Annotated in this window: 42 protein-coding genes (1 of these 42 running past the window's edge); 17 read left to right on the plus strand and 25 right to left on the minus strand. The window is 57.3% G+C overall.

Annotation, left to right across the window (positions count from 1 at the left end; translation table 11 throughout):
- Positions 1 to 158: 158 nt before the first annotated feature.
- A complete protein-coding gene (gene gap, locus KIF87_RS20725) occupies positions 159 to 1,160 on the minus strand; it encodes a type I glyceraldehyde-3-phosphate dehydrogenase (protein WP_213330468.1) in 1,002 nt (333 codons plus the stop codon).
- A 189-nt stretch (positions 1,161 to 1,349) separates the two neighbouring features.
- On the opposite strand from gap, the gene cybB reads away from it, so the two are divergent.
- Complete coding sequence (gene cybB, locus KIF87_RS20730; protein WP_213330470.1) at positions 1,350 to 1,880, plus strand: cytochrome b561; 531 nt, start codon at positions 1,350 to 1,352, stop codon at positions 1,878 to 1,880.
- 91 nt (positions 1,881 to 1,971) lie between these two features.
- Here cybB and KIF87_RS20735 read toward each other — a convergent pair whose 3' ends face one another.
- Positions 1,972 to 3,039 (minus strand): oxidoreductase, encoded by a 1,068-nt coding sequence (locus KIF87_RS20735; protein ID WP_213330472.1) that lies wholly within the window; start codon positions 3,037 to 3,039, stop codon positions 1,972 to 1,974.
- 13 nt (positions 3,040 to 3,052) lie between these two features.
- Positions 3,053 to 3,796 (minus strand): DeoR/GlpR family DNA-binding transcription regulator, encoded by a 744-nt coding sequence (locus KIF87_RS20740; protein WP_213330474.1) that lies wholly within the window; start codon positions 3,794 to 3,796, stop codon positions 3,053 to 3,055.
- Between the two features lie 739 nt (positions 3,797 to 4,535).
- Between KIF87_RS20740 and KIF87_RS20745 the strand changes: the two genes are divergently transcribed.
- The 4 genes from KIF87_RS20745 (at position 4,536) to KIF87_RS20760 (ending at position 27,425) form a co-directional block, all read left to right on the plus strand.
- Positions 4,536 to 5,873, plus strand: a complete 1,338-nt coding sequence (locus KIF87_RS20745) for a TolC family outer membrane protein (protein WP_213330476.1) — start codon at positions 4,536 to 4,538, stop codon at positions 5,871 to 5,873.
- Between the two features lie 120 nt (positions 5,874 to 5,993).
- Positions 5,994 to 23,999 (plus strand): Ig-like domain-containing protein, encoded by an 18,006-nt coding sequence (locus KIF87_RS20750; RefSeq protein ID WP_213330478.1) that lies wholly within the window; start codon positions 5,994 to 5,996, stop codon positions 23,997 to 23,999.
- 73 nt (positions 24,000 to 24,072) lie between these two features.
- The gene (locus KIF87_RS20755) at positions 24,073 to 26,253 is read left to right on the plus strand and encodes a type I secretion system permease/ATPase (protein ID WP_213330480.1); all 2,181 of its coding nucleotides are present in this window, start codon (positions 24,073 to 24,075) and stop codon (positions 26,251 to 26,253) included.
- Positions 26,250 to 27,425, plus strand: coding sequence for an HlyD family type I secretion periplasmic adaptor subunit (locus tag KIF87_RS20760; RefSeq protein ID WP_213330482.1), 1,176 nt, complete (start codon positions 26,250 to 26,252; stop codon positions 27,423 to 27,425). The genes KIF87_RS20755 and KIF87_RS20760 overlap by 4 nt, the downstream gene beginning before the upstream one ends.
- Before the next feature lie 35 nt (positions 27,426 to 27,460).
- Here the strand turns inward: KIF87_RS20760 and KIF87_RS20765 are convergent, their stop codons facing one another.
- Positions 27,461 to 28,345 carry a helix-turn-helix domain-containing protein gene (locus tag KIF87_RS20765; RefSeq protein WP_213330483.1) on the minus strand — a complete coding sequence of 295 codons (885 nt, stop codon included), beginning with the start codon at positions 28,343 to 28,345 and terminating at the stop codon, positions 27,461 to 27,463.
- Between the two features lie 276 nt (positions 28,346 to 28,621).
- On the opposite strand from KIF87_RS20765, the gene KIF87_RS20770 reads away from it, so the two are divergent.
- The gene (locus KIF87_RS20770; RefSeq protein WP_213330485.1) at positions 28,622 to 30,085 is read left to right on the plus strand and encodes an EAL domain-containing protein; all 1,464 of its coding nucleotides are present in this window, start codon (positions 28,622 to 28,624) and stop codon (positions 30,083 to 30,085) included.
- A gap of 29 nt (positions 30,086 to 30,114) precedes the next feature.
- Here the strand turns inward: KIF87_RS20770 and KIF87_RS20775 are convergent, their stop codons facing one another.
- Entirely contained in the window at positions 30,115 to 30,387 is a 273-nt protein-coding gene (locus KIF87_RS20775; RefSeq protein ID WP_032657256.1) for an ElaB/YgaM/YqjD family protein, read from the minus strand.
- Positions 30,388 to 30,520: 133 nt separating this feature from the next.
- Positions 30,521 to 30,997, minus strand: a complete 477-nt coding sequence (locus KIF87_RS20780) for a GNAT family N-acetyltransferase (protein ID WP_213330487.1) — start codon at positions 30,995 to 30,997, stop codon at positions 30,521 to 30,523.
- A 90-nt stretch (positions 30,998 to 31,087) separates the two neighbouring features.
- On the opposite strand from KIF87_RS20780, the gene KIF87_RS20785 reads away from it, so the two are divergent.
- Entirely contained in the window at positions 31,088 to 32,050 is a 963-nt protein-coding gene (locus KIF87_RS20785) for a LysR family transcriptional regulator (RefSeq protein WP_213330489.1), read from the plus strand.
- Here KIF87_RS20785 and KIF87_RS20790 read toward each other — a convergent pair.
- From KIF87_RS20790 to KIF87_RS20810, 5 genes are read right to left on the minus strand one after another with little or no spacing between them, the layout of a single operon-like run.
- Positions 32,005 to 32,220 (minus strand): helix-turn-helix domain-containing protein, encoded by a 216-nt coding sequence (locus KIF87_RS20790; protein ID WP_024908393.1) that lies wholly within the window; start codon positions 32,218 to 32,220, stop codon positions 32,005 to 32,007. The genes KIF87_RS20785 and KIF87_RS20790 overlap by 46 nt on opposite strands.
- 2 nt (positions 32,221 to 32,222) lie before the next feature.
- On the minus strand, positions 32,223 to 32,756 hold the full coding sequence (locus tag KIF87_RS20795; RefSeq protein WP_213330491.1) for a DUF2975 domain-containing protein: 534 nt from the start codon (positions 32,754 to 32,756) through the stop codon (positions 32,223 to 32,225).
- Between the two features lie 25 nt (positions 32,757 to 32,781).
- The gene (locus KIF87_RS20800; protein ID WP_213330493.1) at positions 32,782 to 33,129 is read right to left on the minus strand and encodes a hypothetical protein; all 348 of its coding nucleotides are present in this window, start codon (positions 33,127 to 33,129) and stop codon (positions 32,782 to 32,784) included.
- Positions 33,116 to 34,231: a serine hydrolase domain-containing protein gene (locus KIF87_RS20805; protein ID WP_213330495.1), complete on the minus strand. Its 1,116-nt coding sequence runs from the start codon at positions 34,229 to 34,231 to the stop codon at positions 33,116 to 33,118. Before KIF87_RS20805 ends, KIF87_RS20800 begins: the two co-directional genes overlap by 14 nt.
- A 10-nt stretch (positions 34,232 to 34,241) precedes the next feature.
- Positions 34,242 to 35,048, minus strand: a complete 807-nt coding sequence (locus KIF87_RS20810) for a MipA/OmpV family protein (RefSeq protein WP_213330497.1) — start codon at positions 35,046 to 35,048, stop codon at positions 34,242 to 34,244.
- 215 nt (positions 35,049 to 35,263) lie between these two features.
- Here KIF87_RS20810 and KIF87_RS20815 point away from each other — a divergent pair, with 215 nt between their 5' ends.
- Positions 35,264 to 36,157 (plus strand): LysR family transcriptional regulator, encoded by an 894-nt coding sequence (locus KIF87_RS20815; RefSeq protein ID WP_213330499.1) that lies wholly within the window; start codon positions 35,264 to 35,266, stop codon positions 36,155 to 36,157.
- Between the two features lie 5 nt (positions 36,158 to 36,162).
- Here KIF87_RS20815 and KIF87_RS20820 read toward each other — a convergent pair whose 3' ends face one another.
- Both KIF87_RS20820 and KIF87_RS20825 read right to left on the minus strand, forming a co-directional pair.
- Positions 36,163 to 36,753, minus strand: a complete 591-nt coding sequence (locus KIF87_RS20820; protein WP_213330501.1) for a LysE family translocator — start codon at positions 36,751 to 36,753, stop codon at positions 36,163 to 36,165.
- A 223-nt stretch (positions 36,754 to 36,976) separates the two neighbouring features.
- Positions 36,977 to 37,843, minus strand: a complete 867-nt coding sequence (locus KIF87_RS20825; protein WP_213330503.1) for an AraC family transcriptional regulator — start codon at positions 37,841 to 37,843, stop codon at positions 36,977 to 36,979.
- A gap of 202 nt (positions 37,844 to 38,045) precedes the next feature.
- Between KIF87_RS20825 and KIF87_RS20830 the strand changes: the two genes are divergently transcribed.
- From KIF87_RS20830 to KIF87_RS20840, 3 genes are all read left to right on the plus strand, one after another.
- Positions 38,046 to 38,321, plus strand: coding sequence for a metal/formaldehyde-sensitive transcriptional repressor (locus KIF87_RS20830; protein WP_003857256.1), 276 nt, complete (start codon positions 38,046 to 38,048; stop codon positions 38,319 to 38,321).
- Between the two features lie 31 nt (positions 38,322 to 38,352).
- Complete coding sequence (locus KIF87_RS20835; RefSeq protein ID WP_032657150.1) at positions 38,353 to 39,471, plus strand: S-(hydroxymethyl)glutathione dehydrogenase/class III alcohol dehydrogenase; 1,119 nt, start codon at positions 38,353 to 38,355, stop codon at positions 39,469 to 39,471.
- Between the two features lie 160 nt (positions 39,472 to 39,631).
- Complete coding sequence (locus KIF87_RS20840; protein ID WP_213330505.1) at positions 39,632 to 41,323, plus strand: methyl-accepting chemotaxis protein; 1,692 nt, start codon at positions 39,632 to 39,634, stop codon at positions 41,321 to 41,323.
- A 118-nt stretch (positions 41,324 to 41,441) separates the two neighbouring features.
- Here the strand turns inward: KIF87_RS20840 and KIF87_RS20845 are convergent, their stop codons facing one another.
- The 4 genes from KIF87_RS20845 to KIF87_RS20860 all read right to left on the minus strand — a co-directional run bounded on the left by KIF87_RS20845 (position 41,442) and on the right by KIF87_RS20860 (position 46,526).
- On the minus strand, positions 41,442 to 43,823 hold the full coding sequence (locus KIF87_RS20845; RefSeq protein WP_213330507.1) for a glucose/quinate/shikimate family membrane-bound PQQ-dependent dehydrogenase: 2,382 nt from the start codon (positions 43,821 to 43,823) through the stop codon (positions 41,442 to 41,444).
- A gap of 258 nt (positions 43,824 to 44,081) precedes the next feature.
- Positions 44,082 to 45,005 carry a LysR substrate-binding domain-containing protein gene (locus tag KIF87_RS20850; RefSeq protein ID WP_023335657.1) on the minus strand — a complete coding sequence of 308 codons (924 nt, stop codon included), beginning with the start codon at positions 45,003 to 45,005 and terminating at the stop codon, positions 44,082 to 44,084.
- Positions 45,006 to 45,187: 182 nt separating this feature from the next.
- On the minus strand, positions 45,188 to 46,072 hold the full coding sequence (locus tag KIF87_RS20855; RefSeq protein WP_193939659.1) for an SDR family oxidoreductase: 885 nt from the start codon (positions 46,070 to 46,072) through the stop codon (positions 45,188 to 45,190).
- Between the two features lie 64 nt (positions 46,073 to 46,136).
- On the minus strand, positions 46,137 to 46,526 hold the full coding sequence (locus tag KIF87_RS20860; protein WP_063142825.1) for a YdeI family stress tolerance OB fold protein: 390 nt from the start codon (positions 46,524 to 46,526) through the stop codon (positions 46,137 to 46,139).
- A gap of 138 nt (positions 46,527 to 46,664) precedes the next feature.
- On the opposite strand from KIF87_RS20860, the gene KIF87_RS20865 reads away from it, so the two are divergent.
- Genes KIF87_RS20865 through KIF87_RS20880 form a run of 4 tightly spaced genes read left to right on the plus strand, consistent with a single transcriptional unit; the run spans position 46,665 to position 49,157 of the window.
- On the plus strand, positions 46,665 to 47,168 hold the full coding sequence (locus KIF87_RS20865) for a hypothetical protein (RefSeq protein WP_213330509.1): 504 nt from the start codon (positions 46,665 to 46,667) through the stop codon (positions 47,166 to 47,168).
- Positions 47,169 to 47,177: 9 nt separating this feature from the next.
- Positions 47,178 to 47,624 carry a DUF421 domain-containing protein gene (locus KIF87_RS20870; RefSeq protein WP_213330510.1) on the plus strand — a complete coding sequence of 149 codons (447 nt, stop codon included), beginning with the start codon at positions 47,178 to 47,180 and terminating at the stop codon, positions 47,622 to 47,624.
- 11 nt (positions 47,625 to 47,635) lie between these two features.
- Positions 47,636 to 48,154 (plus strand): 2-oxo-tetronate isomerase, encoded by a 519-nt coding sequence (locus KIF87_RS20875; protein ID WP_213330511.1) that lies wholly within the window; start codon positions 47,636 to 47,638, stop codon positions 48,152 to 48,154.
- A 16-nt stretch (positions 48,155 to 48,170) separates the two neighbouring features.
- On the plus strand, positions 48,171 to 49,157 hold the full coding sequence (locus KIF87_RS20880; protein WP_213330512.1) for an SDR family oxidoreductase: 987 nt from the start codon (positions 48,171 to 48,173) through the stop codon (positions 49,155 to 49,157).
- Here KIF87_RS20880 and KIF87_RS20885 read toward each other — a convergent pair whose 3' ends face one another.
- The 8 genes from KIF87_RS20885 to KIF87_RS20920 all read right to left on the minus strand — a co-directional run bounded on the left by KIF87_RS20885 (position 49,158) and on the right by KIF87_RS20920 (position 55,694).
- Positions 49,158 to 50,783: an alpha-amylase family protein gene (locus KIF87_RS20885; RefSeq protein WP_213330513.1), complete on the minus strand. Its 1,626-nt coding sequence runs from the start codon at positions 50,781 to 50,783 to the stop codon at positions 49,158 to 49,160. It lies immediately after the preceding gene.
- Between the two features lie 8 nt (positions 50,784 to 50,791).
- The gene (gene cydB / locus KIF87_RS20890) at positions 50,792 to 51,802 is read right to left on the minus strand and encodes a cytochrome d ubiquinol oxidase subunit II (protein ID WP_213330514.1); all 1,011 of its coding nucleotides are present in this window, start codon (positions 51,800 to 51,802) and stop codon (positions 50,792 to 50,794) included.
- Positions 51,802 to 53,205, minus strand: coding sequence for a cytochrome ubiquinol oxidase subunit I (locus KIF87_RS20895; protein WP_063142818.1), 1,404 nt, complete (start codon positions 53,203 to 53,205; stop codon positions 51,802 to 51,804). Before KIF87_RS20895 ends, cydB begins: the two co-directional genes overlap by 1 nt.
- A gap of 68 nt (positions 53,206 to 53,273) precedes the next feature.
- Positions 53,274 to 54,146, minus strand: coding sequence for a manganese catalase family protein (locus tag KIF87_RS20900; RefSeq protein ID WP_008502274.1), 873 nt, complete (start codon positions 54,144 to 54,146; stop codon positions 53,274 to 53,276).
- A 15-nt stretch (positions 54,147 to 54,161) separates the two neighbouring features.
- Positions 54,162 to 54,668: a ferritin-like domain-containing protein gene (locus KIF87_RS20905; RefSeq protein ID WP_024908416.1), complete on the minus strand. Its 507-nt coding sequence runs from the start codon at positions 54,666 to 54,668 to the stop codon at positions 54,162 to 54,164.
- 24 nt (positions 54,669 to 54,692) lie between these two features.
- The gene (locus KIF87_RS20910) at positions 54,693 to 54,896 is read right to left on the minus strand and encodes a hypothetical protein (protein WP_013096662.1); all 204 of its coding nucleotides are present in this window, start codon (positions 54,894 to 54,896) and stop codon (positions 54,693 to 54,695) included.
- Between the two features lie 23 nt (positions 54,897 to 54,919).
- Positions 54,920 to 55,414, minus strand: a complete 495-nt coding sequence (locus KIF87_RS20915) for a YciE/YciF ferroxidase family protein (RefSeq protein WP_063142816.1) — start codon at positions 55,412 to 55,414, stop codon at positions 54,920 to 54,922.
- 94 nt (positions 55,415 to 55,508) lie between these two features.
- Positions 55,509 to 55,694 (minus strand): con-10 family general stress protein, encoded by a 186-nt coding sequence (locus KIF87_RS20920; RefSeq protein WP_063142815.1) that lies wholly within the window; start codon positions 55,692 to 55,694, stop codon positions 55,509 to 55,511.
- 525 nt (positions 55,695 to 56,219) lie between these two features.
- Between KIF87_RS20920 and hglS the strand changes: the two genes are divergently transcribed.
- Positions 56,220 to 57,563, plus strand: a complete 1,344-nt coding sequence (hglS, locus tag KIF87_RS20925; protein ID WP_213330515.1) for a 2-oxoadipate dioxygenase/decarboxylase HglS — start codon at positions 56,220 to 56,222, stop codon at positions 57,561 to 57,563.
- A gap of 43 nt (positions 57,564 to 57,606) precedes the next feature.
- Positions 57,607 to 57,671, plus strand: the 5' end (the start) of a protein-coding gene (locus KIF87_RS20930) for a carboxylesterase/lipase family protein (RefSeq protein WP_213330517.1). The gene runs 1,441 nt beyond the window's last position; only the first 65 of its 1,506 coding nucleotides appear in the window; the start codon lies at positions 57,607 to 57,609; its stop codon lies beyond the right edge, outside the window.

Here is a 57,671-nt window from a genome sequence, read left to right on the forward strand (position 1 = left end):
GTGATCGACCTGAAGAAAAAGTCGATCACCATGGGTAAAGGATGTTAAAAAGTGTTCACCATGTCCCCGAACACCTGTCTACCATGTCCCCGGACTGTACACCCACAGGGAGAGGGGATGCTTCACTGCTCATCTTAGCCCTGAATAAAGGCATAGAATCACAGTGCCGCAAACTTATCCAGCGTCCGCACCAGTTGCGTAACAAAACCATATTCGTTGTCATACCACGCGACGGCTTTCACCAGCTGCAGCTCTCCCGCTTCTGACACCTCCGTCTGCGTGGCGTCAAACACCGAACCATAATGCGAGCCAATCACATCGGACGACACAATCTCTTCGTCGGTATACCCGAACGATTTATTGCCCTGAGTCGCCTTTTTCAGCGCGGCGTTGATCTCCTCAACGGTCACTTTCTTGCCCAGAATCGCTACCAGCTCGGTGACCGAACCCGTTTTTACCGGCACGCGCTGCGCGTGGCCTTTTAGTTTGCCGCTAAGCGCCGGGATCACCAGACCGATGGCCTTTGCGGCACCGGTGGTGTGGGGAATGATATTCTCAGCCGCCGCCCGCGAGGCGCGAAGGTCTTTCCCGCGCGGGCCATCCACCAGCGCCTGGGTACCGGTATAGGCGTGAATGGTGGTCATGGTGCCCACTTTTATTTCAAACGCATCGTGCAGGGCCTTCGCCAGCGGGGCGAGGCAGTTGGTGGTGCAGGATGCGACGGAAATAATGGTGTCACTGGCGTCAATGGTGTCGTCATTCACGCTGTAGACGATGGTTTTCATGTCACCCGCAGGCGCGGAGATCAGCACTTTCTTCGCGCCGGCGTCCAGGTGCGCCCGTGATTTCTCTTCGGAGGTATAAAAACCGGTGCACTCCACAACGATATCCACGCCTGCGGTTTTCCACGGAATGTGCTTCGCCTCTTTTTCGGCGTACACCGCAATGGTTTTACCATCAACAATCAGCGCATCCTCGGTGAAATCCACGCTCCACGGGAAGCCACCGTAGTTGGAATCATGCCTGAGCAGGTAGGCCAGCACTTTCGGTGATGTGAGGTCGTTGATGGCGACGACGGTATTACTGTCCTGGGTTTCAAGAAGGCGACGCAGAACAAGGCGTCCAATGCGTCCAAATCCGTTAATGCCAATTTTACTCATGGGGTTCTCCTGTAAACGTGTCGATGCGACAGTTTGAACTCATCCAGGCTTAGACCATCACGGGCTGGGCGGCAATTGAAGATGCTTCATGCGGGAGGAAGTATTTGAAAAACCATACAGAAAAGTTAATGAATTTTTAAGGAAAGGGGATTATGTTGGCGCGGTAACTGTTTTTAATCGGGAAATCACATGCGCACTAAATATACAAGCCTGCAAATCGGCATCCACTGGCTGGTGTTTCTGTTAATCATCGTCGCCTACTGCGCCATGGAGTTCAAAGGTTTCTTCCCGCGCACCGCGCGTCCAGTAATCAATATGATCCACGTCTCATGCGGTATCAGTATCCTGGTGCTGATGGTGACGCGTCTGCTGGTTCGCCTGAAATTCCGCGCGCCACCGATTCAGCCGAAGCCAAAAGCGATGGTGACGGGGATGTCTCATCTGGGGCACCTGGTGGTGTATCTGCTGTTTATTGCGCTGCCGCTGATTGGCATTGTGATGATGTACAACCGGGGCAGCGACTGGTTGGCTTTTGGCATGGTGATGCCGCATGCGGCGGAGTCCAATTTTGACCTGGTTGATGTGCTGAAAGAATGGCACGAGACGCTGGCGAACCTGGGCTATTTTGTGATTGGCCTGCACGCGGTGGCGGCGCTGATGCATCACTATTTCTGGAAGGATAATACTCTTCTGCGCATGATGCCGAAAAAGCGTCAGTAGCCCTCTTGCCCGGCGGCGCTTCGCTTGCACGGGCCTACAAACGGCTCTGAATTGTAGGCCGGGTAAGCGGTAGCGCCACCCGGCTTATTTTTTAACCCAGCAGCGCACGCTCTTCAGCAGTTAACGCCAGCGGCTGCGTTGACCCCGTCTCCGACGACTTCACCGCCGCTTCCAGAACGGCCATGACCGCCAGCGCCTCAACAGGGTGGACAGGGTTGGTGATTTTCCCGAGTAACGCATCACGTACGTTGAGGTAATACTGGCGCTGATCGCCTTTCGGGGTAGGGATCGTCTGCGGTGCACCGTCAGCCCCAAAGAACACCATACTGTCGCTGTCTTCGCCCCAGGTTTCACTGCCGGGAATCACCCCTGAGAGCAGCTGCGTTTCCTGCTGATCGATTCTGGCTTTCACCACGCTGCCCTTGTCCCCGTGGACGGTAAAGCGTGCCGTACCGCCAGCAACCAGCATGCTGGCGTGCAGAATGACCTTATGCTCCGGGTAGTTTAAGACCACGTGCGCCCAGTCGTTAATTTCTGCACCGTCGCGCAGCGTTGCGATATTCCCCTGAACCGACTCCGGCAGGCCAAAGAGCTGTAGCGTCTGGTCAATCAGGTGAGGACCCAGATCAAACCACAGACCGCTCCCGGGGACGTTCTGCTCGCGCCAGCGCACGCGCACTTCCGGGCGGAAGCGGTCGATGTGCGATTCCAGGTGTTTAACCTTGCCGAGCGTGCCTTGCTCAATAATCTGCTTAATGCCGAGGAAATCACTGTCCCAGCGGCGGTTGTGGAAGACGGAAAGCAGCAGCTGCTTTTCATCCGCCAGGGCAATCAGGTCGCGGGCTTCCTGCATGTCGAGGGTAAAAGGCTTATCCACGACCACGTGTTTACCCGAGTTCAGGGCCAGCGTCGCCAGCGGGGCGTGCGTGGCGTTGGGGGAGGCAATCACCACCAGATCGATATCAGGATGCTGAATGGCCTCTTCCGGTGTCGCCACCACCTGTACGTACGGCAGATCGCGTTTAACCTTCTCTTCATCACGAGAAGAGACCACTGCCAGCTTCATCCCGTCCACAGACTGGATCAGCGGGGCATGGAAGGTTTTACCGACAAATCCATACCCGATCAGCGCAATGTTGATTGTTTGAACTTTACTCATGACCTTCTCCACGTTAATTCGCGCACACCGTAACCTGCAGTGCGCTATGGTCCCCAAGCTCAGGCCAGGGACGATCTAAAAAGAGTTGTTGAATGCTGGATAACCTGGAAACCAGATACGGCTCGCAGCGGTTAATTTTCAGGTGATCGGCGACAATCCAGTGCGCGTGGCTTGCGTCGAGCATCGCACGTTTCACTTCGGCATCCGCTTCTTTACCGGCGCTCAAACCGAGTTCGGCATGAATGGCGCACGCCCCAAGAATGGCAATATCTGCCCGATAACGGGACAGCAAAGACAGCGTGGCGCTGCCGGCAAACAGTCGCTGCTTGTGGTCCCATTTCCCGCCGAGCAGGATCAGCTCAATGTCTTCCCGGTCGCTAAAATGCTGGGCGATATCCAGCGAGGGGGTAATAACGGTGAGCGGCCCCTGAAGAAAGGTGGCGATGGCCATCACCGTGCTTCCGGCATCCAGAAACAGGGTGGAGCCCGGGGGAACCTGCTGTGCGACCTGTTTACCCAGGCGCTGTTTGGTCTCCGGCAGCAGCGTATTGCGGCCCTGACGGTTCATGGCGGAGAGGTTAAGCGCGATGGCTCCGCCGTGGTTCTTCTGCGCAAGGCCCTGGTTTTCCAGATCGGTCAGATCCCGACGGATGGTATCCGCTGAAACCTGCAGCCTTTCGGCCAGGTCGGTGATGCTGGCCTGGCCTTGCTCGCTGAGGATATCCAGGACGTAGCGTTGACGAGCGGTTTTGTGCATAGGAGTACATTCCTGCAAAATGTCGCAATAGTTCGCATAATACAGCATTTTGACGCAGAGAGAAGAGGATTGTGGTCATGACGATGTGCAGCGGCGTGATGATTTAGATAGGTGATTATTAAAATTTTATTAAGCAGGTATAAGGAAGCCGTTTTGAATGTTAATCACAATGTTACTGTTATGTTTTATTTAACGATTTGGGTTATGTAACCAGCGTATCGCCATTGAGTGGGTATAAATGCTATTAAATGAAAATTATGCAGGATTTAATTGCTTTAATTAGTTTTTTAAAAGCTTTTAATTTTAAATATACCCATTTGGTTACTTAAATTGACATTTCTTTGAAAATCTTTGTGTCTGACCCGCTCTGAAATTAACGCAAAAATGTGCACAGAAAGAATTAAGAATTTTCCTTAGATAACAGGAGGTTTATATGTTTCATCTGAAAGGATACTTTTAGGGTTTTGTCCAGAAACCCCATATTTTTTCTTGCTTGTAACACCACATTAACATTGTGGGTGTAGTGGGCTATACCACATTTTGTTATGCTGCTAACCAGTTTAAGAAATAAGTAAATTCTTAATTGAAATAAGACGCAGGCAGATCTCATCTCCAATGGAAATGGGTATGGGAATTATTACCTAAAATCCAGCACGGTAGCTAAATAAGATATTTGTCTAATTATCTGTACCTCTTTTTGGGTATTTGCTTGAGTATCACTCAGAGTCAGGGAGATAACATGACGATATTACGAAAGCCTATGTTACGCCGATTTACAGCAGCACTGGCATTCATTTCATTAGCCATAAATACGGCGTACGCCAATAGTAATCAGGTGGGTATTGCCCCGGTGGCAACCACAACCTTAAAAGAAAGTATTCTTTTTGCTATCGATCGCGATCCGTCAATTAGTCAGCAGGCCGCGCAATTAGGTATTGGCCAGGCACAAATAGATGAAGCGCGCAGCGGCTGGATGCCGCAAATATCGTTGAACGGAAGTACAGGGCACAGCCAGACCACCGATTCCAGCGGGTCGCTGAAGAATTCAGCCGCCTGGGGGCTGAGCCTGACGCAGTTGCTGTACGATTTTGGCAAGACCAATAACAGCATCAGCCAGTCTTCCGCCCAGCGTGATAGCTACCGCTATCAGCTGATGGGCACGCTTTCGGACGTGGCGGAAAAAACGGCGCTGAGCTATGTAGAGGTCAAACGCTATTCCGATCTGCTGCAGGCGGCAATAGATAACGTGCAGGCGCTCAGGAACGTCGAGCAGCTGGCAAAGCTGCGCGCAGACGCGGGCGTGAGTTCCACCTCCGATGAGCTCCAGACCCGCACGCGTATTGCCGGCATGCAGGCGACGGTCGCGCAGTATACCGCCGCCTTAAACAGCGCGCGCGCAAGGCTTGCGGTATTAACGGGGATGCAGGCAGAAGCCTTTTCGCCAGTGCCTGCGAACCTCGCGGTTGAGCCAGATTCGCTCAACCGTATTGATTATTCGTTAATACCGGCCGTGATGGCCGCGCAGAACATGGAACGTTCGGCTCAGTATGGCGTGGAAACGGCGAAGTCCCAGCACTGGCCGACGTTAAGCCTGAAAGGGGGGCGCACCCGTTATGAATCGGACAACCGTTCATACTGGGACGACCAGATACAGCTCAATATCGATGCTCCGCTGTATCAGGGGGGCGCGGTTTCCGCTCGCGTTCGGCAGGCGGAAGGCGCACGGGCCATGGCCTCCTCTCAGGTCGATCAGGCACGTTTCGATGTTTTGCAAAAAGCCTCCGTCGCGCAGGCTGACTGGACCGGCGCACGGGGAAGAATGGAGGCCGGAAAGCAACAGCTGGAAAATGCGCTGCGCGCCCGCGATGTTTATAAAAATGAATACACCCTGAGCAAGCGGAGCATTAACGATCTGCTCAGCGTTGAGCAGGATGTCTGGCAGGCCACATCAGCGAAAATAATCGCTGAGTATGATGGCTGGAGTTCGGCAATTAATTATGCTTCCGCGGTTGATAATTTAATGCCGCTTATTGGAATAGAGAAAAACGCTGCCGCAAAATTACCTGACTTGAGTTAAAAAAGACGCGCAGTCTCGCGCAAAAATAAGTCTGAAAATAATGGGTGTTTTTTCCCAGGGATAGCTACATCCGTCTGGTGGACATATCCACAGGAATCCGCACACCTGCAAGGAGAAGAAATGAGTAACGTAAAGGTTGTTGATGTCATCATTCGCAAAACGGCGGAGAAAACGAAATTAACCGGCGAAGGAAATCTGTCGGTCTCTATTTCATCGCCGAGCGTGATTGAAATTCAGGGTTCTGCTCAGGATGTGGCGCGTTATGTCCGCCAGGGGAAAGACCTCCTCATTTATATGAAAGATGGCAGCGTTATTCGCTGCAATAACTATTTTGTCGAAGATCCAGAGACGCATAACCAGTCAGAGCTGGTGTTCAACGACCGTCAGGAACTGACACATATTTCTTTTGCCGATGCCGGGGAAGCGTCAGGCGTTGCGGTGACCGAGTTAACCGCGCAGGCCACACCGATTAGCAGCATTCAACCTTTCCTCGAGCAGGAAAGTGTTTTAAGCGACGCGCCGTGGGGCTGGATTGCGGGAGCTGCGTTAGGCGGCGGTGCCATCGGGGCACTGTTGGCAAACGGCGGTGACGGCGAAACTAAAACAAAAGTCATTGATAATACCAAAGAAGTTGAAAGCGCCACGCCGACCTTCTTGCTGTCGGATAAAGCGGGTGACAAGCAGGGCGTGCTGAGTGCAAACGAGATCACGGACGACAGCAACCCAACCTTTAGCGGTACCGGTCAGCCGGGCGCGACCATCCAGATCAAAGACAGCAGCGGCAGCACCATTGCCAGCACCATGGTCGCTAAAGACGGCACGTGGACGGTAATATTACCGACCCAGACGGACGGGGAGCACACCTGGTCGGTCGTGCAGATCGACGGTAGTAAAACCACCTCTGCGGGCAGTATCACCGTGACGGTCTCTACCGCCGATGCCGCCATTACGCTTGCCACCACGGCGGGCGATAACGTGCTCAACGCCAGCGAGCAATCCGCGGGCTTTACGCTTTCCGGTGCCAGTAAAAACCTGGCGCAGGGTACCGCACTCACCGTGACGCTGAACGGCAAAACCTACGCGGCTGAAGTCGGGGCAGACGGCGCGTGGAGCGTTAACGTACCTGCGGCAGACGCGCAGGCGCTGGGCGACGGTACCTGGACGGTTAACGTGAGCGGTAAAGACGCGGCGGGTAACACCGTCAGCGGAAGCCAGACGATTGGGGTGGATACCACCGCGCCAACTCTGTCTGTCGATACCCTCGCACAGGACAACATCATTAATGCGGCTGAGCACAATCAGCCGCTGACCCTGACCGGTAAAACGAATGCGGAAGCCGGTCAGATCGTCACGGTCACTCTGAACGGTAAAAACTATAACACCACGGTGGGCAGCGACGGCACCTGGTCCGTCACGCTTGCCGCGAGCGACGTGCAGGCGCTCAATGAGGGTAATCACACCCTGACGGTTAACGTGAGCGACAAAGCGGGCAACGGCGCGTCCGTGACGGCAGATTTCACGGTGGATACCGCCGCGCCGGTCGTCACCATCCATACCGTGGCGGGCGACGATATCCTCAATATCAGCGAGCAGGGCCAGGCGCACATTATTTCCGGCCAGGCGAGCGGTGCCGCCGCGGGCGATGTGGTCACCGTAACCCTTGGCGGCCAGACCTTCACCGGCGTGGTGCTGGCGGACGGCAGCTGGAGCGTCGGCGTTCCCGCGTCCGTGCTGGGCGCGCTGGGTGAAGGTAACCACACGCTTTCGGTTTCCGTCACTGATGCGGCAGGCAACACCGGCAGCGCCACGCACGGCATTACGCTGAGCGGACACCCGCCAGAATTTACGATTGATGCCATCAGCCAGGATAACGTCCTTAATGCCCAGGAGGCGATGCAGCCGCTGAGCCTGACCGGCACCAGCAACCTGCCGGACGGCACCGCCATCACCGTGACGCTGAACAACGTCAACTATCAGGCCACCGTCGAAAACGGTATCTGGGCGGTCCAGGTGCCGGTTTCCGACGTCCTGAATCTGGCGAACACGCTTTACACCGTCAGCGTCAGCGGTACCGACAGCGTGGGTAACAGCGGTTCTGCCGAAGCGAATCTGCTGGTGGATACCGTCCTCCCGCAGGTCATTATCAATACGTTTGCGGGCGACAACCTGGTCAATAACGCCGAAGCGGGCGTCGATCAAACCCTCAGCGGTCGCGTTACCGGCGCGGCGGCGGGCGATACCGTCACCATCTCCGCAGGCGGCAAGAGCTACACCGCAACGGTTGGCAGCGATCTGACCTGGAGCGTGAAAATCCCGTCAGCGGATCTTCAGGCGTTCGGCGACGGGGATTTAACCTTCAGCGCCTCCGTCACCAACGCGCATGGCAATACCGGCACCGGCGAGCGTGATATCAACATCAACGCGGAGCTGCCGGGTCTGCGCGTGAACACCATTTCCGGCGATGACGTGATCAACGCCATCGAACAGCAGCAGGATTTGAGCGTCACCGGCTCCAGCAGCCATCTGGCCGCGGGCACGCAGATTATCGTCACCATCAACAACGTTGAGTACGTCACTGCGGTTAACGCCAGCGGCAGCTGGCAGATCGGCGTTCCGGCGGCGGATCTGCAGGCCTGGACGGCGGGCGGCATGACGGTTAGCGTCAGCGCGGTAGATGCCTGGGGCAATACCGTTGCGGCTGAACACCCGATTGAACTCGATCTGAACGCCGTGGCGGTCACCATTGATACCGTCTCCGGCGACGACCTGCTGAATGCGGCAGAAAAAGGCGTTGATTTAACCCTTTCCGGCCAGACGCAGGGCGTGGAAGCGGGGCAGACCGTGGTGGTGAAATTCGCTGACCAGACCTTCACCGCGCAGGTGCAGCAGGACGGCTCCTGGAGCCTGACCGTACCCGCCAGCGCCATGGAAACCCTGATCGACGGGCGCGCGCAGGTGAGCGTCAGCGTCACTAACGTCAGCGGCAACAGCGCGGACGCCGCGCGCGTGGTCACGGTGGATACGCAGCCACCGGCGATTACGCTCGATAACCTGACCGCCGACAACATCATCAATGCGGCTGAGGCGCAGCAGGATTTAACCTTAAGCGGTACCAGCAGTGCGGAAGCGGGCCAGACGGTCACCGTGACGCTGAATGGCAAAACGTATCAGACCACGGTTCAGGCGGACGGTACGTGGCAACTGAGCGTGCCTGCGGCTGACGTGGGTGCCCTGACGGATGGCATCGTTACCGTGACCGCAACCGTGAGCGACGTGGCGGGCAACGCCAGCAGCGCCGATCGCGTGGGTCTGGTGGACGCGACCGTACCGCAGGTGACCATTAACGACTTTGTCACCGACTCCAACACCGTTAACCAGCTCGCCCATTCACAGGCGCAGATCCTGAGCGGCTCCGTCACCGGTGCGGCAGCGGGCGACCTTGTGACCATTACCATTAATAGCGTCGATTACACCACCGTGGTGGATGCATCGGGCAACTGGAGCCTCGGCCTGCCCGCATCCGTCGTGCAGGGTCTGGCGGACGGCACCTGGACCATCGACGTCTCCGTGACCGACCGATCCGGCAACACCGGAAGCAGTTCGCTGGATGTGGTAGTGAATACCGTGACGCCTGTTATCGGTATTAACACGCTGGCGGCAGACGACGTGATTAACGCGACCGAGAAGGGCGAAGATCTGCTGCTCTCCGGCACCAGCAACCAGCCGGAAGGAACGCGCGTCACCGTTAACCTGAACGGCATCAACTACACCGCCACCACCGACGCCAGCGGTAGCTGGAGCGTGACCGTACCGGCCTCGGCCGTCAGCGTGCTGGGAGAAGCCCATTACACCGTGACGGCGAGCGTCACGGATAGCGTAGGCAACAGCGCCTCAACCTCACACGATGTGCTGGTGGATAGCTCGCTGCCGGTGGTGACGATTAACACGCTGGCAGGCGACAATATCGTTAACGCAGCGGAAGTCGCGGCAGGGCAAACCCTGACCGGTAAGGTGACGAACGCGGCGTCAGGTGACACCGTCACTATTATCCTCGGCGGCCAGACATACACCGCCACCGTGCAGGACGATCTGACCTGGAGCCTGCCGTTAAGCGAGAGCCAGCTTACCGCGCTCGGCAACGGCGACCTCACCGTATCCGCCAGCGTGACCAACGCGCACGGCAATACCGGATCTTCTTCTCTCGACTTCAGCATCGACGCCCAGCTCCCGGGGCTGCGTATTGATACCGTGGCGGGCGATGACGTCATCAACGCGATCGAACACGCTCAGAACCTGATTGTGTCCGGTACCAGCACCGATCTGGCGGCGGGCAGCACCGTGACCGTGACCATCAACGGCAAAGCCTATTCGGCAACGGTACTGGCGGACGGCACCTGGCAGGCGGCGGTACAGGCGGCCGACGTGTCCCAGTGGGCGGACGGTTCGCTCACCATCAGCGCCAGCACGCAGGATGCCTCCGGCAACCCGGTGACCATCGGCACCGTCGTGAACGTCGATCTCGCGCCTGTCGCCATCACCATCAGCAGCGTGACCGACGATAACGTGCTCAACGCGGCGGAAAAAGGCCAGGACCTGGTGCTTTCCGGCACCACCTCCAACGTTGAAGCGGGTCAGACCGTAACCATCACCTTCGCAGGTAAAACCTATACCACGACGGTGGATGCCAACGGCGACTGGACCTGGACCGTTCCGTCTGCCGATCTGAGCGGCCTGAAAGACGGCGACGCCAGCGTGCAGGTCAACGTTACCAACGTGAACGGCAACGCGGCGTCTTCGGCGCAGGAATTCAGCGTCGATACCACCGCGCCGACGGTGACCATCAACACCATCAGCAGTGACAATATGCTGAACGCGGCGGAGGCGGCGCAGGATCTGACCCTGAGCGGCACCTCTACTGCCGAAGCGGGCCAGACGGTCACCGTGACCTTCAACGGTAATCAGTACACTGCGCAGGTGCAGGCGGACGGCAGCTGGACGCTCGACGTTCCGGCGGCGGACATGGCAGGCATCACCGACGGCAGCGCGGCGGTAACGGCGACCGTGTCCGATAAGGCAGGCAACCCGGCCAGCGCGGGCTCCTCGGTGCTGGTCGACACCACCGTACCGCAGATTTCATTCAATATCGTTGCGGGCGACGACGTCATCAATATTGCCGAGCACGGCCAGGCGCTGATCGTCTCCGGCAAGGTGACGGGCGCGCAGGCGGGCGACGTGATTACCGTGACCCTGAACGGGAAAGACTACACCGCCATGCTGGATGCGTCCGGCAGCTGGAGCGTGGGCGTTCCGGCGACGGACGTGGGCGCGCTGGCAAACGGCGACCAGACGATCTCAGCGACCCTCACCGATAAAGCCGGTAACAGCACCACCGCGACGCACGAGTTTGACGTGTCCCTGACCGCGCCGGTGGTGGCCATCAATACCCTGGCGGTTGACGACGTGATCAACGCGACCGAGAAAGGCCAGGATCTGCTGGTGTCCGGCACCAGCAACCAGCCGGAAGGAACCACCATTACGGTGACCCTGAACGGAGTCGGCTATACGGCCACCACCGACGCCAGCGGCAGCTGGAGCATCACCGTTCCGGCGGCAAACGTTTCTGCGCTGGGCGAAGCAAGCTACGTCGTGACGGCGAGCGTAACCGACGCCGCAGGCAATAGTGCGAGCACCGGCCACAGCGTGCTGGTCGACAGCGCGCTGCCGCAGGTCACCATCAACCCTGTCGCCACGGACGATGTCATTAACGCAGCGGAAGTGGCTGCCGGGCAGACCCTGAGCGGCAAAGTGAGCGGCGCGGCGAGCGGTGACACTGTCACTATCTCGGTCGGCGGCAATACCTATACCGCGACGGTTCAGGACGATCTGAGCTGGTCGGTCAACGTGCCGTCCACGGTCTTAACCGCCATCGGTAACGGCGATCTGACGGTGTCAGCCAGCGTCACCAACGGCCACGGCAACACCGGAACCGGCGAGCGCGACATCACCATTGATGCCAACCTGCCGGGTCTGCGCGTCGATACCGTGGCGGGCGACGATGTGATCAACAGCATTGAGCACGCTCAGAACCTGATTATCACCGGCTCCAGCGAAGGCCTGGCAACGGGCGCGGCGTTAACGGTGACCGTCAACGGTAAAACCTACGCCGCAACCGTGCTGGCGGACGGCACCTGGACGGCGGCCATTCCGGCGGCAGACGTCAGCGCGCTGAATGCGGGCACTCTCACCGTGACCGTGGACGGCCAGAGCGCGGCGGGCAATCCGGTTTCCATCAGCCACGACGTGAAGGTGGATCTGGCGGCAGTTGCCATCAGCATTGACCCGATTGCTTCGGACGACGTGATCAACGTGGCGGAGAAAGGCGTGGATCTGGTGCTGTCCGGCTCGACCACCAACGTGGAAGAAAACCAGACCGTTACCATCACCTTCGGCGGCAAGTCGTACACCGCGACGGTGGATGCCAGCGGCAGCTGGACGGCAACCGTACCGTCCGCCGATTTGGGCAGCCTGAAGGACGGCGATGCCAGCGTGCAGGTGAGCGTCACCAACGTGAACGGCAACAGCGCGTCGGCAGGCCGCGAGTACAGCGTGGACGCCACCGCGCCGACGGTGTCTATTGAAATTGTCAGCGACAACAACATCATCAATGCGGCCGAAGCGCAGCAGGATCTGGTTGTTAACGGCGTGACCAACGCCGAAGCGGGCCAGACCGTCACCGTGACGCTGAACGGCGTGGACTACACCACCACCGTGCAGGCAAACGGCAGCTGGAGCGTGACCGTGCCGTCCGCGGATCTGAGCGGTATTACCGACGGCAACTACACCATCAGCGCCGCCGTGTCTGATAAAGCGGGCAACCCGGCCTCTGCGGATCGCGACGTGCTGGTGGATACCACCGTTCCGCAGTTGACCATCCACACCGTTTCCGACGACGACGTGATCAACAGCGCCGAGCATGCGCAGGCTCTGATTGTCACAGGTTCCGTGACCGGCGCGGCGGCGGGCGACGTGGTCACCGTTACCCTCAACGGCAAATCGTATACCGCCACCCTGGATGCCTCAGGCAGCTGGAGCGTGGGCGTGCCTGCGGCGGACGTCACCGCGCTGGCCGCCGGGGATTACACCATTACCGCGGCGCTGACCGATAAAGCGGGCAACAGCAACAGCGCCACGCACGGCGTGGAGGTGAACCTGACCGCGCCGGTGCTGACCATTGACACCGTTTCCGGTGACGATGTGATCAACAACAGCGAGAAAACCCAGGATCTGACGATCTCCGGTACGGCTTCCGGCCTGGCGACAGGCGCGGTGGTGACCGTGATGCTGAACGGCAAAGCGTACAGCGCGACGGTCGATAGCAACGGGAAATGGACGACTACCGTTCCGGCGGATCAGGTGAGCCAGTTGGGCGAAGCGTTGTATACCGTTACCGCATCGGCAACGGACAGCGTCGGCAACAATACCAGCACGTCACACACCGTGAACGTGGAATCGGTTCTGCCGGGCGTAATTATCAACACCATTGCAGGTGACGACGTCATTAACGCGGCGGAGCTGGCGGCCGGGCAGACCATCAGCGGTAAGGTGGTGAATGCCGAAGCGGGCAACACCGTGACCGTGACCATTGACGGTAACAGCTACACCGCAACGGTGCAGAGCGATCTCACCTGGTCCGTTAACGTACCGGAATCCGTGTTGACCGCGCTGGGCAACGGCGATTTGACCGTGTCGGCCAGCGTCACGAACGGCGTGGGCAATAGCGGAACGGGCGAGCGCGAAATCGTGATAGACGCTAACCTGCCGGGCCTGCGCGTGGATACCGTGGCGGGTGACGACGTGATCAACAGCATCGAACATACTCAAAACCTGATTATCACCGGCACCAGCGACGGGCTGGCGGCGGGCGCGGCGCTGACCGTGACCGTAAACGGCAAAACCTATCCGGCGACCGTGCTGGCGGACGGCACCTGGAGCGCGGCGATCCCGGCGGCGGACGTTGGCGCACTGAGTGCGGGCACGGTTACCGTAACCGTTGCGGGCCAGAGCAGCGCCGGTAACCCGGTCTCCATCAGCCACGATGTGACGGTGGATCTGGCGAGCGTTGCTATCAGCATTGACGCCATCGCCACCGATGACGTGATTAACGCGGTCGAGAAGGGCGCGGATCTGGTGCTCTCAGGCACTACCTCGAACGTTGAGGAAAACCAGACCGTCACCATCACCTTCGGCGGTAAGAGCTACACCGCGACCGTGGATGCAGACGGAAAATGGACAGCTACCGTGCCGTCTGCGGATCTAGCCGGTCTGAAAGACGGTGACGCCAGCGTGCAGGTGAGCGTCACCAACGTGAACGGCAACAGCGCCTCGGCGGGCCGCGAGTACAGCGTGGATGCCAGCGCACCGTCCGTGACCATCAATACCCTGGCGAACGACGACATTCTGAACGCCGCTGAAGCGCAGTCCGATCTGACCGTATCCGGCACCACCACCGCCGAAGCGGGCCAGACGGTCACCGTATCGCTGAACGGCAAAGACTACACCACAACCGTCAGCGCAGACGGCAGCTGGACGCTCAACGTCCCGGCGGCGGATCTGGCTGGATTAACCGACGGCAGCGTGACCGTCACCGCATCGGTCAGCGATAAAGCGGGTAACCCGGCGTCCGTGGATCACAACCTGGCGGTAGATATCACCGCGCCTGCGGTGACCATCAACACCGTGGCGGGCGACGACGTGATTAACATCGCAGAACACAGCCAGGCGCAAATCATCAGCGGTACCGCCACCGGCGCGGCAGCGGGCGATAAGGTCACCGTCACCATCGGCGGCCAGACCTACACCACCGTGCTGGACGCGGCGGGGAACTGGAGCGTGGGCGTACCGGCGAGCGTGATTTCGGGCCTCAGCGACGGCACCGTGACCGTCACGGCGTCAGTCACCGACGCGGCGGGCAACACCGGCACCGGCACGCATAACGTGACCGTCGATACCGGTCTGCCATCGGTGGCCTTCAACGCCATCAGCGATGACAACGTGCTGAACGCGGTGGAGAAAGGCCAGGATCTGAGCGTCAGCGGCACCAGCGCTAACCTCGCGGAAGGCACCGTGGTGACCGTGACCCTCAACGGTAAAAACTACACGGCCACAACCGCGGCAGACGGCACCTGGAGCCTGATGGTTCCGGCAGCGGATCTGGCCGGTCTCGGCCAGGCCAATTACACCCTGAACGCGACCGCCACCAACGGCGTGGGCAACAGCGTGAGCAACACCGCGAACCTGCTGGTGGACACCGCGCTGCCGACCGTCACCATCAATACCGTGGCGGGCGACAACGTCATCAACGCGGCGGAAGTGGCGGCAGGCCAGACCCTGAGCGGCACCGTGGCGAATGCCGAAGCGGGCAATACCGTTACCGTCACCCTTGGCGGCAACAGCTACACCGCAACGGTGCAGAACGATCTGACCTGGTCCGTGAACGTGCCTTCTGACGTGCTGACCGCGCTGGGCAACGGCAGCCTGAGCGTGACGGCGACCGTCACCAACGGCCACGGCAATACCGGCGCGGGCGAGCGCGAAATCGCTATCGACGCTAACCTGCCGGGACTGCGCGTGGATACCGTTGCGGGCGACAATGTCGTCAACAGCATCGAGCACGCGCAGAACCTGATTGTCACCGGCTCCAGCGACGGGCTGGCACCGGGCACGGCGCTGACCGTCACCGTCAACGGTAAAGACTATGCGGCGACGGTGCTGGCGGACGGCACCTGGAGCGCGGCGATCCCGTCCACCGACGTGAGCGCGTGGCCGGAAGGCACCGTCAAAATCAGCGTTACCGGCGACAGCTCTGCGGGCAACCCGATTACCATCAGCCACGACGTGACGGTAGATCTGGCGACCGTTGCCATCAGCATCAATTCCATCGCCACCGACGACGTGATTAACGCGGCGGAGAAGGGCGCAGATCTGGTGCTGTCCGGAGCGACCACCAATGTGGAAGCCGGGCAGACCGTGACCATCAGCCTGAACGGCAAAATCTATAGCGCGACAGTAGACGACAGCGGTAACTGGACCTACACCGTACCGTCTGCGGATCTGGCACACCTTAAGGATGGCGACGCCAGCGTACAGGTGAGCGTCACCAACGTGAACGGTAACAGCGCCTCGGCGGGCCGCGAGTACAGCGTGGATGCGACCGCGCCGTCCGTGACCATCAACACCCTGGCGACCGACGATATTCTGAATGCCACTGAAGCGCAGTCCGATCTGACCGTGTCCGGCACCACCACCGCCGAAGCGGGCCAGACCGTGACCGTGACGCTGAACGGCAAAGACTACACCACAACCGCAGGCGCGGACGGCAGCTGGACGCTGAGCGTTCCGGCGGCGGATCTGGCCGCGCTCGGCGACGGCAGCGTGACCGTGACGGCAAGCGTCAGCGACAAGGCGGGCAACCCGGCGTCGGCCGATCACACTCTGACAGTCGACGTGACCGTGCCTGCGGTGACCATCAACACCGTAGCGGGCGACGACGTGATTAACATCGCTGAGCACGCTCAGGCGCAAATTATCAGCGGCACCGCCACCGGCGCGGCAGCGGGCGATAAGGTCACCGTCACGATTGGCGGCCAGACTTACACCACCGTGCTGGACGCGGCGGGGAACTGGAGCGTGGGCGTCCCGGCGAATGTGATTTCTGCTCTGCAGGATGGCACCGTGACCGTCACGGCGTCAGTCACCGACGCGGCGGGCAATACCGGTGCCGGCAGCCATAACGTGACCGTCGATACCGGCCTGCCGTCCGTGGCCTTCAACACCATCAGCGGCGATAACGTGCTGAACGCGGTGGAGAAAGGTCAGGATCTGAGCGTCAGCGGCACCAGCGCTAACCTCGCGGAAGGCACCGTGGTGACCGTGACCCTCAACGGTAAAAACTACGCGGCCACAACCGCGGCGGACGGCACCTGGAGCCTGACCGTTCCGGCAGCGGATCTGGCGGGTCTGGGCGAAGCCAACTACACCCTCAACGCCGCCGCAACCAACGGCGTGGGCAACACCGTGAGCAACGCCGCGAAACTGCTGGTCGACACCGCGCTGCCGACCGTCACCATCAATACCGTGGCGGGCGATAACGTCATCAACGCGGCGGAAGTGGCCGCAGGCCAGACCATCAGCGGCAAAGTGGCGAACGCGGAAGCGGGCAATACCGTCACCGTCACCATTGGCGGCAACAGCTACACCGCAACGGTGCAGAACGATCTGACCTGGTCCGTGAACGTGCCGGAATCCGTCCTGACCGCGCTGGGCAACGGCGATTTGACCGTGTCGGCGACCGTCACCAACGGTCACGGCAACACCGGCGCGGGCGAGCGCGAAATCGTTATAGACGCCAGCCTGCCGGGCCTGCGCATTGATACCGTGGCGGGCGACGATGTGATCAACAGCATTGAACATACTCAAAACCTGATTGTCACCGGCTCCAGCGACGGGCTGGCGGCTGGCACCACGCTCACCGTGACCGTCAACGGCAAAACCTATGCGGCCTCCGTGCTGGCAGACGGCACCTGGATCGCGGCGATCCCGGCGGCGGACGTCGGGGCCCTGGCTGCGGGCACGGTCACCGTGACCGTCGCAGGCCAGAGCGCGGCGGGCAACCCGGTGACCATCAGCCACGATGTCACCGTCGATCTGTCTGCCGTTGCCGTCAGCATCGATGCGATTGCCACCGACGACGTGATTAACGCGGCGGAGAAAGGCGCGGATCTGGTGCTGTCCGGCAGCACCTCGAACGTGGAGGAAAACCAGACCGTCACCATCACCTTCGGCGGCAAGACGTACACCGCGAAAGTGGACGCTGACGGTAATTGGACGGCCACCGTGCCTTCCGCCGATCTCGCGGGCCTGAAGGACGGCGATGCCAGCTTGCAGGTGAGCGTCACCAACGCGCACGGCAACAGCGCCTCTGCGGGCCGTGAGTACAGCGTGGATGCGACCGCGCCAGCCGTGAGCATTGATACGGTCGCTGGCGATAACGTGATTAACGGCAGCGAAGCGGCTGCGGGCGTGGCCATTTCCGGCACCACCACGGCGGAAGTCGGGCAGACGGTCACCGTAACGCTGGGCGGTAAGAGCTATACCGCACAGGTGCAGCAGGGCGGCATCTGGAGCGTGAACGTACCGGGCGCCGACCTGTCCGCACTGGCGGATAATGGCTACACCGTGCAGGTCAGCGTGAGCGACGCCGCGGGTAACCCGGGCAGCGCGGGCAAAGCGATTACGCTTGATACCACGCCGCCGACCGTCAGCTTTAACGTCGTGGCGGGCGATAACGTCATTAACAGCGTGGAGCACGGTCAGGCGCAGATTGTCAGCGGTACGGCAACCGGCGCGAGTGTCGGCGATAAGCTGGTCATCACCATCGGTTCTAACCAGTACACCACCACCGTTGACGCCAGCGGTAACTGGAGCGTGGGCGTTCCGGCCAGCGTGATTTCCGCGCTGAACGACGGCACCGTGACCCTCAGCGCGACGATTACCGACAGCGCGGGCAACAGCAGCACCCAGACCCACGATGTGGTGGTGAACACCGCTTCCGTGGCGCTGACGGTGAACACCGTTAGCGGTGACGACGTCATCAACGCCGCTGAAGCCGGTTCGTCTCTGGTGATTAACGGCTCCAGCGCCCAGCTCGCCAGCGGGACTCAGGTCACCGTGACGCTGAACGGCAAAACCTATACGGCCACCATCCAGAGCGACGGCAGCTGGACGACCACCGTTCCGGCCGCCGACGTGGGCGCCCTGGCAGATGGCGCGAGCTATCAGGTGTCCGTGTCGGCGCAGGACAGCGCGGGCAACAGCGCGTCGGCGACGCACGGCATCAGCGTGGATACCACTGCGCCGGTCGTGAGCATTGCGACGCTGTCGGTTGACGACATGCTGAACGCGGCAGAAGCGCAGCAGCCGCTGACCGTGCACGGCTCTTCCAGCGCGGAGGCGGGTCAGACCGTCACCGTGACGCTGGGCGGCAAATCCTACACCGCAACCGTCGCGAACGACGGGACGTGGACGCTGGATGTTCCGGCAGTCGATCTGGCCGCCCTGAGCCAGGGCGCGCTGACGGTGACCGCCTCGGTCAACGACAAAGCGGGTAATAACGGCCAGACCACGCACACCTTAACGGTCGATACCGTCGCGCCAACCGTGACCATCAGCACCGTGGCCGATGACGATATCGTCAACAACGCGGAGCAGCTGGCGGGCCAGACGATCCGCGGTACGACCACGGCGGAGCAGGGCCAGACGGTGACCGTCTCCTTCAACGGGCACAGCTATCAGGCGACCGTCGGGGCGGACGGATCGTGGTCGGTCTTCGTGCCGGGCCGTGATTTCCTCGGCCTGAGCGACGGGGATTACACCATCACCGCTTCGGTAAGCGACAGGGCGGGCAACCCGGGGAGCGCAACGAACGACGTGACGCTGAACGGCGATGTCCCGACCATCACCATTAACACCTTTGCGCAGGACGATATCGTCAACGCCGCCGAGCACGGTACGCCGCTGGTCGTCAGCGGCACCACCGACGCCCCGGCGGGCCAGACGGTGACCATTACGCTGAACGGTAAAACCTACACGGCGATCGTTCAGAATGACGGTACCTGGAGCTACACGGTAGGCAGCGCAGACGTGACCGCGCTGGCGGACGGCGGTTCGTACGTGATTAACGCGCAGGTCAGCAACACCATCGGCAACAGCGGCAGCTATAACCACAGCGTCACCGTGGATCTCACCGCGCCGTCGATGGGGATTACGATTGATTCGCTGCAAAATGACACCGGCCTGAGCGCGAGTGATTTCATCACCAACGACGCTCAGGTCGTGGTCAACGGCTCCCTGACCGCGCAGCTCGGCAATAACGAGAAGGCGCAGATCAGCCTTGACGGCGGCACCACCTGGATTGACCTGACCGTGACCGGCACCACCTGGCGCTACACCGATGGCCGCACCCTGACGGACGGTACGTATCAGTACCAGGTGCGCGTGATCGATAACGCGGGCAACGTGGGGGCGACGGACAGCCAGGACGTGGTGATTGACCTGACGAAGCCTGTGGCAACGACGATTACGGTCGATTCCATCACCCAGGATACCGGCCTGTCCGGCAGCGACTTTATCACCAGCGACAACCAGATCAGCCTGAAAGGGACGCTCGGCGCGGCGCTGGGCAGCGGCGACCACGCGCAGATCAGCCTCGACGGCGGCGTGACCTGGACAGACGTCAGCGTCAGCGGCCTGAGCTGGACGTACGTCGATGGCCGCACGCTGGCCGACGGGGATTACAACTACCAGCTGCGCGTGATTGACGACGCGGGCAATATCAGCGCCACCGCCAGCCAGGTGGTGACCATTGATACGGTTGCGCCGGACGCGAGCAAAACCATCGCCATCGACAGCATCAGCGACGATACCGGCCTGAGCAGCAGCGACTTTATCACCAACGATACGTCCCTGACGCTGCACGGCTCGCTCGGCGCGACGCTGGCCGACGGCGAGTATGCCCAGATCAGCATCGACGGCGGCGTGACCTGGCAGAACGTGATTGTCACCGGTAACAGCTGGTACTACGTGGATGGCCGCACGCTGGGTAACCAGACCTACGACTACTACGTTCGCGTGGTGGACGCGGCGGGCAACGTGGGTTCAAGCGCCCATCAGCAGGTGACCGTCGATACGGTCGCCCCGGATGCGGCGATTACGGTGACCGTGGATAACATCACCGTGGATACCGGCTTCGACAATAACGACTTCCTGACCAGTTCGACCTCGTACACGCTGCACGGAACGCTCGGCGCCGCGTTGGGCGCGGGTGAATTCGTACAGGTGAGCATGGACGGCGGCAGCACCTGGGTTTACGCCACCGTAAGCGGTACGCAGTGGAGCTACAGCGACACCCGTACGCTGACCGACGGCAGCCATAACTACCAGGTGCGGGTCGTTGACCAGGCGGGGAACGTTGGGGCCACCACCTCGCAGGCGGTGACGGTGGATACCCACGCGCCGCAGTATGGCGTCACCATCGACAGCATCAGCGAAGATACCGGCCAGTCCGGCAGTGATTTCATCACCATGGACACCACGCTGACCATCAACGGTTCGCTGGGCAGCGCGCTGGCAAGCGACGAGCGCGTACAGATAAGCCTGGACGGCGGAAATACCTGGCTCGATACCGCGGTCACCAACCAGCGCTGGAGCTACACCGATACCCGCGATCTGCCTGACGGTGACTACACCTACCAGGTGCGGATTATCGACCAGGCGGGCAACGTCGGCTCCACCGCTTCTCAGGTGGTGACGGTGGACACCACGCCGCCAACCACGGTGGGCACGGTAGTGAGCTATACCGACGGCGAAGGCGAGCGTCAGGGCACCTTTGGCAGTGCGGTGGCAACGGACGATAACTCGCCGCTGATCAACGGTACGCTTAACCGCGCCCCGGACGACGGTGAAATCGTGCAGCTCTATCGTGACGGGGTCCTGCTCGGCCAGGTGACCATGAACGGCAGCGCAAGCTGGTCCTTCCAGGACAACGGCCTGAGCGACGGCAACCACACCTACATTGTGCGCGTCACCGATAAGGCCGGTAACTACACGGAATCCGACGGCTTTGTGCTGAACGTTGATACCAGCATCCCGACCACCACGGCGGCGATTACCGCGCAGACCACGTCGGACACCACGCCGATCGTCAGCGGTACCGTCTCCGCCGATCTGGTGAACGGTGAATACCTGGTGGTCACGGTGAACGGGAAAACCTATACCTCCCAGACGGGCGGTGCGGTGGTGGTCGATCCGGATCACAACACCTGGTATCTGCAGATCCCGGACGGCGATGCGCTGAGCGTGTCGAGCTACAGCGTGACGGCGCAGGTGAAGAGCAGCGCGGGTAACGGCAATACCACCGGCACGGCAACCGGCAGCCTGGTGATTGACACCACCTCGGTGAATACCGACTGGGCAACCACGGCGGGGAACAGTAACAACTCCACCATGACCCTCGGCATGAACAGCAGCGGTCTGTGGAATATCATTGCTAACGGGCAGTCTTACTCCAGCAGCGATAGCTCGACCTATGCCGGAAATACGCTGACCAACACCCGCAGCTACTACGTGGTGAGCCAGACCGCCGCCGACTTTGACCGTAACGGCACGCAGGATATCTTCGCGACGGAAAATACCTACTCGGGCTCTACGCAGGTGATGTGGACCTATGATGGCAGCACCTATAACGCGAGCCAGCTGGCGATGGGGACCACCATCTGGTACGGCGGCGTGATTGCGTACGATAAAACCGGCGATGGCTATCTGGATCTGGCGTACGGCGATGCCGGCATGGACTCATTGACCTACCTGGTGAACAACAACGGCGTTCTGTCGCCGGACGGCACCGGTGGCGAAGGCGGTTTCTACGGTCAGTTCGATTCCGGACGCGAAATCTCCGGCGTCGACCTGAACAACGACGGCACGGTAGATATTGTCCAGCACACCAACCGCAGCGGCGCGTACTCGTTAACCGTGATCAACAACAACGGTAACGGCACGCTCTCTATCGGTCAGAACCTGACCAACGTGTTTGTAGCAAACGCCTCGAATACCACCACGGCGGCGTCCATGACGTGGGCGGACTTCAACGGCGATGGCTACATGGATCTGTACCTGGGCAGCAGCTACAACAACAACGGCGGGGTGATTTACTACAACGACGGTACCGGGAAGCTCTCTGCCACCAAGAGCGCGGTGGAAGCCTCTAACGCCACGGCGGGCTATCTGTCGGTGGCGGTGGACTGGAACGGCGACGGGCAGATGGACATCATCAAGCTCAGCACCTACGGCGGTTCGCAGACGGCGACCCTGTTCACCAACAACGGCTACGGTTCCACCTGGACCTCAAGCCAGCTGGCGTCAGGTATTGCCTACGCGACCGGCGTGGCGGCAGTGGACTACAACTGGGACGGCGCGCAGGATCTGCTGGTCTCTCAGCAGAACGGCAAGGTGGTGCTGGTGCAAAACAGCAAAACCATCGCTGACGGCACCGCGATGCACCTGCACATTGTCGACAGCGAGGGCATCAACGCCTACTACGGCAACACGGTCAATCTGTACAACGCCGCGGGCGTGCTGGTGGCTTCGCAGATCATCAACGCCCAGTCCGGTATCGGATCGAACGATACCTCCGCGCTGGTGAGCTTCTACGGGCTGGATCCGAATGAAACCTATTCGGCCGAGATCCTGAAGATCACCAACGGCGTGTCGGATAACGTCACCTGGAGCGGTCTGGAAGCGGGCAACGGCAAAGAGGGCTACGTCCTGACGGCCGAGGCGGCCACCGGCGGCCACAGCGGGACGATCACCGGGACCGGGTATAACGACACCTTTATCGCAGAGGATGGCACCTATACCTACAACGGTTCCGGCGGCTGGAATACCCATTCCGACTACGACACCTGGAGCAACACCGGTGGGATGGACGTGGTGGATTACCGCAATGCGACCTCCGGCGTTACCGTTGATTTGCGCCTCTCTACCGCGCAGGACACCGGGTTCGGTACGTCACGACTGCTCAACATTGAGGGAATTAACGGCTCGAACTTCGACGACGTCATTACCGGCAACAGCGGTGATAACCAGTTCGAAGGCCGCGGCGGGAACGACACCTTCAACATCGGCAGCGGCGGTCACGATACGTTGCTCTACAAGCTGATCAACGCGTCTGACGCAACGGGCGGTAACGGTCACGACGTGGTGAACGGCTTTACGGTCGGCACCTGGGAAGGGACCGCGGACACGGATCGTATTGACCTGCGCGATCTGCTCTCCGGCAGCGGCTATACCGGCACGGGCTCGGCGAGCTATGTGAACGGCGTGGCCACGCTGGACAGCAGCGCGGGCAATATCAGCGATTACATCCGCGTGGTGCAGAACGGCAGCAATACCGAGATCCAGGTTGACCTGGACGGTACAGGCGGTCAGTTCTCGCCGACCACTCTGGTGACCCTGAACGGCGTGCAGACGGATCTGGCGACGCTGCTGGCGAACCATCAGCTGTTAATTGCGTAAACCAACGGCGCGGGGAGCGATCCCCGCGGTCTTTTGGCGTTTCTTTTACACGAATTGCGTTAACCCGGAGATTATGAAGACACATCCACAGTACGAACCCTGGCTGCAGGGCATGCTTATCATCGCGAAACACTACCGGCTGGATTTCTCAGCGGAGCACGTTCGGGTCACGATTAACCATGAAAGCCAGTCTCCACGCCAGCTGGTACTGGAGGAGATGGCGCGCCAGCTTGGGCTGGGGATGCGTATGGTGGCGGCTGAAGCGGTATCCCTCGATCCGTGGCGCCTGCCGCTGCTGGCGGAATTCACCGGCGGACAAATCGCGGTCATTAACCGCATGGACAGCGAAGGCAACGTCAGCCTGCAGTTTAGCGGCGACGCGGGGCTGGAGACGACCCTGACGCGTGATGAACTCGGGGCGCGGTTAAAAGGGCTGATGGTGTTGCGCCCGCTCGAATCCACGCCGGATGCCCGCGTGGACGATTACATCAAACCCTATGAGAAAAACTGGTTCTGGCAGCTGGCGCTGAAAGACTGGCGACGCTACAGCGACATTATGCTGGTGGCGCTGGTGGCCAACGTGCTGGCGCTTTCCGGCATGGTCTTCTCCATGCAGGTCTATGACAGGGTGGTGCCGTCGCAGTCGGAAGCCACGCTGTGGGTGCTGTTTGGCGGCGTGATGATTGCCATCGTGTTCGAATTCATCATGCGCATGCTGCGCGTGCATATTTCTGACGTGGTGGGGAAGCGCGCCGACCTGCGTATCTCTGAACGCGTTTTTGCCCACGCGCTGCGGATTAAAAACGGCGCGCGATCCAAATCAACCGGATCCTTTATCGCGCAGATCCGCGAGCTGGAGTCGGTGCGGGAGCTGATCACCTCAACCACCATTGCGGCCATCTCCGATCTGCCGTTCTTCCTGCTGTTCGTCTTTATTCTGTGGATGATTGGCGGCCCGCTGGTACTGGTGGTCCTGCTCGCCGTGCCGCTGCTGCTCATCCCCGGCCTGCTGGTGCAGCGCCCGCTGGGGAAACTCTCCAGCGAAGGGATGCGTGAATCCGCCATCCGTAACGCCACGCTGGTGGAAGCGGTGCAGGGCATTGAAGACATCAAGCTGATGCGCGCCGAACAGCGTTTCCAGAACCAGTGGAATAACACCAACGACGTCGCCGCCAGCGTCGGCATGAAGCAGCGCTGGCTGACGGGCCTGCTGCTCACCTGGACGCAGGAGGTGCAGTCCATCGTCTATGCGGTGGTGCTGCTGGTGGGCTGCTACCTGGTTATCAGCGGCGACATGACCACCGGTGCGCTGGTGGGAACCTCGATTCTGGCATCGCGCACTATCGCGCCGCTGTCGCAGATCTCAGGCGTGCTCTCGCGCTGGCAGTCGGCAAAAGTGGCCCGCAAGGGGCTGGACGACCTGATGCAGCGTCCGATTGACGATCCGCAGCACGGCAAGAAGGTGCACAAAGCCCACCTGCGCGGCGACTATAGCCTTGAGGACGTCGGGTTTTATTACGACGAGGAAGAGAAACTCACCGTGCTCAACATCAGCAAGCTGCAGATCCGCGCCGGAGAGCGCGTGGCGGTTCTCGGGCGTAATGGTTCCGGTAAAAGCACGCTGCTACAGCTTCTGGCGGGCATGCAGGAGCCGCAGCAGGGCAGCATCCTGCTCGACGATATTGCCCTCAATCATCTGGACCCGGCCGACGTGCGCCGCGACATGCAGCTGCTTAGCCAGCAGGCCCGGCTGTTCTTTGGCTCCGTGCGGGACAACATCCTGATGGGGAACCCGTTAGCCACCGACGACGAGATTCATCAGGCGCTGGTCAACAGCGGCGCGCTGGAGTTTGTGCGCAAGCAGAAAATGGGGCTGAACTACATCATCAACGAAGGCGGGGCTGGCCTCTCCGGCGGTCAGCGTCAGGCGCTGCTGCTGGCGCGCGCGCTGATCACCTCCCCGAATATCCTGCTGCTGGACGAGCCTACCGCCTGGCTGGACGAAATGAGCGAGAAGCAGTTTATACAGCATCTCCACAAATGGCTGGGGAAACGCCGGACGCTGGTGGTGGCGACGCATCGCTTGCCGATTCTGGATTTGGTCGACCGCATCATTGTGCTGGAAAACGGCACGGTGGTGATGGACGGCCCGCGCGATGCGATCCTGAATCAGCACGGTATGGCGCCGCAGAAAGCCGCGCAGCGTACCGTGACCATGAAGCCAGCGGCGGTTGCCGAGGAGGGCGCGGCATGAATGATTTCTCCCGTTTCAATAGCCGACTGAAGGAGCCACGCCTGCCGCGCTCGTCACTGGTGGCATGGTCGCTGTTTACCCTGCTGGCGGTGTTTATCGCATGGGCAAGCCTGTTCCATCTTGATGAAGTGACGACCGGCAGCGGCAAGGTCATACCGTCTTCTCATGAGCAGGTCATTCAGTCCCTGGAAGGCGGCATTATCCACAGCCTGATGGTGCGTGAAGGTGACATTGTGGAACGCGGCCAACAGCTCGCGCAGCTAGACCGAACAAAAACCGAGTCGAGCGTGCTGGAGAGCGAGTCTCGTCTGAATGCGGCGCTGGCAACGGCGGCGCGCCTGAAGGCCGAGGTGAACGACACGGAGCTTGCGTTCCCGGAAGAGCTGGATGACGACGTTGAGCTGGTTAAACAGGAAACGGCGCTCTACCAGTCCCGTCGTGAGAGCCTCGAAAAAGGGCTGGCCGGGCTGCGTCAGGGCGCCGAGCTGGTGCAGCGCGAGCTGTCGTTGACCCGTCCGCTGGTGACCCAGGGGGCGGCCAGCAAGGTTGAGGTGTTACGTCTTGAGCGTCAAAAAAATGAGCTTGAGAACAAAATTACCGAGATGAAAAACCAATATTACGTTCGCGCCCGTGAAGAGCTGGCGAAAGCCAATGCGGAGATTGAAGCCCAGCGTTCGGTGATGAAAGGGCGTGCGGACTCCCTGACCCGGCTGACCTTCAATGCCCCGGTTCGCGGGATCGTCAAGGATATTGACGTCACGACCGTGGGAGGCGTTATCCCTCCGAACGGCAAGCTGATGAGCCTGGTCCCGCTTGACGATCAGATGGTGGTCGAAGCGAAAATCTCGCCGCGCGATGTGGCGTTTATTCATCCCGGCCAGAAAGCGCTGGTGAAAATTACGGCCTATGACTACTCCATTTACGGCGGGCTGGAAGGGGAAGTGACCATGATTTCGCCGGACACCCTGCAGGATGAGGTGAAAAGGGATGTGTACTACTATCGCGTCTATATTCGTACCGACAGTAACCATCTGACCAATAAGCAAGGTCAGGAATTTCCGGTCTTTCCGGGCATGATTGCTACCGTTGATATTAAAACCGGCAGCAAAACCATTCTGGATTATCTGTTGAAGCCGCTGAACAAGGCAAAAGAGGCGCTGCGGGAACGATAGTTGAATGGCGTTCGGGACACCGAACGCCTGCTGGATTATACGGTTGACGTCACGCTGTGAGCGTGGCGTCGCTCTTTGGGCACAACGTTGATGTAATGCGTAACATAGGCAAAATATAACCCGGCATAATTTTCGACAAGTTCGATAAACGCCGGGTATATCGACATCCGACCATCACCACGATCTTTAAGATAACCCGCCTCCTGTGCCGATTTGATAATTCGGTTGACGTGGATGCGTGAAACAAAAAATTCTTTAGCGAGCGAACTGGCTGAATAGTCAATAACCGCACCGTGAGCAGATTTGTTTTTCATGGCCTGCAGATAAATATAAAGCATAATCATGCGACCGCCATCCTTATCAATAAATAACCCCACTTCCGGTAAAACCTTTCTGAACGTTAATCCCCGAAAAAGATATTCTGCCGCACGGCGGAAGAAGTTGTTTCTCAAAACATCATTATCCAGCAGGTTAACATTAATATTAAATGCGGGGTACAGAATGCTGACGGGCAAAAATGCGCCGGACATATAGCGTTTAAGTTCATTCAAACCTTTTTCGGTTGGCGCGATTCTCGTTTTGCGTCGGTCTTCCGTGCAGCGCCAGGTCCTGATGCGCCCGGTGGTTCTCAGTATCGTAATGATCGCAATAACGCTGTTGGGGCTGGCTATCTTATAGCGAGAACATAACTCTTTTATCTCTGAAACTGACTCCGCCTGATTTCCAAAAATAAAACAACACATGGAGAGAATAATGTTAAACCGTGATTCCTGCAGCATTGTTTTGTAGAAAAGAGGTTGTTTTTTGTAGATGGTATCATTAATTGTGTAGTGCTCTAATATTGCCTCACCGAATCGCGGATTGTTCTTTATAACATCCCTTCGATGTAGCAAGGCCCTGGATGAGACGTGATTATCCATAGCATTTTTCTCGTATTTAAATGAGCCGATAGATGAAGCGTTTAGTCTTCTTTTTCGGAATTCACATTATACCCTGAGAATGAGATGTTTGCCGGTGTTATTTGCAAAGAAAAGTATATTTAAGCCGTAGTGATTAACGCAAAGATGTTCCTGTGAGTTCGGCTGATAAATGTTTCTTAGCCTGAGGCTGTACTGTAAAATTAATGTTTATAACAGGTGCGTTAAATTTTACGCATTCACAAATGGAAATGGTGCTTCAGTGCCCAGGAGCAGGTTATGACCCACAAAATTTCTATGAGAAATGGGGCGTGCGATGAACAAAAATATGTCATCTCAGCCTGCGGTTTTACGTTCCAGGGATATCGTCTGCTCCTTAACCAGTACGGTATACAGGCTTCGCATATTCACTTTGACGGTGATGAGGTATCCCAACAGGATATGGAAAATATCCTTATAAATCAGAATGCTCATATTGTAGCGTTTCTCGGAAAAGGTATCGTCAATCTCCTGGAGAGCCTGAAGCGGCTGGCATCCGTACTCAATACGCTTCCCGTTATTCGACGCGTCACCCTGTATGGTGACATACCGGATGGCTGGCTGTATCGCACCCTGGGCAGTCTTTTAAATAACAGCTATCAATTATCATTGATTCGTATTGCCCGCGTTTCAGATGTCATAACCTGTTCTCATACGCAACATAACGTTTTTAAGGATCGTTCGTACTTATTACGCGATCGCAGCAGGGATAATGCTTCGCAAGAAAACGTAAAATGGCTAACAAAAAGAGAGATTGACGTTTTATTAAATTTCTACCGCGGCATGTCCGTAAAGGAAATGTGCGACGAAATGGGGCTTTCTAATAAAACGGTTTATACCCACCGTAAGGAAGGTGTGCTGAAATTACGCTTAATTAAGCGATGGTTACACGACCCGCACAATTTTAAAGCGGAGGGGGGGATTAAACATCAGCGTCAAAAAAGAGAATTCACGGATAAGGAAACGGAAATATTTAATGCGCTACTTAAAAGAGAGATCTTCCCTGCCTATCAAATAATTACCGATCGTGACAAAAAAGGAGTAGGTTTTGAAATACTGATCCGCTGGAATAAAAACGGTAAAATTGTCAAGCCAGCCAGCTTTCTCACGGATATCTCAAATCATGAGGTATGGTTAAAAATAACCGCGTTAGTTATCCATGCTGCCGTGTCGGGGATCAATAAGTATAATGGCAAATACTATTTTTCAGTAAATATTCCACCTCGCCTGGCTTCAGGGAACGCATTGCCTGATATGGCAAGGAAGGCGATCGACATGCTGCTCAAACCGCAATGGGCCGAAAAGCTGGTCTTTGAATTTGCAGAAGATATTGACGTGACGAAGGACAAAAGGATCCCTGAAACCATGCGGCATTTACGTAATACTGGGTGTCGATTGTTTCTGGATGACTGTTTCTCTAATCATCAAACCATGTTCCCGGTGCGGCAGGTGCATTTTGATGGACTCAAGCTGGATCGGGACATCGTTGAGCATTTTGTGGCAAACGACAATGACTATAACCTGATTAAAGCGATACAGTTTTATAGCGACATGACCGGAACGGACTGTATTGCGGAGGGGGTGGATAGTGAAGAAAAGTTTGAGAAATTAGTCGCGCTGGGCGTGAAAAACTTTCAGGGGTATTATTTATCGCGCGCCGTGAAAGAGGAAGAGTTAGACCGCATGGTGAGGTTGTTTAGCTAAGAAAAAATAAAGCCCCGAAGGGCCTTTTATTATTTTCGACCCAGCAACAGGCCGAGAACAATACCGACCGCACCCGCTGCGACGAGGCCGGTGAGGGGGTTATTTCTGACAGCTTCAGTGACGTCGGAAACGGCATCGCTGGCCTGCGCGGCATATTTTTTAGCCGCACCTTTGACCTGATGCTTAGGTGAATCTACGAATTCACCAAACTGCTGCTGCGCTGAACCTGCAAGTTCATCAAATTTATTTTTTGCTTTGTCTTCTGCAAACTGGGTGTTTTTATCAGTACCGAGATCGGACATTTTCGCCTCCTTTTGTTGATATTTAAAGGATAGCCGCTCTTTGCGGATGTGGGAGACGAAAGGTTAATTTCGGCACCTGGCAGGGCTGTTTTCGGATATATCTCTGTGCGAGGGCTCGCACAGAGAGACGTTGTTATTCGGCAAAACTCAGCAGCGCGTCGCCATCAAGACGATAGCGAACCCATTCGGACTGCGGCAGCGCGCCTATGCTCAGGTAAAAATCAATCGCGGGCTGGTTCCAGTCCAGCACGCTCCATTCAAGGCGGCCGCACTGCCGTTTTACCGCGAGCTGCGCGATATGTTTCAGCAGCGCTCTTCCCGCACCTTTACCGCGATAGTCCGGGGAAATGTACAGGTCTTCCATGTAAATACCGTTGCGTCCTAGCCAGGTAGAATAGCTGGTGAAGAACACGGCATAGCCGGCGATCTTACCTTCACACTCCGCGATCAACGCTTCGGTTTGACTGCCGGTCCCAAAGAGCGTTTCCCGGATCTCCTCCGGCGTGGTAACCACTTCTTCCGGCGCTTTTTCATACACCGCGAGCTCGTAGATCATGGCGTAAATTGCCGCCGCATCTTCGGGACGTGCCTGACGAATGGTGATGCTCATTGTTTTTCCTGTTTTTTAGCCTGTGTTTCGATTGATGGCGTTAAGCATACGGAGTATTGTCCGAAGAATTAAGTGCAATGAAATCAACAAATGATGAATATTATGCATCCGGTGCTGAGACGCCTTGATTTAAACCTGCTGCCCGTTTTCGACGCGATTTACCGCCACCGTTCCGTTCGGCTTGCCGCTGATGAGCTGTCGATGAGCACATCGGCACTGAGCCATGCGTTGTCGCGTTTGCGCATCACCCTTAATGACCCGCTATTTTTTCGGGAAGGGCATCGCATGTCCCCCAGCGTGTATGCCTCTCAGCTTGCGCCTTCCATCGCCTCCGCACTGTCGTTCCTGAATCATGAGCTGACCCCGCAGCCGGAGTTTGACCCGGCCAGCAGTACCGAAAGCTTACAAATTGGGATTACGGACTTTACCGCGCTGTGCATTTTCCCCGCGCTGATGCACAAGCTGCAGCTTGCTGCCCCGGGTTTGCGTTTCGAATTGCGCTATCTGCCGCACAGCCCGGCGCTGACGGAACTGCTGGCGGGCGAAGTGGATCTCGCGCTGGGGTTCAGCACTCAGGATGATATTCGGCACCCGGAACTGGAAGAGATCGGCTGGTTTGAAGATGAGTATGTGGTTATCAGCAGCGCGCGCCGGACGCGTCTGACGCTGGAGGATTATTTCGCAGCCCGACACCTGGTGGTGACGCCATGGAATGAGAAGCAGGGCGTTCTGGACGTGCGGCTCGAACAGCTGGGCTATACCCGACAAATCGCGATCAAAACGCCGTCGATGCTCAGCGCGCCGTTTATCGTTGCGGAAAGCGACCTGCTGATGGCGATCCCCCGTTTTGCCGCTGAGAAGCTGACGGCGGCGGCGTACCTGAGGATTTTTCCTTTACCGTTTTCGATACGCACGTTTGAAGTGAAAATTTACTCGCATAAACGCAGCGGCCAGCGGGGCGCGACCCGCTGGCTTAAGGAGCAGCTGCAAACGCTGGCGCAGGCGCGTCATTCCGGGCTGTCCGGCTCCCAGGAGAGGATGTCGCCGGGTTGACACTGCAGAGCCTCGCAAATTTTCGCCAGCGTATCAAAACGTATCCCTTTCACCTTGCCGGACTTGAGCAGCGACAGGTTTTGCTCAGTGATCCCCACAAAGGCTGCCAGTGCTCTGGACGTCATTTTCTTCTCTACCAGCATTTTGTCCAGATGAACCACGACAGCCATAATTAGATGAACTCCTTATTTTCTTCTTCCGCTTTGATGCCTTCGACCAGGGAGTGAAACGTTACCAGCAGCAAACCGCCTGTTAATAACAGAACAAAATCCCCAAGCAAAAGGGTGACCTGATAGTAATGTCCCGGCCACGCGATCGTCAGCGGGATCAAAAAGCGGCAGACCGGCAGTGCGATCCCAAGGCTTAGCATCGCGATGGCAATCTTGCGAACGCTGTTTGCCAGGGCCCGGGAGAGGATCTGTTTTTGACGAACCTGTCGCGTGACGCTCATTCCCTGCCAGACAGCAAAGGCAAACAGCCCCGCCGGGAGATAAAGGATCGCCAGCAGGAGGATCTGGCGGAGCGGCGAAACCGTCGAAACCGCCAGATCGTCATTCTGAACCTCAGCGAGCTTTAGCAGAGTGGAAATAAAAAACGACTCGCCGGTGAAATAGATCCACAGAGGGGTGACTAATACCAGGATGAGAAAGAGCGGCAGCACCCCTGCGATGAGCACCAGACTGAGTTTATCCCTCGCACCATTCACGTCGAACCTTCCTGAATATTTCATATTATTTTAAGACCAGCATGCTCAAGCATGACATAAGCATCAGCGCGATGGCAATCTTGCCGCCGTTCAGACAGTTAGCTCCGTGTTTCATCCAGGGTTTTGGCCACACGTGATACACGCTAAAGGCAAGATAAGATGCCTGAATCACCCAGGTGAGCATTCTGAAAAAGTAACCTGGAGTATTCAGATGGGTGATAGTTTGCATCATCTCCATGCTATACAGAATTATTCCCACGGTCAGCACTGTGTTCACCAGCCGAAGTTTATACTGCGCGGCCCAGGTTCTGTACGCAAACAGCAGGGCCGAGACGAAGGTCAGTATCGCCCAGAGAATATCAATCCAGTTCATGATGCGCCTCTGCCGTATGAGATGGCTGGGTTAATAGCAGCCGTATGGCCGGGACAACCACCGGCCACGCGGTGTCGGACAGGATCACCACGGCGCTTTTACGCTCTCGGTCGAAGGCAATTGCGGACGCGAATCCCGACGATTCACCATCATGCCATGTGATATCGCGCCCCTGAATGCGCGTGGTGAACCAGCCATAGCCCACGCGTGAATCGGGATCGTCAGTCGCAAACTGCGGCGTCATTGCGTCGCTCCATGCGAGCTGGCCTGCCAGCAGCGACTGAGCGTAATGGGCCATGTCGACAATGGTTGAACGTACGCCTCCGGCAGGGGCAAATGCGTGCATTATCCACGGCGCTTCGCTCAGGCCGGAAGCGGACCGACCCTGGCTGAACGTGGAAGAGGCGGGCGCCGTATCACTGGCGACGACGGAGCCTGTCATGTGCGCCTGAGCGAATATTCGCGTTTGCAGGAGGTCAGCAAAAGATTGATGCGATGCACGCGCCAGCGCCAGTCCCAGCAGCGCGTAGCCGGTGTTGGAATAGTCAAATCCGGCCGGGCGCTCGACGCTGGCTTTATTCACCATGTCTATTAATGTCTCCTCATCGAAGTTCCAGAAATTGTCACGCAGGATGATGGTCTTAATCACCTGAACTTTCTCGGGTAACGACGTCGCCAGCTGCGGAAGGCCGGAGCGATGCGAAGCCAGCTGCGCCAGAGTAATATCGCTCGCCGGGCCTGCGATCTCCGGAATAAGTTCACCGACGCGGGTTTGTGGCGCCGCTTCGCCGCGTCGCTGCGCCTCAATCAGCAGGCTGCTGGTCATGGTTTTGGTCAGGCTGGCGATTTCATACTGTTTTGTAAAATCGCTGCCCCACAGGGCGTACTGCACGCCTTTTGGCGTGATAAGTGCGACGGCAACGCTGCCACGCGCGCCGCTGAGGAGTGGCGTCAGGAACGAGACGATGGTTGCATCACCCGTCTGGCGCGGGGACGGCGTGCTGACGCCCGGCTGCAGGTAGATGCCTGCGGCAATCAGCGACACAAAAACAACCCCTGCGGCTAACAGTCGCCTGCGGCTGTATAAATACTGTTTATTCATGGTCTGTGCCTCAGAACTCGTACTGGATCATTGATGACAAGGTGTACTGCATGCGGCTGTTAACCAGCGGGCTTTTACCCGCTTCATCAAGCAGGTAGGCTGCGCGACCGGTCACCCCAGCCGTCAGATTTTCACTGATGTGCCAGACCAGTTCGCTATCGACACCAGCTTCCTGTAAACCCGATGATGGTGAATAGGCATCAAACCCGGTGCGCTGAGACTGGCTCGCGGTGACGCCATAATGGCGCTGCTGATAGCCGCTGTTCGCCCAGGTGATGTCACCTGCGACCGAAAATTCGACGTCCCGCCCGCGCCAGAGGGTGGACTTTACGCCGCTGTTCACGGTCCTCGCCAGCTGCTGCGTCTCGCCACCGTACCGGTGTTTTTGCGTTGCGCTTAACGCGCGCAGCCATATCGTCCAGTCCTCGCGTTGATAACGCATTTCCGCGCCCGCCATCAGCATGTCGGACATATCGCCCATTCCCTGGAGGTCACGGTTTTTTCGAGTGGAGAAGGGGTAGTTAACTGTCTCTTTTCTACCCTCATCAGAGGCCAGCAGCAGGCTCAGGGCAAACGGGGCGTCGGGGTGAAGTGTCCATGCCAGCCCCTCCGTGGAGAGATCCCATTGCCCCCAGTCTTTACTCTTCAGACTCAGGCCGCCCTTCAGCAGCGGTCCGGGCGCGTAATGCCGCGATCCCGAATAAACGGGACTGACCGCAACGCCCAGACCCGCGTAGCCGGACAGCTCCGCACCGTGTAAGGGGGCGCAAAGCACGATCCCCGCGAGCGAAACGCCATACAGCAGACTTCTTTTCATTCAATGCCTCTCCTGGCAAAGGGTAAGGTGAAGTGCGTGCAGGCTAGCCTGGTGTTTATCGTAAAACAATAAACATTTATTGTTTTACACTAAAATTGGTAGGTATGCTAACGTACTCACGATAAAAAGAGATGCGGCCGGGGAGGAAAGTACGATATCGTAACTCTATGATTGAATGAGAAGTTCGCAGGAACGCCGTCGCAACAGGACGATAAATGATTGATGACATCCGTTATCTGATAGTGTTTGCAAAGATTGCTGAGGCAGGATCCATTTCAGGTGGGGCAGAAGCGTTAGGGCTTACAACCGCTACGGCAAGCACGCATTTATCAAAGCTGGAAAAAAATCTTGGCTGCGCGTTGCTCTACAGAAACACCCGTAAACTCTCTCTGACCCACGATGGCGCAAATTTGCTGGAAACGGCCAAATCGATGCTGGCGCTGTATGAACAGGGGGTCATTGAATTTAAGCAGCGTTCGATATCAACGGCGAATAAGCTTACTGTTTCACTTCCTGCCGTTTTTCTGAAGAGTGCGTTTACCCGCCATCTGGCCGATTTTATAAAACGTCATCCGGGCATTTTGCTGAATATCTCTTACAGTGATACGCGCAGAGATATTATTGCCGACGGTATTGATGTTGCATTTCGAATCGGCGAACTTCCGGACAGTTCACTTAAAGCGCGCCATCTTTTCGTGCTGCCGCGCCAGGTAGTTGCTTCCCGTGGTTTGCTAAGCCATTACCCGGCGATTACGCATCCTGATGACCTGGCGAAACTGCCGTGGATTGGACTCAGTATGAGGCAGAATAACCGGGAATTCCGGCATACATCTGGGGAGGTGGCTGTCGTAACGTATACGCCTGGGGTGTATGTAGATAATGTCGAAGCCGCTTATGCCCTTGCCAGGCAACAAATTGGACTCGCCGCACCTCCTCGCTATTTAAGCGAAGAGGACGTTAAGCGTGGAGAAATGCAGGAAATACTCCCCGACTGGTCATTAGAACCGCTGAAAGTTTATGCCGTCTGGCCTTCTAATATGTCGACCAGCAGTATTGCCTACAAATTGATTAATGATATTTATAACGCGATAGAGTTTCACACGTTATAAAGGTTTTAAAATGCTAAAGAGAGCATGTAACACGCCGTAATAAGCAGCAGTCCGCCCATCAACACGTTAAAGGTACGGATCTGCTGTGTGCTTCTGAGCAGCGTCGACACCTTTTCTCCCATCAATGCCCATGCAGAAAGCGACAGGTAACAGACTAAAAAATAGACCGCTATAAAGATGAATGCTGCCGCAGGGTTTGAGGGTTCGGAAAACATCGCTGCCCCTGAGGCGCACGCGGTCCATGCTTTTGGGTTGATCCACTGCATGACAAAACCCTGAACAAAACCGGGTGCATCCGTTTTAGTTAATAACATATCGGGCCGGGACGACGCTATCTTATAGCCCAGATACATAATAAATAAAGAACCTGCAATATTAAGATACCGGAAAAACACAGGGTATTTTTCGATTGCAGCGTAAAAACCGAAACAAATAAAGATAAGCAATAAAGTAAACCCTATCGTTGCTCCGGAGACAAATGAGAAAGTCTTTCTAAAACCGTGAACGGCCCCTGACGAGATAATCACCATATTAACGGGGCCGGGAGAAAATGAAAGCGTCAGTGAAAATATAAACATTGTGAAAATGAACAGCATTTTATCTCCGTGGGTTGGCTTATCTGCATTAGAGGAGCTGTATTATTAAATCGCGACTTTACTCGTCATGTTTCGGAATACTATCTGGGAACGTACGTCAGAGTAAGTGGCCTTTATCTAAAGGTGTGTTTGATTTTTCACACCGATCGCGCAGGCTGGCAGGAGACTGTAGGCCGGGTAAGCGCAGTGCCACCCGGCAGAAATGGCGGTCAATAAGGGAGAGTCAATTTAACGGCAGGTAGATATCCGTTTGCAGCGCATGTTCCGGCACCTCGTGAATGAAGTTGAGGTAGTGGAAAAATACCGGGGCATCGCGCAGCGTTTCGCCGCTGGCCGGTAGCCAGTCGCGAAACATCGCCCACACCGTGGCGGAAATAGTATCCAGAGAACCCGTGTGACGGCATACGGCGTAACGTCCGCCGTCGATTTCGCCACTGGAAACCCCAAATTCATTTTCTGGTATCGCTTCAGCGATGCTGCCGCAGATATCGAAACGAAAGGCGTCTGCGGGCGTGGTTGCCGGGTCATCCCAGGCAATACCAAACGTGCTGCTTTCGTGTACTGGCGATAGGCCCGTGCTTTTACGCCAGGCAATAAATTTCGCCGCGCTGTCATTAACCCGATCCGGGTTGCCACGGTGCTGCAGCATTGCCACTTGGGTCTGTGGGAAATCGACAATCTTAATTTCCATCGTTTTTTGCTCCTGAAAGGTCATTTTCGGTACGCGCTGGTGCCAGTTCAGCCAGTCCGGCTGCTGCCGAAACTGACGCGGGCTTTTTCCAAACGCGTTTCTGAAGGCGCGACTGAACGATTCAGGGCTCTGGAACCCGGCATCGAGCGCAATATCAATCACCTTATCCTGAGGATTAAACGCCAGTCGCCAGGAAGCATGACGCAGACGCAGCCACTGGATATAGCGATATAAAGGCTGGCCGCTAAACGCCAGAAACTGCCGGTGAAAATGATAAGGCGAGCAGCAGGCTAACGCGCTGAGCTTCTCCAGCGTGAGCGGTTCATCGAGATGGTTGGCGATATAGTCGCACACCATCGTGAAGCGCTCGCGGTAGGCCGTTTTGATTGCATCGTTCATTGCATCCCCCTGATGACCCACTTTGCCTCACCGAACGGCCAGAATCCTGACCGATCTTGCTGATTATGGAGAGGTTATACTGGCGGCATAACGTTGTACGGCAGCAATCGCCCTGTCGTCAAATATACTGTTCAAATAGAAGGTTTACATCTTCAGGAAAGTTAAATACCATACCCCCCTATAGTATCTTAACGGAGGGCGTATGCCGCATTCACCCGAAGATAAAAAACGTATTCTTACTCGCGTCCGTCGCATTCGGGGCCAGGTTGATGCCCTTGAACGCGCGCTGGAGTCGGGCGACCCCTGTCTGGCCATCCTGCAGCAAATCGCCGCCGTGCGCGGGGCTGCCAATGGCCTGATGGGCGAAATGGTTGAAATTCACCTCAAAGACGAGCTGGTAACGGGGGAAACCACGCCGGATCAGCGAGCCGTACGCATGGCAGAAGTCGGCCATTTGCTGCGCTCTTATCTAAAATAAACCCACACACCTGACAAAAAGGGAAGACATGATGAAATCTCGCGCTGCAGTTGCATTTGGTCCCGGCCAGCCGCTCAAAATCGTTGAAATCGACGTGGCACCGCCGAAGAAAGGCGAAGTGCTGATCAAAATCACCCATACCGGCGTGTGCCATACCGATGCGTTTACGCTGTCGGGGGACGATCCTGAAGGCGTCTTCCCGGCGGTACTCGGCCATGAAGGCGGCGGGATTGTGGTGGAGGTGGGCGAGGGCGTGACCAGCCTGAAGCCGGGCGATCACGTGATCCCGCTGTACACGGCGGAATGCGGCGAGTGTAAGTTCTGTAAATCCGGTAAAACCAACCTCTGTCAGGCGGTTCGCGCGACTCAGGGGAAAGGGCTGATGCCGGACGGTACTACTCGTTTCTCGTATAACGGCGAGCCTGTTTATCATTATATGGGCACCAGCACCTTCAGCGAATACACCGTTTGCGCGGAGATATCGCTGGCGAAGGTAAACCCGCAGGCGCCGCTGGATAAAGTCTGCCTGCTGGGATGCGGCGTGACCACCGGTATTGGCGCGGTGCATAACACGGCAAAAGTCAAAGAGGGCGATACCGTTGCGGTGTTCGGTCTCGGCGGCATTGGTCTGGCGGTGATTCAGGGCGCGGTGCAGGCGAAGGCCGGTCGTATCATCGCAGTCGACACCAACCCGGAGAAATTCAAGCTGGCGGGTGAAATGGGCGCGACCGACTTCGTTAACCCGAAAGATCACGAAAAACCGATTCAGGACGTCATCGTAGAGCTGACCGACGGCGGCGTTGACTTCAGCTTCGAATGTATCGGCAACGTGAACGTGATGCGTTCCGCGCTGGAGTGCTGCCACAAAGGCTGGGGCGAGAGCATAATTATTGGCGTGGCCGGTGCGGGTCAGGAGATTAAAACCCGTCCATTCCAGCTGGTGACCGGGCGCGTGTGGCGCGGTTCCGCCTTTGGCGGCGTGAAGGGCCGTACCCAGCTTCCGGGCATGGTTGAAGATGCCATGGTCGGCAAGATCCAGCTCGACCCGTTCATCACCCACCGTTTGCCGCTGGAGCAGATCAACGAGGCTTTCGATCTGATGCATGAAGGAAAATCCATCCGCACCGTCATTCATTTCGGCGACAAGTAACTCTTCTGCCAGCGGTTTTTCACCGCTGGCGTTTCTTTAATAATCTTCTCTAAAGTGTGACCAGTGCGGCGTTTTTAGCCGTAATCTAAATCCCCACCGTGCCGATGACTATTTAACACGCATGTTTTTACGCATCTTACCTATAAGAGAGTCGACGGTCATGGACAACACTACTTCGATGCAGGCGCAGCGCAAGCTGAGCTTCTTGCATCACATCAGGCTGGTTCCGCTGTTTTCCTCCATTCTCGGTGGCATTATTCTTCTGTTTGCCTTGAGCTCGGGTCTGGCGGGGTATTTCCTGCTGCAGGCCGATCGCGATCAGCAGGATGTCACATCCGAAATTCAGGTGCGTATGGGGCTGTCGAACAGCTCAAACCATCTGCGAACCGCGCGTATCAACCTGATCCACGCCGGTGCGGCAAGCCGTATCGCGGAGATGGATGCGATGAAGCAGAACATCAGCGAGGCGGAAACGCGCATTAAGCAGTCCCAGGAGAGCTTTACCGCCTATATGAATCGTGCCGTGCGCACCGCTGAGGGCGCAGCGCTGGATGAAGATCTCAAGGCGCGATACGACGCCTATATCGCGGGCATGCAGCCGATGGTGAAATTCGCCAAAAACGGCATGTTCGAAGCGATTATCAACCACGAAAACGAAACGGCGCGCCCGCTGGATGACGCATACAACGCCGTGCTGCTGAAGGCGATCAAGATCCGCACCGACCGTGCGAATACGCTGACGGCGCAGGCGCACAGCCGCACGCAGCTGGGCCTGATGTTTATGGTGGGCGCGTTTGCGCTGGCGCTGGTGCTGACGGCGATGACCTTTGTTGTGCTGCGCCGTACGGTAATCAATCCTTTGCAGCGTGCAGCGAAACGTATCGAGAATATCGCCAAAGGCGATCTGACGATGCCGGACGATGTGGCCGGGCGCAGCGAAATTGGCCGCCTGACGCGCGATCTGCAAACCATGCAGCACTCGCTGGAAAACACCGTGGGCACCGTACGTCAGGGGGCGGAGGAGATCTACCGCGGCACCAGCGAGATTTCCGCCGGTAACACCGATCTCTCTTCGCGCACCGAGCAGCAGGCCGCGGCCATCGAGCAGACCGCTGCGAGCATGGAACAGCTGACCGCGACGGTGAAACAGAACGCCGATAACGCCCATCATGCCAGCAAGCTGGCGGAAGATGCCTCCGGCAAAGCCAGTCGTGGGGGACAGATGGTCTCCGGCGTGGTCAAAACCATGGGCAATATCTCCACCAGTTCGAAGAAGATCTCTGAGATTACCGCCGTGATTAACAGCATTGCGTTCCAGACCAATATCCTGGCGCTTAACGCGGCGGTAGAAGCGGCGCGCGCGGGTGAACAGGGGCGCGGGTTTGCCGTGGTGGCGAGCGAAGTCCGAACCCTGGCAAGCCGCAGTGCGAATGCCGCAAAAGAGATCGAAAGCCTGATCAACGAATCGGTTTCGCTGATTGATCAGGGCTCCGGTGAGGTTGTCGCCGCCGGTAACACCATGAATGAAATCGTCGACGCGGTTAAGCGCGTGACCGACATCATGCTGGAGATTGCCGCTGCGTCCGACGAACAGAGTCGCGGTATTGTCCAGGTGAGCCAGGCGATTTCCGAGATGGATAAGGTGACCCAGCAGAACGCCTCGCTGGTGGAAGAGGCCTCCGCGGCGGCGGCGTCTCTGGAAGAACAGGGCGCACGCCTGACTGAGGCGGTCGGGGCGTTTCGTCTGAGCGGTGCAAAGTCGGGCCGGGCGGTGGTGTCTGCGCCAGTGGCGAAGAACGCACCGCTGCGCCCGGCGGCAACGGTTTCCGGGGATAACTGGGAGACGTTCTGAGTGGCGTGTTTTGTCGGGTGGCGGCTTCGCCTTACCCGACCTACTTGTATTTGTAGGCCCTCGTAAGCGAAGCGCCACCTGGCAAAAAAAAGGGACCTTTCGGTCCCTTTTTCACATCTTATTTCTTATCGGGTAACGCGTACGCGATAACGTAATCACCGCGATCCGGCGACTGGCGAGCGCCCCCGGCGTTGATGATGATGTACTGTTTACCGGTTTTCGGCGACACGTAGGTCATCGGGCCGGACTGGCTGCCGACAGGCAGACGGTCTTTCCAGATCTCTTTCCCGGTGGCGGTATCAAACGCGCGCAGGTAGAAATCCTGCGTGCCGGCGAAGAACAGCAGGCCGGACTGGGTAGAGAGCGATGCGCCCAGCGTCGGCATGCCGATTGGGATTGGCATGTGCATACGAATGCCCAACGGGCCGGTATCTTCCACCGTGCCAACAGGGACCTGCCACACCAGCTTGCCGGTTTTCAGGTCAACGGCCGACATGGTGCCGAACGGCGGCTTCTGGCACGGAATGCCCAGCGGCGACAGGAAGCGTTCGCGCATCGCGCCGAACGGCGTGCCGTCCATCGGTACGATACCCATCTCGATGCCGCTGGCGTTTTTCGCCACGTTAGCGCGCGGCACCATGTAGTTTGCCAGGCCCAGGCGCATATCGTTGACGAACATCAGGCTGTTGTTCGGGTCAACGGAGACGCTGCCCCAGTTCATCCCGCCGAGAGAGCCAGGGAACTGCAGGGAGCGGTCGAGACCCGGCGGGGTGAAGACGCCCTGATGACGCATCTCTTTAAACTGAATACGGCACAACAGCAGGTCAACAGGCGTCGCCCCCCACATGTCGGATTCGGTCAGCGTCTGGTTGCCAATCATCGGCATGCCTACGGAGTACGGCTGGGTCGGAGAGTAGCGTTCACCTTCAACGTTACCCGCCGGAACAGGACGTTCTTCAACCTTCGCCACCGGCTTGCCGGTTTCGCGGTTAAGCATGAAGATCATGCCCTGCTTGCTGGTCTGCACCAGCACAGGCGTGGTGCCGCCTTTACCGTCGGGCAGATCGTACAGCAGCGGCTGGGAAGGCAGGTCGAAATCCCACAGGTCGTGGTGGGTCGTCTGGAAATGCCAGCGCACCTGACCGGTGGTCGCGTCCACGGCGACGATGGAGGAGCTGTATTTATCGTCGAGCGCGGTACGTTCGCCCGCCCAGAAATCCGGGGTGGCGTTGCCGGTTGGCAGGTAGATCAGGTTCAGCTTAGCGTCGTAAGACATCGCTGACCAGACGTTCGGCGTGCCGCGCGTGTAGGTCTGGCCTTCCGGCGGCAGGCCGGTCAGATTCGGATTACCCGGATCCCACGCCCACGCCAGCTTACCGGTGTGAACGTCGTAGGCGCGCACCACGCCCGGCGGTTCGCCGGTGGAGAAGTTATCCGCGACGCGACCGCCGACGACAACGACATTGCCGGCGACCAGCGGCGTGGAGGTCTGCTGATAATAGCCGGGCTTAATTTCGCCCATGCCGACGCTCAGATCCACGGTGCCATGGTCGCCGAAGTCTTCGCAGACCTTGCCATTATCCGCGTTGATGGCAATCAGGCGGGCGTCGGTGGTCGGCAGGAACAGGCGGCGAGGGCATGCCGCAGGCGGTGTCTCTGCCTGTGACGTTGTCACGCTGGAGCGTTCTTCAAAATAACCCAGACCACGGCAGCGCTGCCAGTTAGGGGCCGTGGCTTTAGAATCATAACGCCATTTTTCTTTACCCGAATCCACGTCCAGCGCCAGCACCTTACTGTATGGGGTACAGACATACAGCGTGTCGCCAACCTGTAAGGGAGTATTTTGATCTTCCGCGCCGGAGCCGTTGCTCTGCGGAATATCGCCGGTGTGCGCAACCCAGGCGACCTTCAGATCGCTGACGTTTTGCTTGTTAATCTGGTCCAGCGCGGCGAAACGATCGCCGTGGGTGGTATTGCCCCAGTGCTCCCAGTTCTTTTGCTGCTCGCCGGGTGCGACGGGTTTAACCGGAACGGGCTCGTTCGCGGCGACGAGGGTTTGTGGCTTAAACATCCAGCCCAGGCTGACCAGCATGGCCACCGCGAGCACGGCCGCGACGCCAAAAGCGGGCGCCTTGTTCGCGGCGCTGCGGTTCGCAGCACGCAGGAAAGGCCAGACGATGGCGCAGAGGAAGGCCAGTACGGCAAAGGTAAACAGGCGAGAGAAGAGCGGCCAGAAATCCCAGCCCGCATCGCTTACCGCCCAGAACAGCGAGGCAATAAACGCGATGCTGTAAAGCACGATCCCGCTGGTGCGATTGAGGAAAATCAGGATCGCGGCAATCACCATGACCACGCCCATTATCAGGAAGTATCCACTTCCGCCTACGGTGGCGAGCTTAAAGCCCAACCCGCCGACCGCCAGACCGATGAGCATCATCAGTCCGGCAAGAAGCCACTGCAGAATACGAGGTATCCCGCGCGGCGCGCTGCCAAATGCCATGTCTTTCTCCTTTCGATTCCCCCGCCGTGTCGGGTGTGTACCAGTTGGGTAATAATGGCGGGGAGAATAATGATTAATACGTGTGAATTCGGTTTTATAAAATGATTTGCGAACCATTTGGTGAATTCACCGTTATGATAAAACTGTTAAATTGTTTTACGCAATTGTTAATGGATTATTCCGCATTATTTGATTAACGCACGGGCTAGTCCCCTCGCCCCTAAGGGGAGAGGGTTAAGGTGAGGGGTGAAAAAGGTTTTATACCGGCATTGATTTGCGGATAGCGCTCAGCAGCGTCTGTGCGCCAGTAGAAAGTGGGGTATCCACCCGGGTCAAAATGCCGATGGGTTCCCCGGCTCCCGGAGAGGTAATCGGCAGGGCGATCAGCGTTCCCTGGCGTAAATCATCTTTTACCGCGCCGGAGGGGACGAACCAGACGTAGTCATAATCCAGGGTGAGCTGGCGTGAAAGCGAGGCCGACAGCGTTTCGATACATCCTGAAGGCAGCGTACACCCCTGCATTTGCAGCAACGTTTCAGCGGTCTGGCGTGGCACGGTCCCTTTCGGGCACACCACAACCGGCCACTCCATCACGCGGCTAAGCGTCACCGTGTCCTGCAGCAGGGGGTGATTGGGACGAACCACCAGCTTCAGGGACTCCAGGAACAGCAGTTCGTAATTGAGACCGCCCATCAGTTCAGGGTCGGACATTCGACCGATACCGATATCCAGTTCGCCTGATTTCAACCCCGCGAGCAGCATGGTGTTATTCATGGTGGCAACCTGAATAGTGGTATGCCGCTGCTGCTTGTGGAACTGGCCGATAACCGGCGGAAGAATGCCCAGCGCTGCGGTCGGCAAAGCACCCACGCGCACCACCTCACTGGATTGTTCTTCTTTTCGATGCAGGGACTGGCCTGCGGTATTGAGCGCATCCAGCACTTTAACGGCGTGCGTGAGGAACTGTTCGCCCACGATGGTAAGCTGCGCCCCCAGCCGCCCGCGGTCAAAAAGACGGGCACCGGTCAGCTGTTCCAGCTCGTTGAGGGTTTTCGAGAGCGCAGGCTGGCTCAGGTTAAGGGTTTCAGCCGCACGCCCCAGCGTTCCCTGTTGAGCGACGGCCACAAATGTATGCAAATGGCGCAAGCGTATGCGCTGACTGAACAGACCATTTTTTTCCATAGGCGATGTTAAAAACAGAGCGATGCGGGTGACAAGTTAAGTTGTTTAATTTTGATAACCTGATAGCAAAATATTTTTAACATTTGATCTGTTTGAGTTACAACATGTTTTTTGGCAGGGGAATAAAAGCGAACGTCCTTGTTCATTTATTGCTCATTGCGGAAGGGGGATCGCTAACTGGATTAGATCACGCCGTCACCGCCGTCAGAGCACCACACCTGGCCGGACGTAAAGGAACATTCATCCGAGGCCAGCGTGACGTACAGCGGCGCAATCTCGACGGGCTGGCCGGGACGTCCCAGCGGCGTGTCGCCACCGAACTCCTTCACTTTTTCCATCGGCTGTCCGCCGCTCGACTGCAGTACCGTCCAGTAAGGGCCAGGGGCAACCGCGTTGACGCGGATCCCTTTCGGACCCAGCTGTTTGGCTAAGGATTTAGTAAACACCGCCAGACAGGCTTTCGTTTGGGCATAGTCCAGCAAAACGGGGCTGGGCTTCACCGCCTGAACGGAGGAGGTATTAATGATAACGGACGAGGCTTTCAGGTGGCGCAGGGCCGCCTTGGTGATCCAGAAAGGGGCGTAGACGTTGGTTTTAAACGTCGCGTCAAAATCCTCGGTGGTCAGTTCTTCAAGCGATTCACGGAACTGCTGACGCCCCGCGTTGTTGACCAGAATATCCAGCCCGCCCAGCTTCGATACGGCTTCTTCGACCAGATTCTGACAGAACGTTTCGTCCCGGACGTCCCCCGGCAGCGCGATGGCCTTGCGGCCTTCGGCTTCGATCAGCTCGATGACCTCAGAGGCATCTTTTTCTTCTTCAGGCAGATAGTTGATGGCAACGTCAGCGCCTTCACGCGCATAGGCGATAGCGACCGCGCGACCAATACCGGAGTCACCCCCGGTAATCAGCGCTTTTTTGCCGGCGAGGCGGCCATGTCCTTTGTAGCTTGTTTCCCCGTGGTCGGGTACAGGCTGCATTTCTGATGCCAGTCCCGGCGGCGTTTGCGGCTGTTCCGGGAACGGGGGCTGCGGGTAAGCGTTCGTACGTTGTTTTGTATCACTCATAGCTGACTCCTTAAGCCAAGGGGTGAGATTTGATGGATAACTGCAGCGTTAACGCTTCGCTGAATTATTTCTGCAAACGATCGACACGGACGACGGCAGGAGATGATTTTTTATCAAGCGAACCGTTGATGCTGATCATCTGGTCGGGTTTTACCGTTCTGCCGTCGAAAACTGCCTGGGGAATAATAACGTCGATTTTTCCGGTTTTATCCTGAAATACAAACTTATCGCCGCTGCCGTCAATAAGATTACCGCGTAATGAAATTGTCGCGCCATCGTGCATTTGTTTTGCCTGATCGATGGTCATAATACGCGCGTCGTCGGTTCCGCGATACCCGCTATCAAGCGCGTGCGGTGGAGGTGGCGCTTCGCCTTTTTGTAAACCCCCGTTATTATCTGCCCATGCGGCCGGAACCAGAAATATCAATAAAGCGGAAATAAGTGATAATTTCATCCGATATCCTTCATTTTGGGTGTCTTGACTTATTAAGTATTGTTGCTATTCCTTTATGTGGCAAATGTGATAAGTCCTAAAAACATTCGCGTTAGAAATCAAAATTATCGGATAATAAGCGAAACGGTGACGACGGCCATGAAGCGTGAAAAAGAAAAGTTACCCGGGATAGATGAGCGTTACCGTTTGCTGACGTTTGAATACGCGTTTCGTCAGGTGGGTTTTATTGTTCTTTTGGCTATTATCGTCGCGGCCATTGCCGGTCTGTTTTCCAGCGGAATGGTCAGCGACACGGTCAAAACGAATGCCGCTAAATCACTGACCATAAACTATGAACGCTTTGGACGACGGGAAACAGAGACGCGGATGCAGTTCGCGTTTCCGGTAAGCACCGAGGGGAGGTATACCCTCAGCATAACCAGCGAGAGCAGCGATGTTTATGAGCCCGGCAGCGTCTGGCCGCAGCCGGACATCATGTTCAGCCGCGGGAAGACCCTCTTTTTTGTCTATAACAATCTGAAAAAGTCAGACAGCTTCTCTGTGTTACTTTTCACGACACCGTCCAGAGCCGGTAAATGGAACACCGTCATCCGCATCAACAGCGAGCCGGAGATTAACCTCTGGCAATTAATTTACCCCTAGGAGGCAGATATGGATATGGTCTTTCGCGCGCTGGCTATTTATCTGTTCCTCATGGTGGTATTTAAGGTGGCCGGGCGTCGCGCGCTGCTGCAGATGACCAGCTTCGATCTCATTCTGCTCCTGATAATTAGTGAAGCCACACAGCAGGCTCTCCTTGGACAAGATTTTTCCGTCACCGGCGCGATGATTACCATTACCACGCTGGTGGTGGTTGATATTATATTCGGGCTGATGAAGAAGTATTTTTCCCCGGTAGAGAATATTCTGGATGGCACGCCCGTGATTCTTGTCGAGAACGGCATGCCGTTAGCCGATAAGCTGAAAAAAGTCGATGTCTCCTGCGATGATATTCTGGTGTCAGCCCGGCAGAATAATGGTATTACACAAATAAGCGACATTAAATATGCCATACTTGAGCGCAATGGACATATTTCAATCATTCCTTTCGAGAAATAAGAGGCGGCAAGATGAGCAATCTTTTTCACGACAGCAATAATACCGTGGGTGAACTGACCAAAAAAATGGCGAGCAAATTAACCGATCTCGGGCTTCGCTTAACCACCGCGGAATCCTGCACGGGCGGCAAGCTCTCGGTGGCGCTTTGCGCAGAGGAAAACACCGCCGAATTTTATGATGTCGGCCTGGTCGTGTTCAGCGACGAAGCCAAAACGCGGATCCTCGGCGTGCGCCCTGAAACGCTTGCACGGTATACCGCCGTCAGCGAACAGACGGTTACCGAGATGGCCGCCAGTATCCGCGACATCGCCCAGGCGGATATCAGCATCGCCATCAGCGGCTACGCGGGCCCGGAAGGAGGCGACGACGGCACGGCGGCGGGGACGGTCTGCTTTGCGTGGAATATACACGGCGAGACGCAAACCCGCACCGTGCTTTTCTCCGGTGACTGTCAGGATGTGGTGGAAAAAGCGGTGCATTTCTCGCTGGAGGAGCTGCTGGCAGCATTGTCGGACGGGAATAACGGTTAAACTCACGGGAGGTTCTATGGCTGTCATAGTGATTACCGGCGGAACGGCGGGCGTGGGAAAAGCCACGGCGCTGCACTTTGCAAAGGCAGGTTACGACGTCGGGCTCATCGCCCGCGATGAAGCAAGCCTGCACTCCACCCAGGAGGAGCTGCGGCGCTTTGGCGTTAATGCCCACGCCGTGCAGGCGGACGTCGCCGACAGCCAGGCGGTGGTGGAGGCCGCTAATGAAATTGAGTATCGCCTCGGCGCGATTGATGTCTGGGTGAACAACGCCATGGGGGCCGTCCTGGCACCGTTTCGAACCCTTACGCCGGATGAGTTCCGTCGCGTAACAGACGTGACCTACCTCGGCTACGTGAACGGCACCCGCGCCGCTCTTGAACTCATGGTTCCGCGCGACAGGGGCGTGATTATTCAGGTGGGCTCCGCGCTGGCCTACCGTTCCATTCCATTGCAGTCAGCCTACTGCGGGGCCAAAGCGGCGATCCGCGGGTTCACCGATGCGGTGCGTACCGAGCTGATGCATGAGAACAGCCGGGTTCAGCTTTCGATGGTGCAGATGCCGGGGCTCAATACCCCGCAGTTCGAATGGGCGAGAAATAAGTTCGCCTGGGCGATGCGCCCGGTGCCGCCTGTCTTTGAACCTGAGGTGGCCGCCAGCGCCATTTTCAGGGTGGCGCAAAAACCGGTACGCGAGCTGTGGGTGGGCAGCAGCACCATCCAGTCCATCGTCGGGCAGTTTTTCTTCCCCGGTTTTCTGGACCGGCTGATGGTGAAAAAGGCCTGGGAAGGCCAAATGACCGACGATCTGAACGCACCGGATCGCCGGGACTATCTCGACCAGCCGGTTAACGACCTGCACAAAATCCACGGCCGTTTTACTGACGAGGCGAAAAACCGCGCGCCGTCCGTTACCTCCGGCATGCCGGGTAAAGTGGCGCTTGGCGCCCTCGCGGTGGCAGGGATAGTGGTGACGCGTCTGATAACCCGCCGGAAACCGTAATCAGCGCAGCGCGCTCCGGTGCGTCCAGAACCAGCGATAGCCGTAGCCGCCAAGACCGAGCTGAACGGTTTTGCCGCAAATCAGCGCGTCATCGTAGCGCTTGTCCTCGAGACAGGCGGTCCAGGTGGCGTGGCGGATCCCTTTTGCGGTGAACTGCACCGGCTGGTCGCTAAAGTTGACGAAGGTCAGGATGCTGCGCTCGTCGGTCTCGTAATAGATCCCCAGCACCGCGTCATCATCGATTGTGATAAGGCGAAAGGGCGCAACGGCAATTTCGGGGAACTCCGAGCGGGTATTGGCAATATCGATTATCCTGTGCAGGAGCGAGTTATGGCGAAGCAGCGAATCGGCAACGTTGATTTTCTGATAGCGGTAAGGGCCGTGGTCGATAATTGGCGCGATAAATTTTTCAGGGTCGGCCGCGGAGAAACCGCCCCCCTGTGACCCCGCCCACTGCATTGGGGTGCGAACGGCGTAGCGCTCCTCCAGCTCCAGGTCGTCACCCATGCCTATCTCGTCGCCGTAGCGCATCACCGGGACACCCGGCAGGGAAAACAGCACCGCGTGGCAGAACGCCAGCCGCTTCCGATCGCCGTTGAGCATCGGCGCCAGTCGGCGGCGGATCCCGCGCTGATAGACGTTCATCTCTTCGTCAGGGGCGAACGTGTCGAGGACAAACTGTTTGTCTTTCTGACTAATGCCTTCCAGATCCAGCTCGTCATGATTGCGCAGCCAGTTAGCAAAACAGCAGGCATCGGGCGGGACGATCATCTTCTTCACCGCATTGCGCAGCGGGCGGGCGCTTTTCCTGGCCAGGCTGACGTAGAAATACTTGTTGAGCCAGAAATTCAGTACCAGATTCAGGCGGTCATTATTGCCGAAGTAGTCCTGATAGGCTTCCACCTCGACGTCCACTTCACCCAGCAGGATCGCGTCCGGATTGCGCTGTTCGATAAGACGCCGCATATGTTCGAGGATCCACAGGCCCTTTTTTTCATTACCGTTTCCCGCCTGCGTGGTGAGGTGGGACGCGGCGTCGAGGCGAAATCCCGACACGCCCAGCTTGAGCCAGAAGAGGATGATGTTCTCAATCTCTTTTAGCACCGCGGGCGAGGTGAGGTTCAGATCCGGCTCGTGGCGATAAAACATGTGCCGGTAGTATTGTCCCGCCTCGTCGTCCCAGGTCCAGATGCTCTTCTCGACGCCGGGGAACATGGGGGGCGTATCGTCCTCGTCGTTATCCGACCAGAGGTAATAATCACGATAGGGTGACGCCGGGCTGCGGCGCGCCTGCTGGAACCAGGGATGTGCGTCCGACGTGTGCTGGATTAGCAGCTCGATAATCACCTGCATGCCCAGCTCGCGGGCCTGTTCGATAAAGGCGATGATATCGGCCAGTTTTCCGAAGCGGGGATCCACCTGGAGGTGGTCGCTGACGTCGTAGCCTTCATCGAGAAAGGGCGTGAGGTAAAACGGCGTGATCCAGATAACCGTCGCCCCCATGCGGCGAATATAGCGCAGCTTGGCCGCTATCCCGGCGATGTCCCCGCAGCCATCGCCGTTCAAATCATAAAATAGCGCGGTATCAATCTGATAAATAATGGCTCGTGTATGCCAGTCGGTCATAGCGTTCCTCAGTGATAGCCTTCAGTATCCGACACTTTGCCCCGGAAGACGTAGTAGCTCCAGGCGGTGTACACCAGGATCACCGGAATAATCAGTAATGTTCCTACCAACATAAACAGCTGGCTGGCAGGCGGGGCCGCGGCTTCCCACAGGGTGATGCGCGGCGGAATAATGTTCGGCCAGAGGCTGATACCGAGCCCGCTAAACCCGAGGAAAATAAGCCCCAGCGTCAGCAGGAAGGGGCGAGAGTGGCTGTCCGGGTTGCGGGTCAGGCGCCAGATCAGCACGCTGAAAAGCCCGACCAGCAGCGGAACCGGCAGGAACCAGAAGAAGTTGGGCAGCGTAAACCAGCGGTCGGCCACGTACTGCCAGCCGAGCGGCGTCCAGATGCTCACCACGGCGATGACGACCATCAGCGCCAGCAGCACGTGGCGTGTCAGCTCGCGCATGCGGATTTGCAGCGCGCCTTCGCTTTTCATTATGAGCCAGGTAGTGCCCAGCAGCGTGTAGGCGACGACCAGACCGATACCGCAGAAGAGGTTGAAGGGGGTGAGCCAGTCAAGCGCGGAGCCGACAAAGCGTCGGCCCTCAACGTCAAAGCCGTTGATCATTGCGCCCACGACGATGCCCTGGCTGAAGGTCGCGAGCAGCGATCCGCCCGCAAACGAGTAGTCCCAGAACTTTCGGTGTGACGGCGTGGCTTTAAAGCGAAATTCGAACGCCACGCCGCGAAAGATCAGGCCAATTAGCATGGCGGTAAGGGGAATGGTCAACGCATCCACGATCACCGCATAGGCCAGCGGAAAGGCGCCGAATAACCCTGCGCCACCGAGCACCAGCCAGGTTTCGTTTCCGTCCCAGACCGGCGCGACGCTGTTCACCATCACATCCCGCTCTTTCGCATCGCCCACGAAATTAAACAGCAGGCCAATGCCCAAATCAAAGCCATCCATAATGATGTACATCAGAGTGGCAAAGACGATGATGGCAAACCAGATAACTGAGATATCGACGCCCATCAGGTTCTCTCCTCTTCAGGAACAGACTCAGCGGCAGACAGCGGACGGGCGGGCGTGCCCGAGGTGTTTGACGTCAGCGTATCGACAGGCTGCGGCCCTTTCTTAATCAGCCGAATGAGGTAAACATAGCCCACGCCAAACACCGACGAGTAGACGACGAAGAACGCCAGCAGGCTGATGCTCATCTGCAGGGTGCTGTGCAGCGATACCGCGTCGATGGTGCGCAGATAGCCGTAGACCACCCACGGCTGGCGGCCCACTTCGGTGGTCACCCAGCCGGCGAGCAGCGCCAGCAGCCCGGCAGGCCCCATGAAGAGGGCAAACCAGTGGAACGGGCGAGAGTGGTAAAACCGATGACGATAGCGCAGCCAGACGCCAATCAGACCGAGAGTAATCATCAGCAGCCCCATCCCAACCATGACGCGGAACGACCAGAAAACGATGGTTGAGTTTGGGCGATCTTCTTTCGGAAAGTCTTTCAGCGCCGGAACCTGCTTGTCCAGGCTGTGCGTCAGGATAAGGCTGCCGAGTGCGGGGATCTCCAGACCGTATTTGGTGCGCTCCTCGTCCATATCCGGCAGGCCAAACAGCAGCAGCGGGGTGGCCTCACCGGGCGGGTTTTCCCAGTGCCCCTCGATTGCGGCAATTTTGGCCGGCTGATGCTCAAGCGTGTTCAGACCGTGCATATCGCCCACGACCGCCTGGATGGGGGCGACCAGCAGCGCCATCCACATCGCCATGGAGAACATGGTGCGCACGGCGGGCGTATCGTTACCGCGCAGCAGGTGCCATGCGCCCGACGCGCCGACAAACAGCGCGCTGCTCAGAAACGCGGCGATAGCCATATGAATAAGCCGGTAAGGGAAGGAGGGGTTAAAGACGATCGCCAGCCAGTCCTGCGGGATAACCTGTCCGTTCTCAATAGTGAAGCCCTGCGGCGTATGCATCCAGCTGTTGGACGCGAGGATCCAGAAGGTCGACATCAGCGTGCCGAGCGCCACCATGCAGGTTGAAAAGAAGTGCAGGCCGGGGCCGACCTTATTCCAGCCGAACATCATGACGCCAAGGAAACCGGCCTCGAGGAAGAAGGCGGTTAACACCTCATAGGTCAGGAGTGGGCCGGTGATACTGCCCGCGAACTGGGAGAACCCGCTCCAGTTGGTGCCAAACTGGTACGCCATGACCAGCCCGGAAACGACACCCATCCCGAAGTTAACGGCAAATATCTTGAGCCAGAAATGGTACAGCGATCGCCAGACGTCGTTTTTGGTGCGCAGCCACATGCCCTCCAGCACCACCAGATAACTGGCAAGGCCGATGGTGATCGCAGGAAAAAGGATATGAAACGAGACGGTAAAAGCGAACTGAATTCTGGCCAGATGGAACGCGTCGAGTTCGAACATGGTCCGTACCTCTGAAACGATGGGGCACGAGAATTGCCGGGCAGTTTATGGCTGCCCGGCAAAACCGATTACGGTTTAGTCTTACCGGCACCCAGCTCGGCACCGGTCAGCGGGTCGGAATGTGGATCGGACTTCGTGCGGGCGGACATCGCCTTGACCAGGGTTGCCTGTTCGGTCGTGAGCGTAACGCTTGCACTGCCATCGCCGCCGTCAACCGCAGGCTGGGGGGACTCAACGTAATCGAAGTGTTTATCGCTGTTCCAGCTTCCGCGAACCTCTCCACCTTCTGACATATTGTAGTACTTGTTGGTGAATTCCTCGATTGGCGGCAATTTCCCGGGCGGGAAATTATTACGGATGGACTGCAGCGCCTTCTCAAAGGATAGCTGATGCGCCGCCTCGCGCGTCATCAGAAACGCCAGCGCATCCTTTACGCCGGGATCGTCGGTCACGTTGATCAGCCGTTCATAGATGATTTTCGCTCGGGCTTCCGCTGCCACGTTTGAGCGCAGGTCCGCCGTCGGCTCGCCGATGGTGTCGACGTAGGCCGCGGTCCAGGGCACGCCCGCCGAGTTAGTGAGCGGGGTGCCGCCACCGTAGAGCAGGGAAGTGATGTGGCTGTCATTGCCGTTTTCGGTCATGGACCGATACAGCTCAGCCTCGTTTTCCACCCCTTCCGCCAGCGCGCCTTTGGCACCTTTGTTCAGCATACCGACCAGGGTACCGATGATTTCGAGGTGGCTAAGCTCCTCGGTGGCGATATCCATCAGCATATCTTTACGGCCCGGATCGTCATCGCTCAATCCTTGCGTAAAGTACCGGCAGGCGGCAGCCAGTTCGCCCTGCGGCCCACCAAACTGTTCCAGTAAAAGGTTGGCGAGGCCAGGGTTAGGTTCAGCAACGCGGACCGTGTATTGCAGCTGTTTGACGTGTCGGAACATGGCGATTCTCCCGGATTATTTTTTCGCTTCGACGCCCGATGCGTCAGAACGCAGCAGGAACTGTTCCGTGGTCTGCGGAATATGACGAATCAGCCAGTCGGCCATTTCGCGTTCTTCCGCAAGAATCGTCTCGATGGCAGGTACAGAGGCGACGTCGCCTGCTTTCTTAGCCGCCGCGAGCAGGGAGGTATAACAGGCTATTTCAAACTGTTCGAAAACATAGCCGCTGATTGAACCCTTAACGATTTCATCAGACGGGAACATGCCGCCGATGGACTGCCCCAGCGCCGCCATTTTGCTCATTGAGTCTTTTAAAACCGAACGAGAAATATCATTCCGGTCGAGGATTTCTTCCAGCAGGGTAATTTGCCGTTTTGTCTCATTAATATGCTGCTCAATTCTGGCGCGAACATCAGGATAATTATCGATACGGCTGGCCATGGATTCCAGCATAGATTCGGCTTGCTTTTCCATCGCATGGGCATCGCGTAGCCAGTCATGGTAGTGTTCTACGTGATTCATCATTGTATCCTCATTAGGGTTCGCTTATTTGGTCTCACTTTCAGCAGCCTGATCGGCACGCGCGGCACTGTAGCCGGATAAATGGCCGACAATATTGGCGTAAATACTGATGATAATGACCCATAGCACGCTGTTCTTCCACCATATTACGGAAGGGATGGCGAGAATGAACCATATTATGGCTGCCGTTAAATGGCACCGTTTAATTGTCCTGGGACTGATGCTCATTTTATTTAACCTGTGTTATTGCGTCATTTCTGCGCTTTTTGGTTAATATTTCCTACGGCCAGGTCGGTGAGTTTAAGATCGGTTTCTTTTTCTTCTTCCAGCGTCTCGGCAAGAAGTTTGACGGCTTTTTTATAGCCCAGCTGCTCTGCTAATGTCGCAAGGGTACCATAGCTGGCAATTTCGTAGTGCTCGACTTTTTGCGCGGCGGCAATTAACGCGGCATCACGCACTTCATTTTTTTCCGTGCTTTCAATGACTTCATTCGCTTCTTCAATTAAGCCCTCCATCGCCACGCACTTCATGCGCTTAATCCTGATACCGTCTTCCTGTTCGACGATCTGGTCGATACGTTCAATCTGACCCTGCGTCTCCTCAAGGTGTGCGGTAAAGGCGGCGCTCAGCTTCTCACTGGAGGCGGCGCGGGCAAGCTTGCTGAGCGCGCGGGTAAGCTGCTTTTCCGCACTGTAGGTATCCGACAGAAGATGAATAAAAACATCCTCGACGCTTTTCATATTCATAATAATTACGCTCCGGTAAAATAAAGAAAGGTTACTGCGAGCTATTCAGCCCGCAGCATGCTCTCAGGTTTTATTAAAAGAGTTTTAAATAAGATCAGGAGTTATCAGATTTACGGCCTCCGCCGTGACTGTTCTGGCCCCCTTTCTTACCCGCTTCGGATGCGCGTTGCGGATCGTTTTTAAAATTCCCACCGCTTTGCTGGCCACCTTTACGTCCAGCCTCTGATGCTTTATCACGGTCTTCAGCGAAATTACCGGAACCACCACGATGCTCTGCCATATTAAACCTCATAGTCATATATTGGTTATGTCAGTACGATACGAAAATATTTCCGTATCACTCGTCGTTCGAATAATAACTCTAGTCGCTGTGCGGCATCCGTCAAATGCGTTCTGCTATTTGCGGTTGCGTTATTTTTAAATATCGTCGCGTTTACGCTTCGCTTAACCAGAAAATAGAGATGAGCAGGAAGGACTTGAAAACAAATGATCGGATTAGTCCTAAGTTTCTGCTGAAAAATTGAAAGGTGAGGATAAAAATAATGGAGTGATAAATCCGCTTGATTTGCGGCTGGGATAGAATAAAAATTACTCCTTTATGGCTAGAAAACGGAGCTCAAAATAATTATCAGGAAAATTGTGGTGAAACAGACGAGGCGAAAGGGCGGTTCTGGCAGGCCTGTTCAGAGGCCGGTAGCACACGGTTTGACCACTGTCGTCTTAAGATCACAAATCAGAAATTCTTCCCCCCGGAAGGAACGGGTTTCTCTACACTCCAGGTAATATTCACTGGAGGCATGACATCATGGCGAACACCATCACGGCTGATGACATTCGGGAACGCTTTTCGCAGGCTATGTCGGCGATGTACCAGCAGGAAGTTCCGCAGTACGGCACCTTGCTTGAGCTGGTTGCGGACGTAAACCTGGGGGTTTTGGAAAATAATCCACTTTTACATGAACAACTGGCTAACGCCGATGAGCTTGCGCGCCTGAACGTTGAGCGTCACGGGGCGATCCGCGTCGGCACGGCACAGGAACTGTCAACCCTGCGCCGTATGTTTGCCATTATGGGCATGTACCCGGTCAGCTATTACGATCTCTCGCAGGCGGGAGTGCCGGTCCACTCAACGGCGTTTCGCCCGGTAGAGGATGCCGCCCTGTGTCGAAATCCGTTTCGTATCTTTACCTCGCTGCTGCGTCTTGAGCTGATTGAAAACGTCGCGCTGCGCGAGCGTGCCGCAGAGATCCTGTCTCAGCGGAACATCTTTACCCCACGCTGTCTGGAACTGATCGACCTGCACGAGTCGGAAGGGCACTTTACTGACGCACAGGCCCACGAGTTTGTGCACGAAGCGTTAGAAACCTTCCGCTGGCACCGCCATGCGACGGTCGATCAGGAGACCTATCTGGCCCTGAGCAACGAGCATCGCCTGATTGCCGACGTGGTCTGCTTCCCGGGCTGCCATATTAACCACCTCACGCCGCGCACGCTGGATATTGACCGGGTGCAGGAGCTGATGCCGAAGTACGGTATCGAGCCAAAAATTCTGATCGAAGGCCCGCCGCGTCGCGAGGTTCCCGTCTTATTGCGTCAAACCAGCTTCAAGGCGCTGGAAGAGCCGGTGCTGTTTGCCGGTGAACATAAAGGCACCCACACCGCGCGCTTCGGTGAGATTGAGCAGCGCGGCGTGGCGCTGACCCCGAAAGGCCGGGAACTGTACGATAGCCTCCTCGCCCAGGCCGGAACCGGTAAAGATAACCTGACGCACCAGCTGCATCTGCGGGAGATTTTTAGCGCCTTCCCGGACAGCGAAATGCTCATGCGCCGTCAGGAGCTTGCCTATTTTCGCTATCGCCTGACGCCATCAGGGGAAGCCCATCGTCATGCGTTTCGTCCGGGAGACGATCCGCAGCCGCTGATTGAGCGCGGATGGGTGGTTGCCCAGCCGATCACCTACGAAGATTTCCTCCCGGTCAGCGCCGCGGGGATTTTCCAGTCCAATCTCGGGAACGAAACCCAGGCCCGCAGCCACGGTAACGCCAGCCGCGATGCGTTTGAAGACGCGCTGGGCTGCAAGGTGTATGACGAGTTTACGCTCTACCAGGAGGCTGAAACGCGCAGCAAACAGCGTTGCGGTTTGCTCTGAAATCGTTACTCTGCTGGGGTGTGATGGAAAAAATAAGGTTGTTATGCAAAATCCTTCCGCCCCTGTGGTTGAAACGCGCCAGGGCGCACTGACTGGTTTAACCGATGA

The sequence above is a fragment of the Enterobacter sp. 120016 genome (assembly GCF_018383635.1).
In the GTDB taxonomy this organism is placed as follows: domain Bacteria; phylum Pseudomonadota; class Gammaproteobacteria; order Enterobacterales; family Enterobacteriaceae; genus Enterobacter; species Enterobacter asburiae_D.

Bases quoted from the DNA above. Each gene is read 5' to 3' on its own strand.
- KIF87_RS20835 (WP_032657150.1), top strand. From the start codon at position 38,353: ATGAAATCTCGCGCTGCAGTTGCATTTGGTCCCGGCCAGCCGCTCAAA.
- KIF87_RS20765 (WP_213330483.1), bottom strand. From the start codon at position 28,345: ATGGATAATCACGTCTCATCCAGGGCCTTGCTACATCGAAGGGATGTT.
- KIF87_RS20885 (WP_213330513.1), bottom strand. From the start codon at position 50,783: ATGACCGACTGGCATACACGAGCCATTATTTATCAGATTGATACCGCG.
- cybB (WP_213330470.1), top strand. From the start codon at position 1,350: ATGCGCACTAAATATACAAGCCTGCAAATCGGCATCCACTGGCTGGTG.
- KIF87_RS20830 (WP_003857256.1), top strand. From the start codon at position 38,046: ATGCCGCATTCACCCGAAGATAAAAAACGTATTCTTACTCGCGTCCGT.
- KIF87_RS20895 (WP_063142818.1), bottom strand. From the start codon at position 53,205: ATGTTCGAACTCGACGCGTTCCATCTGGCCAGAATTCAGTTCGCTTTT.
- KIF87_RS20740 (WP_213330474.1), bottom strand. From the start codon at position 3,796: ATGCACAAAACCGCTCGTCAACGCTACGTCCTGGATATCCTCAGCGAG.
- KIF87_RS20870 (WP_213330510.1), top strand. From the start codon at position 47,178: ATGGATATGGTCTTTCGCGCGCTGGCTATTTATCTGTTCCTCATGGTG.
- KIF87_RS20840 (WP_213330505.1), top strand. From the start codon at position 39,632: ATGGACAACACTACTTCGATGCAGGCGCAGCGCAAGCTGAGCTTCTTG.
- KIF87_RS20735 (WP_213330472.1), bottom strand. From the start codon at position 3,039: ATGAGTAAAGTTCAAACAATCAACATTGCGCTGATCGGGTATGGATTT.
- KIF87_RS20745 (WP_213330476.1), top strand. From the start codon at position 4,536: ATGACGATATTACGAAAGCCTATGTTACGCCGATTTACAGCAGCACTG.
- KIF87_RS20750 (WP_213330478.1), top strand. From the start codon at position 5,994: ATGAGTAACGTAAAGGTTGTTGATGTCATCATTCGCAAAACGGCGGAG.
- hglS (WP_213330515.1), top strand. From the start codon at position 56,220: ATGGCGAACACCATCACGGCTGATGACATTCGGGAACGCTTTTCGCAG.
- KIF87_RS20820 (WP_213330501.1), bottom strand. From the start codon at position 36,753: ATGCTGTTCATTTTCACAATGTTTATATTTTCACTGACGCTTTCATTT.
- KIF87_RS20800 (WP_213330493.1), bottom strand. From the start codon at position 33,129: ATGAACTGGATTGATATTCTCTGGGCGATACTGACCTTCGTCTCGGCC.
- KIF87_RS20785 (WP_213330489.1), top strand. From the start codon at position 31,088: ATGATGAATATTATGCATCCGGTGCTGAGACGCCTTGATTTAAACCTG.
- KIF87_RS20805 (WP_213330495.1), bottom strand. From the start codon at position 34,231: ATGAATAAACAGTATTTATACAGCCGCAGGCGACTGTTAGCCGCAGGG.
- KIF87_RS20850 (WP_023335657.1), bottom strand. From the start codon at position 45,005: ATGGAAAAAAATGGTCTGTTCAGTCAGCGCATACGCTTGCGCCATTTG.
- KIF87_RS20825 (WP_213330503.1), bottom strand. From the start codon at position 37,843: ATGAACGATGCAATCAAAACGGCCTACCGCGAGCGCTTCACGATGGTG.
- KIF87_RS20875 (WP_213330511.1), top strand. From the start codon at position 47,636: ATGAGCAATCTTTTTCACGACAGCAATAATACCGTGGGTGAACTGACC.
- KIF87_RS20815 (WP_213330499.1), top strand. From the start codon at position 35,264: ATGATTGATGACATCCGTTATCTGATAGTGTTTGCAAAGATTGCTGAG.
- KIF87_RS20900 (WP_008502274.1), bottom strand. From the start codon at position 54,146: ATGTTCCGACACGTCAAACAGCTGCAATACACGGTCCGCGTTGCTGAA.
- KIF87_RS20845 (WP_213330507.1), bottom strand. From the start codon at position 43,823: ATGGCATTTGGCAGCGCGCCGCGCGGGATACCTCGTATTCTGCAGTGG.
- KIF87_RS20920 (WP_063142815.1), bottom strand. From the start codon at position 55,694: ATGGCAGAGCATCGTGGTGGTTCCGGTAATTTCGCTGAAGACCGTGAT.
- cydB (WP_213330514.1), bottom strand. From the start codon at position 51,802: ATGGGCGTCGATATCTCAGTTATCTGGTTTGCCATCATCGTCTTTGCC.
- KIF87_RS20760 (WP_213330482.1), top strand. From the start codon at position 26,250: ATGAATGATTTCTCCCGTTTCAATAGCCGACTGAAGGAGCCACGCCTG.
- KIF87_RS20755 (WP_213330480.1), top strand. From the start codon at position 24,073: ATGAAGACACATCCACAGTACGAACCCTGGCTGCAGGGCATGCTTATC.
- KIF87_RS20810 (WP_213330497.1), bottom strand. From the start codon at position 35,048: ATGAAAAGAAGTCTGCTGTATGGCGTTTCGCTCGCGGGGATCGTGCTT.
- KIF87_RS20910 (WP_013096662.1), bottom strand. From the start codon at position 54,896: ATGAGCATCAGTCCCAGGACAATTAAACGGTGCCATTTAACGGCAGCC.
- KIF87_RS20905 (WP_024908416.1), bottom strand. From the start codon at position 54,668: ATGAATCACGTAGAACACTACCATGACTGGCTACGCGATGCCCATGCG.
- KIF87_RS20775 (WP_032657256.1), bottom strand. From the start codon at position 30,387: ATGTCCGATCTCGGTACTGATAAAAACACCCAGTTTGCAGAAGACAAA.
- gap (WP_213330468.1), bottom strand. From the start codon at position 1,160: ATGAGTAAAATTGGCATTAACGGATTTGGACGCATTGGACGCCTTGTT.
- KIF87_RS20790 (WP_024908393.1), bottom strand. From the start codon at position 32,220: ATGGCTGTCGTGGTTCATCTGGACAAAATGCTGGTAGAGAAGAAAATG.
- KIF87_RS20860 (WP_063142825.1), bottom strand. From the start codon at position 46,526: ATGAAATTATCACTTATTTCCGCTTTATTGATATTTCTGGTTCCGGCC.
- KIF87_RS20855 (WP_193939659.1), bottom strand. From the start codon at position 46,072: ATGAGTGATACAAAACAACGTACGAACGCTTACCCGCAGCCCCCGTTC.
- KIF87_RS20865 (WP_213330509.1), top strand. From the start codon at position 46,665: ATGAAGCGTGAAAAAGAAAAGTTACCCGGGATAGATGAGCGTTACCGT.
- KIF87_RS20915 (WP_063142816.1), bottom strand. From the start codon at position 55,414: ATGAATATGAAAAGCGTCGAGGATGTTTTTATTCATCTTCTGTCGGAT.
- KIF87_RS20780 (WP_213330487.1), bottom strand. From the start codon at position 30,997: ATGAGCATCACCATTCGTCAGGCACGTCCCGAAGATGCGGCGGCAATT.
- KIF87_RS20880 (WP_213330512.1), top strand. From the start codon at position 48,171: ATGGCTGTCATAGTGATTACCGGCGGAACGGCGGGCGTGGGAAAAGCC.
- KIF87_RS20770 (WP_213330485.1), top strand. From the start codon at position 28,622: ATGACCCACAAAATTTCTATGAGAAATGGGGCGTGCGATGAACAAAAA.